The sequence below is a fragment of the Helicobacter pylori genome (assembly GCF_003637685.1).
GTDB lineage: Bacteria > Campylobacterota > Campylobacteria > Campylobacterales > Helicobacteraceae > Helicobacter > Helicobacter pylori_CJ.
Genome location: NZ_MVWW01000002.1, coordinates 115,343 through 169,640 on the forward strand (window position 1 = coordinate 115,343; position 54,298 = coordinate 169,640).

70 protein-coding genes, 1 pseudogene and 1 riboswitch (2 of these 72 cut by a window edge) are annotated in these 54,298 nt (G+C 40.6%); of the genes and pseudogenes, 32 read left to right on the forward strand and 39 right to left on the reverse strand.

Annotated elements, in window-relative coordinates:
- The 5 genes from EAL44_RS02565 to EAL44_RS02585 form a co-directional block, all read right to left on the reverse strand.
- Positions 1-199, reverse strand: partial view of an SH3 domain-containing protein gene (locus EAL44_RS02565; RefSeq protein WP_121074367.1) — the beginning only. Its footprint begins 392 nt before the window's first position; the window shows 199 of its 591 coding nt (coding positions 1-199); it begins with the start codon at positions 197-199; its stop codon lies beyond the left edge, outside the window.
- Positions 200-207: 8 nt separating this feature from the next.
- A complete protein-coding gene (locus EAL44_RS02570; RefSeq protein ID WP_121074370.1) occupies positions 208-1,254 on the reverse strand; it encodes a microcin C ABC transporter permease YejB in 1,047 nt (348 codons plus the stop codon).
- A complete protein-coding gene (locus EAL44_RS02575; RefSeq protein ID WP_121074373.1) occupies positions 1,251-3,038 on the reverse strand; it encodes an extracellular solute-binding protein in 1,788 nt (595 codons plus the stop codon). The genes EAL44_RS02570 and EAL44_RS02575 overlap by 4 nt, the downstream gene beginning before the upstream one ends.
- Entirely contained in the window at positions 3,039-4,019 is a 981-nt protein-coding gene (trpS, locus tag EAL44_RS02580) for a tryptophan--tRNA ligase (protein ID WP_162970324.1), read from the reverse strand.
- A gap of 70 nt (positions 4,020-4,089) precedes the next feature.
- Positions 4,090-4,812 (reverse strand): malonyl-ACP O-methyltransferase, encoded by a 723-nt coding sequence (locus tag EAL44_RS02585; RefSeq protein WP_121074379.1) that lies wholly within the window; start codon positions 4,810-4,812, stop codon positions 4,090-4,092.
- A gap of 122 nt (positions 4,813-4,934) precedes the next feature.
- On the opposite strand from EAL44_RS02585, the gene secG reads away from it, so the two are divergent.
- From secG to EAL44_RS02695, 22 genes are all read left to right on the forward strand, one after another.
- Positions 4,935-5,594: a preprotein translocase subunit SecG gene (gene secG, locus EAL44_RS02590; RefSeq protein WP_162970326.1), complete on the forward strand. Its 660-nt coding sequence runs from the start codon at positions 4,935-4,937 to the stop codon at positions 5,592-5,594.
- Complete coding sequence (frr, locus tag EAL44_RS02595; RefSeq protein ID WP_121074385.1) at positions 5,594-6,151, forward strand: ribosome recycling factor; 558 nt, start codon at positions 5,594-5,596, stop codon at positions 6,149-6,151. Before secG ends, frr begins: the two co-directional genes overlap by 1 nt.
- Positions 6,152-6,154: 3 nt before the next feature.
- Complete coding sequence (gene pyrE / locus EAL44_RS02600; RefSeq protein ID WP_121074388.1) at positions 6,155-6,760, forward strand: orotate phosphoribosyltransferase; 606 nt, start codon at positions 6,155-6,157, stop codon at positions 6,758-6,760.
- Positions 6,750-7,214: an RDD family protein gene (locus EAL44_RS02605; protein ID WP_121074391.1), complete on the forward strand. Its 465-nt coding sequence runs from the start codon at positions 6,750-6,752 to the stop codon at positions 7,212-7,214. The genes pyrE and EAL44_RS02605 overlap by 11 nt, the downstream gene beginning before the upstream one ends.
- Positions 7,211-7,900, forward strand: coding sequence for an SIR2 family NAD-dependent protein deacylase (locus EAL44_RS02610; protein ID WP_121074394.1), 690 nt, complete (start codon positions 7,211-7,213; stop codon positions 7,898-7,900). The genes EAL44_RS02605 and EAL44_RS02610 overlap by 4 nt, the downstream gene beginning before the upstream one ends.
- A gap of 107 nt (positions 7,901-8,007) precedes the next feature.
- A complete protein-coding gene (locus tag EAL44_RS02615) occupies positions 8,008-8,409 on the forward strand; it encodes an NAD(P)H-quinone oxidoreductase subunit 3 (protein WP_039086872.1) in 402 nt (133 codons plus the stop codon).
- On the forward strand, positions 8,409-8,888 hold the full coding sequence (locus tag EAL44_RS02620; RefSeq protein ID WP_001183507.1) for a NuoB/complex I 20 kDa subunit family protein: 480 nt from the start codon (positions 8,409-8,411) through the stop codon (positions 8,886-8,888). Before EAL44_RS02615 ends, EAL44_RS02620 begins: the two co-directional genes overlap by 1 nt.
- Complete coding sequence (locus EAL44_RS02625) at positions 8,888-9,685, forward strand: NADH-quinone oxidoreductase subunit C (protein WP_162970327.1); 798 nt, start codon at positions 8,888-8,890, stop codon at positions 9,683-9,685. The genes EAL44_RS02620 and EAL44_RS02625 overlap by 1 nt, the downstream gene beginning before the upstream one ends.
- A 1-nt stretch (position 9,686) precedes the next feature.
- Complete coding sequence (gene nuoD / locus EAL44_RS02630) at positions 9,687-10,916, forward strand: NADH dehydrogenase (quinone) subunit D (protein WP_121074400.1); 1,230 nt, start codon at positions 9,687-9,689, stop codon at positions 10,914-10,916.
- Positions 10,913-11,143, forward strand: coding sequence for an NADH-ubiquinone oxidoreductase subunit E family protein (locus EAL44_RS02635; RefSeq protein WP_000819164.1), 231 nt, complete (start codon positions 10,913-10,915; stop codon positions 11,141-11,143). The genes nuoD and EAL44_RS02635 overlap by 4 nt, the downstream gene beginning before the upstream one ends.
- Before the next feature lie 2 nt (positions 11,144-11,145).
- Positions 11,146-12,132 carry a hypothetical protein gene (locus EAL44_RS02640; protein WP_121074403.1) on the forward strand — a complete coding sequence of 329 codons (987 nt, stop codon included), beginning with the start codon at positions 11,146-11,148 and terminating at the stop codon, positions 12,130-12,132.
- Positions 12,129-14,693 carry an NADH-quinone oxidoreductase subunit G gene (locus EAL44_RS02645; RefSeq protein ID WP_121074406.1) on the forward strand — a complete coding sequence of 855 codons (2,565 nt, stop codon included), beginning with the start codon at positions 12,129-12,131 and terminating at the stop codon, positions 14,691-14,693. The genes EAL44_RS02640 and EAL44_RS02645 overlap by 4 nt, the downstream gene beginning before the upstream one ends.
- Positions 14,690-15,679, forward strand: a complete 990-nt coding sequence (nuoH, locus tag EAL44_RS02650) for an NADH-quinone oxidoreductase subunit NuoH (protein ID WP_001277309.1) — start codon at positions 14,690-14,692, stop codon at positions 15,677-15,679. The genes EAL44_RS02645 and nuoH overlap by 4 nt, the downstream gene beginning before the upstream one ends.
- A gap of 10 nt (positions 15,680-15,689) precedes the next feature.
- Positions 15,690-16,352, forward strand: a complete 663-nt coding sequence (nuoI, locus tag EAL44_RS02655) for an NADH-quinone oxidoreductase subunit NuoI (protein WP_120847941.1) — start codon at positions 15,690-15,692, stop codon at positions 16,350-16,352.
- Entirely contained in the window at positions 16,345-16,893 is a 549-nt protein-coding gene (locus tag EAL44_RS02660) for an NADH-quinone oxidoreductase subunit J (RefSeq protein WP_000464191.1), read from the forward strand. Before nuoI ends, EAL44_RS02660 begins: the two co-directional genes overlap by 8 nt.
- Positions 16,890-17,192, forward strand: coding sequence for an NADH-quinone oxidoreductase subunit NuoK (gene nuoK / locus EAL44_RS02665; RefSeq protein ID WP_000579754.1), 303 nt, complete (start codon positions 16,890-16,892; stop codon positions 17,190-17,192). The genes EAL44_RS02660 and nuoK overlap by 4 nt, the downstream gene beginning before the upstream one ends.
- Before the next feature lie 2 nt (positions 17,193-17,194).
- Complete coding sequence (nuoL, locus tag EAL44_RS02670; RefSeq protein WP_121074409.1) at positions 17,195-19,033, forward strand: NADH-quinone oxidoreductase subunit L; 1,839 nt, start codon at positions 17,195-17,197, stop codon at positions 19,031-19,033.
- Positions 19,034-19,036: 3 nt separating this feature from the next.
- Positions 19,037-20,575 carry an NADH-quinone oxidoreductase subunit M gene (locus EAL44_RS02675; RefSeq protein ID WP_121074412.1) on the forward strand — a complete coding sequence of 513 codons (1,539 nt, stop codon included), beginning with the start codon at positions 19,037-19,039 and terminating at the stop codon, positions 20,573-20,575.
- The gene (nuoN, locus tag EAL44_RS02680; protein WP_121074415.1) at positions 20,562-22,040 is read left to right on the forward strand and encodes an NADH-quinone oxidoreductase subunit NuoN; all 1,479 of its coding nucleotides are present in this window, start codon (positions 20,562-20,564) and stop codon (positions 22,038-22,040) included. Before EAL44_RS02675 ends, nuoN begins: the two co-directional genes overlap by 14 nt.
- Positions 22,030-24,435: a tetratricopeptide repeat protein gene (locus tag EAL44_RS02685; protein WP_121074420.1), complete on the forward strand. Its 2,406-nt coding sequence runs from the start codon at positions 22,030-22,032 to the stop codon at positions 24,433-24,435. Before nuoN ends, EAL44_RS02685 begins: the two co-directional genes overlap by 11 nt.
- A gap of 1 nt (position 24,436) precedes the next feature.
- Positions 24,437-25,816, forward strand: coding sequence for a phosphomannomutase/phosphoglucomutase (locus tag EAL44_RS02690; RefSeq protein WP_121074423.1), 1,380 nt, complete (start codon positions 24,437-24,439; stop codon positions 25,814-25,816).
- Between the two features lie 175 nt (positions 25,817-25,991).
- Complete coding sequence (locus tag EAL44_RS02695) at positions 25,992-26,279, forward strand: hypothetical protein (protein ID WP_121074426.1); 288 nt, start codon at positions 25,992-25,994, stop codon at positions 26,277-26,279.
- Between the two features lie 213 nt (positions 26,280-26,492).
- Here EAL44_RS02695 and EAL44_RS07835 read toward each other — a convergent pair whose 3' ends face one another.
- The 5 genes from EAL44_RS07835 to EAL44_RS02720 form a co-directional block, all read right to left on the reverse strand.
- Positions 26,493-26,720, reverse strand: a complete 228-nt coding sequence (locus EAL44_RS07835) for a hypothetical protein (protein WP_162970328.1) — start codon at positions 26,718-26,720, stop codon at positions 26,493-26,495.
- Between the two features lie 187 nt (positions 26,721-26,907).
- Positions 26,908-27,522, reverse strand: coding sequence for a thiamine diphosphokinase (locus EAL44_RS02705; protein WP_121074429.1), 615 nt, complete (start codon positions 27,520-27,522; stop codon positions 26,908-26,910).
- Complete coding sequence (gene pnuC, locus EAL44_RS02710) at positions 27,510-28,172, reverse strand: nicotinamide riboside transporter PnuC (protein WP_121074432.1); 663 nt, start codon at positions 28,170-28,172, stop codon at positions 27,510-27,512. Before pnuC ends, EAL44_RS02705 begins: the two co-directional genes overlap by 13 nt.
- Positions 28,160-28,270: riboswitch (TPP riboswitch) on the reverse strand. It overlaps the preceding gene by 13 nt.
- 77 nt (positions 28,271-28,347) lie before the next feature.
- Positions 28,348-28,842, reverse strand: coding sequence for a hypothetical protein (locus EAL44_RS02715; RefSeq protein WP_121074435.1), 495 nt, complete (start codon positions 28,840-28,842; stop codon positions 28,348-28,350).
- Positions 28,843-28,881: 39 nt separating this feature from the next.
- Positions 28,882-29,241, reverse strand: coding sequence for a glycine zipper domain-containing protein (locus EAL44_RS02720; protein ID WP_121074438.1), 360 nt, complete (start codon positions 29,239-29,241; stop codon positions 28,882-28,884).
- A 703-nt stretch (positions 29,242-29,944) separates the two neighbouring features.
- Here EAL44_RS02720 and tenA point away from each other — a divergent pair.
- Entirely contained in the window at positions 29,945-30,598 is a 654-nt protein-coding gene (tenA, locus tag EAL44_RS02725; protein WP_121074441.1) for a thiaminase II, read from the forward strand.
- Between the two features lie 63 nt (positions 30,599-30,661).
- On the opposite strand, the gene EAL44_RS02730 is transcribed toward tenA, so the two are convergent.
- Complete coding sequence (locus EAL44_RS02730) at positions 30,662-31,210, reverse strand: YceI family protein (RefSeq protein ID WP_121074444.1); 549 nt, start codon at positions 31,208-31,210, stop codon at positions 30,662-30,664.
- Positions 31,211-31,332: 122 nt separating this feature from the next.
- Here EAL44_RS02730 and EAL44_RS02735 point away from each other — a divergent pair, with 122 nt between their 5' ends.
- The 9 genes and pseudogenes from EAL44_RS02735 to EAL44_RS02780 form a co-directional block, all read left to right on the forward strand.
- Positions 31,333-32,070, forward strand: a complete 738-nt coding sequence (locus EAL44_RS02735) for a 5'-nucleotidase, lipoprotein e(P4) family (protein WP_121074447.1) — start codon at positions 31,333-31,335, stop codon at positions 32,068-32,070.
- 73 nt (positions 32,071-32,143) lie between these two features.
- The gene (locus EAL44_RS02740) at positions 32,144-33,202 is read left to right on the forward strand and encodes a glycosyltransferase family 9 protein (protein WP_121074450.1); all 1,059 of its coding nucleotides are present in this window, start codon (positions 32,144-32,146) and stop codon (positions 33,200-33,202) included.
- 233 nt (positions 33,203-33,435) lie between these two features.
- Positions 33,436-34,938, forward strand: a complete 1,503-nt coding sequence (gene trpE / locus EAL44_RS02745) for an anthranilate synthase component I (protein WP_121074543.1) — start codon at positions 33,436-33,438, stop codon at positions 34,936-34,938.
- Positions 34,935-35,519: an aminodeoxychorismate/anthranilate synthase component II gene (locus tag EAL44_RS02750; RefSeq protein WP_121074453.1), complete on the forward strand. Its 585-nt coding sequence runs from the start codon at positions 34,935-34,937 to the stop codon at positions 35,517-35,519. The genes trpE and EAL44_RS02750 overlap by 4 nt, the downstream gene beginning before the upstream one ends.
- Positions 35,516-36,523 (forward strand): anthranilate phosphoribosyltransferase, encoded by a 1,008-nt coding sequence (trpD, locus tag EAL44_RS02755; RefSeq protein WP_121074456.1) that lies wholly within the window; start codon positions 35,516-35,518, stop codon positions 36,521-36,523. Before EAL44_RS02750 ends, trpD begins: the two co-directional genes overlap by 4 nt.
- On the forward strand, positions 36,516-37,874 hold the full coding sequence (trpCF, locus tag EAL44_RS02760; RefSeq protein ID WP_121074458.1) for a bifunctional indole-3-glycerol-phosphate synthase TrpC/phosphoribosylanthranilate isomerase TrpF: 1,359 nt from the start codon (positions 36,516-36,518) through the stop codon (positions 37,872-37,874). The genes trpD and trpCF overlap by 8 nt, the downstream gene beginning before the upstream one ends.
- Before the next feature lies 1 nt (position 37,875).
- The gene (trpB, locus tag EAL44_RS02765) at positions 37,876-39,057 is read left to right on the forward strand and encodes a tryptophan synthase subunit beta (RefSeq protein WP_121074461.1); all 1,182 of its coding nucleotides are present in this window, start codon (positions 37,876-37,878) and stop codon (positions 39,055-39,057) included.
- Positions 39,054-39,842 (forward strand): tryptophan synthase subunit alpha, encoded by a 789-nt coding sequence (gene trpA / locus EAL44_RS02770; protein ID WP_121074464.1) that lies wholly within the window; start codon positions 39,054-39,056, stop codon positions 39,840-39,842. The genes trpB and trpA overlap by 4 nt, the downstream gene beginning before the upstream one ends.
- Before the next feature lie 304 nt (positions 39,843-40,146).
- A pseudogene (locus EAL44_RS02780) lies at positions 40,147-40,401 on the forward strand (hypothetical protein); the annotation flags it as partial.
- Between the two features lie 702 nt (positions 40,402-41,103).
- On the opposite strand, the gene rplQ reads toward EAL44_RS02780, so the two are convergent.
- The 28 genes from rplQ to rplC form a co-directional block, all read right to left on the reverse strand.
- On the reverse strand, positions 41,104-41,454 hold the full coding sequence (rplQ, locus tag EAL44_RS02790; RefSeq protein WP_001216119.1) for a 50S ribosomal protein L17: 351 nt from the start codon (positions 41,452-41,454) through the stop codon (positions 41,104-41,106).
- Positions 41,454-42,488, reverse strand: a complete 1,035-nt coding sequence (locus EAL44_RS02795) for a DNA-directed RNA polymerase subunit alpha (RefSeq protein ID WP_120858866.1) — start codon at positions 42,486-42,488, stop codon at positions 41,454-41,456. The genes rplQ and EAL44_RS02795 overlap by 1 nt, the downstream gene beginning before the upstream one ends.
- Positions 42,489-42,499: 11 nt before the next feature.
- Positions 42,500-43,126, reverse strand: coding sequence for a 30S ribosomal protein S4 (gene rpsD / locus EAL44_RS02800; protein WP_000135258.1), 627 nt, complete (start codon positions 43,124-43,126; stop codon positions 42,500-42,502).
- A 9-nt stretch (positions 43,127-43,135) separates the two neighbouring features.
- Positions 43,136-43,531 carry a 30S ribosomal protein S11 gene (gene rpsK, locus EAL44_RS02805; protein ID WP_001129289.1) on the reverse strand — a complete coding sequence of 132 codons (396 nt, stop codon included), beginning with the start codon at positions 43,529-43,531 and terminating at the stop codon, positions 43,136-43,138.
- Between the two features lie 22 nt (positions 43,532-43,553).
- Complete coding sequence (gene rpsM / locus EAL44_RS02810) at positions 43,554-43,916, reverse strand: 30S ribosomal protein S13 (protein ID WP_000090809.1); 363 nt, start codon at positions 43,914-43,916, stop codon at positions 43,554-43,556.
- Positions 43,917-43,919: 3 nt separating this feature from the next.
- Positions 43,920-44,033, reverse strand: a complete 114-nt coding sequence (gene rpmJ / locus EAL44_RS02815) for a 50S ribosomal protein L36 (RefSeq protein WP_000868339.1) — start codon at positions 44,031-44,033, stop codon at positions 43,920-43,922.
- Positions 44,034-44,111: 78 nt separating this feature from the next.
- Complete coding sequence (gene infA / locus EAL44_RS02820; protein WP_000090248.1) at positions 44,112-44,330, reverse strand: translation initiation factor IF-1; 219 nt, start codon at positions 44,328-44,330, stop codon at positions 44,112-44,114.
- Complete coding sequence (gene map / locus EAL44_RS02825; RefSeq protein ID WP_121074473.1) at positions 44,330-45,091, reverse strand: type I methionyl aminopeptidase; 762 nt, start codon at positions 45,089-45,091, stop codon at positions 44,330-44,332. The genes infA and map overlap by 1 nt, the downstream gene beginning before the upstream one ends.
- Positions 45,091-46,353, reverse strand: coding sequence for a preprotein translocase subunit SecY (gene secY / locus EAL44_RS02830; protein WP_001030180.1), 1,263 nt, complete (start codon positions 46,351-46,353; stop codon positions 45,091-45,093). Before secY ends, map begins: the two co-directional genes overlap by 1 nt.
- Positions 46,354-46,392: 39 nt before the next feature.
- The gene (gene rplO / locus EAL44_RS02835) at positions 46,393-46,794 is read right to left on the reverse strand and encodes a 50S ribosomal protein L15 (RefSeq protein WP_000522167.1); all 402 of its coding nucleotides are present in this window, start codon (positions 46,792-46,794) and stop codon (positions 46,393-46,395) included.
- A 19-nt stretch (positions 46,795-46,813) separates the two neighbouring features.
- Entirely contained in the window at positions 46,814-47,257 is a 444-nt protein-coding gene (gene rpsE, locus EAL44_RS02840) for a 30S ribosomal protein S5 (RefSeq protein ID WP_001860543.1), read from the reverse strand.
- Between the two features lie 14 nt (positions 47,258-47,271).
- Positions 47,272-47,628, reverse strand: coding sequence for a 50S ribosomal protein L18 (gene rplR / locus EAL44_RS02845; protein ID WP_000991865.1), 357 nt, complete (start codon positions 47,626-47,628; stop codon positions 47,272-47,274).
- A gap of 13 nt (positions 47,629-47,641) precedes the next feature.
- On the reverse strand, positions 47,642-48,178 hold the full coding sequence (gene rplF / locus EAL44_RS02850; protein WP_000086604.1) for a 50S ribosomal protein L6: 537 nt from the start codon (positions 48,176-48,178) through the stop codon (positions 47,642-47,644).
- Between the two features lie 10 nt (positions 48,179-48,188).
- A complete protein-coding gene (gene rpsH, locus EAL44_RS02855) occupies positions 48,189-48,584 on the reverse strand; it encodes a 30S ribosomal protein S8 (protein ID WP_000245805.1) in 396 nt (131 codons plus the stop codon).
- A 9-nt stretch (positions 48,585-48,593) separates the two neighbouring features.
- Positions 48,594-48,779 (reverse strand): type Z 30S ribosomal protein S14, encoded by a 186-nt coding sequence (locus tag EAL44_RS02860; protein ID WP_001085694.1) that lies wholly within the window; start codon positions 48,777-48,779, stop codon positions 48,594-48,596.
- 9 nt (positions 48,780-48,788) lie between these two features.
- Positions 48,789-49,334 (reverse strand): 50S ribosomal protein L5, encoded by a 546-nt coding sequence (rplE, locus tag EAL44_RS02865; protein WP_121074476.1) that lies wholly within the window; start codon positions 49,332-49,334, stop codon positions 48,789-48,791.
- 12 nt (positions 49,335-49,346) lie between these two features.
- On the reverse strand, positions 49,347-49,568 hold the full coding sequence (gene rplX, locus EAL44_RS02870; RefSeq protein WP_000834238.1) for a 50S ribosomal protein L24: 222 nt from the start codon (positions 49,566-49,568) through the stop codon (positions 49,347-49,349).
- Positions 49,568-49,936, reverse strand: coding sequence for a 50S ribosomal protein L14 (gene rplN, locus EAL44_RS02875; RefSeq protein ID WP_000616110.1), 369 nt, complete (start codon positions 49,934-49,936; stop codon positions 49,568-49,570). The genes rplX and rplN overlap by 1 nt, the downstream gene beginning before the upstream one ends.
- Before the next feature lie 2 nt (positions 49,937-49,938).
- Positions 49,939-50,199 (reverse strand): 30S ribosomal protein S17, encoded by a 261-nt coding sequence (rpsQ, locus tag EAL44_RS02880; RefSeq protein ID WP_001092746.1) that lies wholly within the window; start codon positions 50,197-50,199, stop codon positions 49,939-49,941.
- Between the two features lie 14 nt (positions 50,200-50,213).
- Positions 50,214-50,414 carry a 50S ribosomal protein L29 gene (rpmC, locus tag EAL44_RS02885; RefSeq protein ID WP_000877894.1) on the reverse strand — a complete coding sequence of 67 codons (201 nt, stop codon included), beginning with the start codon at positions 50,412-50,414 and terminating at the stop codon, positions 50,214-50,216.
- Positions 50,401-50,826, reverse strand: coding sequence for a 50S ribosomal protein L16 (rplP, locus tag EAL44_RS02890; protein ID WP_000928961.1), 426 nt, complete (start codon positions 50,824-50,826; stop codon positions 50,401-50,403). Before rplP ends, rpmC begins: the two co-directional genes overlap by 14 nt.
- 2 nt (positions 50,827-50,828) lie before the next feature.
- The gene (gene rpsC, locus EAL44_RS02895) at positions 50,829-51,533 is read right to left on the reverse strand and encodes a 30S ribosomal protein S3 (RefSeq protein WP_000529972.1); all 705 of its coding nucleotides are present in this window, start codon (positions 51,531-51,533) and stop codon (positions 50,829-50,831) included.
- Positions 51,534-51,536: 3 nt separating this feature from the next.
- Positions 51,537-51,905, reverse strand: a complete 369-nt coding sequence (gene rplV / locus EAL44_RS02900; RefSeq protein ID WP_000030349.1) for a 50S ribosomal protein L22 — start codon at positions 51,903-51,905, stop codon at positions 51,537-51,539.
- A 9-nt stretch (positions 51,906-51,914) separates the two neighbouring features.
- Complete coding sequence (gene rpsS / locus EAL44_RS02905) at positions 51,915-52,196, reverse strand: 30S ribosomal protein S19 (RefSeq protein ID WP_000091385.1); 282 nt, start codon at positions 52,194-52,196, stop codon at positions 51,915-51,917.
- Positions 52,197-52,207: 11 nt separating this feature from the next.
- Positions 52,208-53,038, reverse strand: coding sequence for a 50S ribosomal protein L2 (gene rplB / locus EAL44_RS02910; RefSeq protein ID WP_000985811.1), 831 nt, complete (start codon positions 53,036-53,038; stop codon positions 52,208-52,210).
- 16 nt (positions 53,039-53,054) lie between these two features.
- Complete coding sequence (locus EAL44_RS02915) at positions 53,055-53,336, reverse strand: 50S ribosomal protein L23 (protein ID WP_000763611.1); 282 nt, start codon at positions 53,334-53,336, stop codon at positions 53,055-53,057.
- 3 nt (positions 53,337-53,339) lie between these two features.
- Positions 53,340-53,987 (reverse strand): 50S ribosomal protein L4, encoded by a 648-nt coding sequence (gene rplD, locus EAL44_RS02920; RefSeq protein ID WP_121074479.1) that lies wholly within the window; start codon positions 53,985-53,987, stop codon positions 53,340-53,342.
- A 34-nt stretch (positions 53,988-54,021) separates the two neighbouring features.
- A protein-coding gene (gene rplC, locus EAL44_RS02925; protein WP_000395323.1) for a 50S ribosomal protein L3 crosses the window boundary here: on the reverse strand, positions 54,022-54,298 show its 3' end. 299 nt of this gene lie beyond the right edge of the window; 277 of the gene's 576 nt are visible here — the last part of the coding sequence; its start codon lies off the right edge, out of view; it ends in the stop codon at positions 54,022-54,024.

A 54,298-nucleotide genomic window follows, 5' to 3' on the forward strand; every position in this document is an offset into this window, starting at 1 on the left:
CTTCTTCTTGTTTGGGCGAAAGCGCGCGGTTTTGGCGCTCTGTCTCGGTTTTTTCTGCATTTGGGCCTATTGGAGCGCTGTCTTTTTTCACATAAAAACCAAGCGTAGCATGCGCTAAAGCATACAACAACATGAACGCCAAAACCACCAACAAAGGCTGCATAAAAAGTTTTAAAGAAGATTTCATCTCAGTTTTCATTCCTACCCTCAACGCTTTTCAAAATCAATCCTAGGGTCAATCATCACGCAGAGCAAATCGCTTATCAAACTCGCTACCAAACCTAAAAGCGTGAAAATATAAAGCGAACCAAACACAACGGGATAATCCCTACTCACAATGCTTTCATACCCTAAAAGCCCTAACCCGTCTAGGCTAAAAACAATCTCTATCAATAAGCTTGAGCTAAAAAACATGCCCAAAAAAGCCTGCGGAAAACCCGCTACCACTAATAAAATCGCATTGCGGAACACATGCGCATAAAAAATACGCCCCACTGAACAGCCCTTAGCCTTAGCGCTCAGTACATAGAGCTTGCCCATTTCATCTAAAAAAGAGTTTTTCACTAAAAGCGTGAGGCTTGCAAAACCCCCTAAAGAAATGCAAAGAACGGGCAAAGTGATATGCCATAAATAATCCTTGATTTTACCTAACGCGCTCAAACTTTCAAAATTATCGCTCACTAGCCCTTTTAAAGGGAACCAATGCCAATAATTCCCTCCAGCAAAAAACACGATCAACACCACCGCAAACAAAAAGGCCGGGATAGCGTTAGCGACAATGATCACCACGCTGCTTAACACATCTAAAGGCTCGTTATTGCGTTTGGCCTTGAAAATCCCTAAAGGGATAGAGATAAGATAAATCAAAAGCGTGCTAAAAAGCCCTAACGAAATGGATACCGGCAATTTTTCCTTAATCAAATCTATCACTTTAATCTGGCGGTAAAAACTCTCCCCAAAATCAAATTGCACATATTTTTTGAGCATGAGAAGGTAGCGCTCCCCTATGGGCTTGTCAAAACCATAGAGTTTTTTTAAATTTTCTAACAAATCGCTCTCTAACCCTTGAGACGCCCTATACGAACGCTCTTTAACAAGACCTTGAATCTCTTTGGACTGCGTGTTATTGATTTTAGCCATCATCTGCTCAATAGGCCCTCCTGGGGCGGATTGGATCAGAAAAAAATTAATCGTCATGATGGCCAATAAAGTAGGGATAATCAAAAGCAAGCGTTTGAGGATGTAAGCAATCATTTAGGACCCCTTTCTTTTTTTATCCACCATAAATACGGCGAAAATCCATAGCTAGGGCTGATTTCAGGCATGCCAATATAATTATACGCTGCGACCCTGTAATTAGGCAAATAAAAATGCGGTATCACATAAAACCCCCACAACAACACCCTATCCATCGCTTGAATGGCGGCCAATTGCTCCTTATAATCTTTAGCGTTAATGATTTTTTCAATCAAATCATCTACCGCTTTACTAGAGATTCCCGCATAATTCCTTGCGCCTTTTTCTTTAGCGCTCAAAGAGCCAAAATAAAAGCGCTGCTCATTACCCGGGAAAGACGATTGGCCAATCACTCCTACAATCATGTCAAAATCATAGCTTTTGACCCGATTGACATACTGGCTTAAATCCACTCTTTGGATTTTCATGTCAATCCCTAACACCCTTAAGTTTTTAGCAAAAGCTAAAGCCAGCCTTTCAAACGCCGGGCTGTTTAAAAGCAAAGTGAAACTGAAAGGCTTGTTATTCTTATCTACCAAACGCATGTTTTTGTAAGAAAAGCCCGCACTCTCTAAAAGCTTTTGAGCGTATTTTAAATTTTCCCTCAAATTATCGCCCAAAACATCAGCCCCATCGGTTCTAGGCACGACATAAGGCTCTTTAAAAACCCTTTCATCCAGACTCTTTTCATAAGGGGCTAACAGAACTTTTTCTTCAGGGCTTGGGAGTGGAGGGGACGCATAGACAGAGTTGCTGAAAAAACTAGTGGTGCGCTTGTATTGCGAAAAAAACAAATTTTTATTCGCCCATTCAAAATCAAACGCATAAAATAAGGCTTCACGCACCCTTTTATCCTTAAAAATTTCTCTTCGTGTGTTGAAGAAAAACCCTTGCATGCCGCTTGGCATTTTATGGGCTATGAGGTATTTAGTGATTTTTTTATTATCCATAGCTTTCCCCACATAGCCCCTAGCCCAAATTTTAGCCGTGCTTTCAATGCGCCAATCATACGCCCCACTCAAAAAAGCCTGTAAGGCGATGGTTTCGTCTTTGTAATATTCAAACTTAACTTCATCAAAATTGAATTGCCCCTTTCTGCTGGGCAAATTCCTCGCCCAATAATTAGGGTTTCTTTGGTAGGTGATTTTCTTACCCACATCAAAAGAAGCGATCACATAAGGACCGCTAGAAACAGGAATGAGTAAGGGGTTTTTTTCAAAATAATCCTTTTGAAACGCTTTTTTGGAAAAGATCTGCAACTGCCCTAAAATGAGAGGCAACTCTTTATTTTCAGTGGTTTTGAAAATGAATTTAACATGGTGTTTGTCTAAGATAACCGCCTTTTTAACATCTTGGTAATACTGCCGATAAATAGGCGATCCCAATTTCATGATCGTATCAAAGCTAAACTTCACATCGCTCGCTAAAATGGGGGCGTTGTTGCTAAATCTCGCTCTTTTATCTAAGGTAAAAACCACATAGCTGTTATCCTTAGCCACTTCAGCGTCTTTAGCGATTAAGGGATATTCCGCAAAAGGTTCGTCCAAGCTTTGCACCATTAAAGTGTCATAAATGAGATCCAATCCTTCAGCTTTAGTGCCTTTGAGCGCAAAAGGGTTCAGGCTATCAAAAGTCCCTATAGCGTCATTCCTCAAAACACCGCCTTTTTTAGCGTTAGGGTTAGCGTATTCAAAATGCGTGAAATTGTCTTTATATTTAGGCTCTTCGCCCAAGTATAAATAAGGCGTGGCCCTAAGAAAACAAAACACCCCTAACCATAAACCTAAAATTTTAAAGACCACTCAAATTAACCCCATCAATTCTTTAGCCTTTTGGTAAGTCGCTCTCGCTAAAGGCCTGGCTTTTTCAGTGCCGCAATTTAAAACGGCTTTCATCTCATCATCGCTGATTTCTCTGTATCTTTCTTGGATAGGCTTTAAAGATTGGATCACTACTTCAGCTAATTCCTTTTTAAAATCCCCATAGCCCTTATTTTTGAAACGCTCTTCTATCTTTTCTGGGCTTTCATCGCTTAAAAGCATGTAGATATTCAAAAGGTTAAAAATGCCCTCTCTTTTTTCATCAAAGGCAATAACGCCCATAGAATCCGTGGCCGCTTTTTTGATTTTTTTCACAATAACATCCGGCTCATCTAAAAGGAAAATCGCATGGTTAGCCCCTTTATGCGATTTACTCATCTTCACTTTTGGATCGTCTAGCCCCATAACCCTTGCCCCCACTTTAGCGATCAAAGGCTCTGGCACTTTAAAGCAGTCTCCAAAATCCCTGTTAAATTTTTCTGCAACGTTTCGCGTGAGCTCTAAATGCTGTTTTTGATCTTCGCCCACTGGCACTAAATCGCTTTGGTATAATAAAATATCTGACGCCATTAAAATAGGGTAATTGAAAAGCCCCACGTTCACGCTTTTAGGGTTTTTTAAAGACTTGTCTTTGAATTGCGTCATTCGTTGCATTTCCCCCATAGAAACCTGGCAATCTAGTAGCCATGCCAAAGCCGGGTGCTCATCCACTTCACTTTGAATGAATAACCCCGATTGATTAGGATCAATCCCGCAAGCTAAAAGCAATTTAACCAGCTCATAGGTTTGGGATTTTAAAAATGTAGGCTCTATGGGGAGGGTGATCGCATGCGAATTGACGATACAAAAAAGGTTTTCATACTCATCTTGCAATTCTACCCAATGCTTGATCGCTCCTAGATAGTTGCCCAAGTGGATTTGCCCGGTAGGTTGGATGCCTGAAAAGACTCGTTTTTTTTGCATGTTGTTTCTCGTTGGTTTAGTTAGTGTTATTGTAACCACCTAATTTTAATATTTTAATTTATCTTGGTTTTTAAGAGCGCCTGATCCCAGAAAAGAGTAACACTTCATAGCTCAATTTTTCAAACGCCATGTTTTGGAAAAAATGTTTTTTTTGCTTGAAACTCAGCGTTGAACCCCCCAAAAGACCGCATTTTTTAAGGTAATTCAAGCAGTCTTGTTTGCGGTTGAAATAAAGGGAAAAGCGCTTGTTTTCTAATTCTATTTGAAAATGTTTAAAGGCGTTTTTAATCAAGGATTTGAGCGTTTTGAGATCCCTTAAAGGCGAAGGCGTGCCTAAAAACTCATGCACTTCATGCAAACTAAAATCCGTATGGATAGCTAAAGCGGCCTCCTTACTAGAAAGAGCGATTTTTTCTAAAACGCTTTTTAAATCCCTAGCCCATTGTAAAGATGAAGAAGACACAACTAGATCGTAAGCGTGAAAAACATGTTCTTCAAAATTTGCATGCTCTAAAGAGATTTTTTGAATGTTGATAGAATGCGTGGGGTGCAATTTGAGCATGTTCATGGAATTATCCAAAGCGATAAAATTTTCAATCACAATATTTTGTTGCTCTAAGGCGTTAAAAACAGCCCCACTCCCTGATCCGAGATCCAAAACTTTAGCGTAATGTTTTTGTTTTAAAAATTGGACAAGATGAATAGCGATTTGCTGCTGGATATGGGCGAAGAGATGGTAAGTTTTGGCATGCCGATTGAATGCATGCTGATTAAATGAATGAAAAGAGTCCAACACCACCGCCTTAACGCGCCATGCTTAAAATTAAAACTAAATTTTAGTGTATTCTTAGCAAATTTTAGATAAGATTAAGCCTAATTTTTTCTAAATTTTAGGGATTTAAGGAATCAGTGTTTATGACAAGCGCTCTGTTAGGCTTACAAATTGTTTTAGCGGTATTGATTGTGGTGGTGGTTTTGTTGCAAAAAAGTTCTAGCATCGGCTTAGGGGCTTATAGCGGGAGCAACGATTCTTTATTTGGCGCTAAAGGGCCCGCAAGCTTTATGGCGAAATTGACCATGTTTTTAGGCTTATTGTTTGTCATCAACACCATCGCTTTGGGCTATTTTTACAACAAAGAATACGGCAAGAGCGTTTTAGATGAAACTAAAACCAATAAAGAGCTTTCGCCCTTAGTCCCTGCCACCGGCACGCTCAACCCTACGCTTAATCCCACACTCAACCCAACGCTCAACCCTTTAGAGCAAGCCCCCACTAACCCTTTAATGCCACAACAAACGCCTAACGAACTCCCTAAAGAGCCAGCCAAAACGCCTTTTGTTGAAAGCCCCAAACAGAATGAAAAGAATGAAAAGAATGAAAAGAATGAAAAGAATGAAAAGAATGAAAAGAATGAAAAGAATGAAAAGAATGAAAAGAATGATGCCAAAGAAAATGGCATAAAGGGTGTTGAAAAAACCAAAGAGAACGCCAAAACACCCCCAACCACCCACCAAAAGCCTAAACCGCACGCGCAAACCAACGCCCACACAAACCAAAAAAAGGATGAAAAATAATGTTACAAGCCATTTATAACGAAACCAAAGATTTGATGCAAAAAAGCGTTCAAGCTTTAAACAGGGATTTTTCCACTCTAAGGAGCGCGAAAGTTTCAGTCAATATTTTAGATCACATCAAAGTGGATTATTACGGCACGCCCACCGCTTTAAACCAAGTCGGATCCGTGATGAGTTTGGATGCGACCACCATTCAAATCAGCCCATGGGAAAAAAACCTGCTCAAAGAAATTGAACGATCCATTCAAGAAGCCAATATCGGCGTCAATCCTAATAACGACGGCGAAACGATCAAGCTTTTTTTCCCACCCATGACAAGTGAGCAAAGGAAACTCATCGCAAAAGACGCCAAAGCGATGGGCGAAAAGGCTAAAGTGGCTGTGAGGAATATCCGCCAAGACGCTAACAACCAGGTGAAAAAATTAGAAAAAGACAAAGAAATCAGCGAAGATGAAAGCAAGAAAGCCCAAGAGCAGATCCAAAAAATCACCGATGACGCCATTAAAAAAATTGATGAAAGCGTGAAAAACAAAGAAGACGCGATCTTAAAGGTCTAAACCATGGATATTAAGGCATGTTATCAAAACGCTCAAGCTTTGTTAGAGGGGCATTTCTTGCTCAGCAGCGGGTTTCATTCCAATTATTATTTGCAATCCGCTAAAGTCTTAGAATATCCCAAACTAGCCGAACGATTAGCTAAAGAATTAGCCAAACAAATCCAAGAAGCTCATTTGAATATTGAATGCGTTTGCTCGCCTGCGATTGGGGGGATCTTGGCTGGGTATGAGCTTGCAAGGGCTTTGGGCGTGCGTTTTATCTTCACTGAAAGGGTGGATAATATCATGACATTAAGGCGTGGTTTTGAAGTGAAAAAAAATGAAAGGATTTTAGTGTGTGAAGACATTGTCACTACGGGAAAATCCGCTATGGAATGCGCTAAAGTCTTAGAAGAAAAGGGCGCTCAAATCGTGGCTTTTGGCGCTCTAGCCAATCGGGGCATTTGCAAACGCGCTCATTCTCATTTAAAAGCTCAAGAGGGTGCGTGTTTGCCTAGCCATTTGCCCTTATTTGCTTTAGAAGATTTTGTTTTTGACATGCATAAGCCTAGCTCTTGCCCTTTATGCGCTACTAGCATCGCTATCAAACCGGGAAGTCGTGGCAACTAGAAAAACCAAAAAAAATAAAACCCCAGAAAAAAAACGTGCTTTAGAAAGCCCTTTAAAAGGGCTGTATCTTTCTTTGCGCTTAAAGGCTTTCATCACCGATATTTTTATGATTTATACCCCCATGCTTTACATAATGACTTATGCGATTTTAGGGAGCGCGAAGGATTTTAGGGAAAACCAGAGCGCGATTTTTTTATGCCTGCTTTTTTACGCCCTAACGCACAGCTTTTTTATCGCTTTTAAATCCCAAAGCCCTGGAATGCGTTACGCTCAGTTTAAATTGGTCAAAAATAATGGCGAAAAAGTGGGCTTTTTTTTAGCGTTGTGGCGCTTTGTTTTGTGGGTGTTGAGCATGGGGTTACTCATAGGGTTTGTTGCGCCTTTTATTTTTAAGTTTTTTTTGCATGACAAACTCAGCGGCACTCATATTGAAATCATCAAGGAGGAATCATGAAAAATTTAGTGATTCTAAGCGGGGCTGGCATTTCAGCAGAGAGCGGGATTAAAACCTTTAGAGACGCTGGCGGTTTGTGGGAAGGGCATGACATCATGGAAGTCGCCTCGCCTTATGGCTGGAAAAAGAACCCGCAAAATGTGTTGGATTTTTACAACCAAAGGCGCCGACAGCTTTTTGAAGTTTATCCTAACAAAGCCCACAAGGCTTTAGCGGAATTGGAAAAACATTATCAAGTTAATATCATCACCCAAAATGTAGATGATTTGCATGAAAGGGCTGGTTCTTCTCGCATTTTGCACTTGCATGGAGAGTTATTGAGCGTTCGCAGCGAAAAAGATCCTAATTTAGTTTATAGGTGGGAAAAGGACTTGAATTTAGGCGACTTGGCCAAGGACAAATCGCAATTACGCCCTGATATTGTGTGGTTTGGCGAAGCGGTGCCTTTGCTTAAGGAAGCGATTTCTTTAGTCAAAGAAGCGCACCTTTTAATCATCATTGGCACTTCTTTGCAAGTCTATCCGGCCGCTAGCCTCTACACGCATGCGAGCAAAGACGCTCTCATTTATTACATTGACCCTAAGGCTAAAAACGCCCGTTTGCCCCAGAATATCCAATGCATTAATGAAAGCGCGGTGCATGCCATGCAAGATTTAATGCCCAAACTCATAGAAATGGCCTCTTAAGAGATGTTGAAATAATTTTTATTTTTTCAGCTAACGATTAGCAAAAACATGGTTTAATTGGCTTCATCGTTTGCTGAAAGTAATGATTAAAGGAGTTTGAGAACCTGATGCAACAAGCCACAGAAGCATTGAATCACCCCTATTTTGGCGTTTTTGTTTTGTTGGTATTCACTTTTTGGGTGTTTAATTTAACCTTAAGAATCCAAAGGTTTTTAAGCCGAAAGATGGCTCAAAAAAAGGGCGAAAAGCTCAAGCTCGCTCCCTATGAATGTGGGCCTGTGGCTCTCAAGCAGCCTAATAGAGTGTCGCACCATTTCTATATCATGGCCATGCTTTTTATTTTATTTGATGTAGAAATCGTTTTCATGTTCCCTTGGGCGATTGATTTTAAAAAATTAGGCTTGTTCGGACTCGTTGAAATGCTAGGCTTTGTCTTCTTTTTAACGATTGGTTTTATTTACGCTTTAAAGCGAAACGCTTTGAGCTGGCAAAATTTAGAGGTGAAATAATGCAACAAGCACCGGTTGTTCTAAGCACTTTGGATAAATTATTGAATTGGGGGCGTTCTAATTCGCTCTGGCCCTTAACTTATGGCTTGGCGTGTTGCGCGATTGAGATGATGGCGACAGGGGGTTCGAGGTTTGATTTTGACAGATTTGGCACGATTTTTAGAGCGAGCCCTAGGCAATCTGATGTGATGATTATTGCTGGCACGCTCACTAAAAAACATGCCGAATTTATGCGCAGGCTTTATGATCAGATGCCTGAGCCTAAATGGGTGATTTCTATGGGGAGTTGCGCTAATACGGGTGGGATGTTTAACACTTATGCGACCGTTCAAGGAGCGGATAGGATCATTCCTGTGGATATTTATTTGCCCGGTTGCGCGCCGCGCCCAGAAACTTTACAATACGCTCTTATGGTTTTGCAAGATAAAATCAGACGCTCTAAAGCGATCAAACAAGACGCTCCTAAAAGGTTAGTGTGATGGTAAGAAAACAATCCCCCTATGAAGATGTGCAAAAACAATCGCGCCAGCATGACCCCTATAAAATCATAGAACCCACCCCTAAAAAATATTTAGAGGGCAGCGCTTATGAGGTCATTTACAACCACCTTTCTTACAAGCATGAAATTTTAGACAAATACATAGAAACGAACACGGCTGTGTTTTGGATCAAAAAAGACGATATTTTTTCTGTTGCTACGATTTTAAGGCATTTGGGTTATGAGTGTTTGAGCGAAATGAGCGCGATAGATTTGTGCGCTAGAAAAGGGCATTTTGAATTGTTTTATCAATTCGTGGGTTTTAGCGATAGTTGCAAGAACCGCCGTAGGGTGCGCGTAAAATGCGTTTTGTGGCCTAATGAGAGCGTGGATTCTTTGAGTTTTTTATACCGATCGGCTAATTGGAGCGAAAGAGAAGCGTATGACATGCTGGGTATTGTGTTTGACAAACACCCCTATTTGAAACGCCTTATCATGCCGCATGACTGGGTAGGCCACCCCTTATTGCGCTCTTACCCGCTCAAAGGCGATGAATTCGCTCAATGGTATGAAGTGGATAAAATTTTTGGTAAAGAATACCGAGAAGTGGTGGGCAAAGAGCAACGAGACAGCGCGAGAGTGGATGAAAAAGACACTTTCAATTTTGCAAAAATTGGCTATGAGCAGGGCAAGGGTGAAGCATTGAAAGAAACAGAAGAAAAGCATGCGTTTAAGAAAATCCCTTTTGTCAAAGATTTGCACAAAATGGCCCCCACTATTTTAAAAAAGAGGCTATAAAATGGCTCAAAATTTCACGAAACTCAACCCCCAGTTTGAAAACATCATTTTTGAACATGACGACAACCAAATGATTTTAAACTTTGGCCCTCAACACCCTAGTAGTCATGGGCAATTGCGTTTGATTTTGGAATTAGAGGGCGAAAAAATCATTAAGGCTACCCCTGAAATTGGCTACTTGCACAGGGGTTGTGAGAAGTTGGGCGAAAACATGACCTATAACGAATACATGCCCACTACTGACAGATTGGATTACACTTCTTCTACCAGCAATAATTACGCTTACGCTCATGCGGTAGAGACCTTGCTCAATTTAGAAATTCCGCGCCGAGCGCAAGTGATCCGCACGATTTTACTAGAGCTTAACCGCATGATTTCACACATCTTTTTTATCAGCGTGCATGCTTTAGATGTGGGGGCGATGAGCGTGTTTTTGTATGCGTTTAAAACGAGGGAATACGGGTTGGATTTGATGGAGGATTATTGCGGGGCTAGGCTCACGCATAACGCTATAAGGATTGGGGGCGTGCCTTTGGATTTACCCTCCAATTGGCTAGAAGGCTTGAAAAAGTTTTTAGGCGAAATGAGAGAGTGTAAAAAACTCATTCAAGGCTTATTGGATAAGAATCGCATTTGGCGGATGCGCTTGGAAAATGTGGGCGTTGTAACGCCCAAAATGGCACAAAGCTGGGGCTTGAGTGGTATCATGTTAAGAGGAACAGGGATCGCCTATGACATCAGAAAAGAAGAGCCTTACGAGCTTTATAAAGAGCTTGATTTTGATGTGCCGGTGGGCAATTATGGCGATAGTTACGATCGGTATTGTTTGTATATGCTAGAAATTGATGAAAGCATTCGCATCATTGAGCAACTCATTCCCATGTATGCTAAAACCGATACGCTCATCATGGCTCAAAACCCGCATTATATTTCTGCCCCTAAAGAAGATATAATGACGCAAAACTACGCCTTGATGCAGCATTTTGTTTTAGTGGCTCAAGGCATGCGCCCGCCTATTGGGGAAGTGTATGCCCCCACAGAAAGCCCTAAAGGGGAATTAGGGTTTTTTATCCATTCAGAGGGCGAGCCATATCCTCATAGATTAAAAATCAGAGCTCCTAGCTTTTATCACATTGGGGCTTTAAGCGATATTTTAGTGGGGCAATATTTAGCGGATGCAGTAACCGTGATTGGCTCAACCAATGCGGTGTTTGGCGAGGTGGATAGATGAAACGCTTTGATTTACGCCCCTTAAAAGCAGATATTTTTGAACGATTAGAAGAATTGATTGAAAAAGAAATGCAACCTAATGAAGTCGCTATTTTCATGTTTGAAGTGGGGGATTTTTCTAATATCCCTAAGAGCGCTGAATTTATCCAATCTAAAGGGCATGAGCTCCTCAATTCTTTGCGTTTCAATCAAGCGGATTGGACGATTGTCGTGAGAAAAAAGGCTTGATTTTGAGCGGCTTTAACCCCCTAAATTCTCCCTTAAGCGCAAGCTCTTCAATTAGCTTGAAAGAAGCCTATTGTTTAGAAAAATTATCTCTTAAAAAAGGGTTTGAGATCCATTACAAGATGACTGAAAATGATTTAAACCTTTTAGAAAAAAGCGATTTGTGCGTTTTGTTTGGGGGGTTTTCAAACGCTTGTTTGAATGAAAACGAACGATTGATTTTAGAAAGCATTAACCAATCAAAACGCCCCTACGCCTTGTTAAGACCCTTACAAGATACAAGAGACTTGCAAGAAAATTGCCTTTTTGCGTCGTATGAAATCCACACGGAAGCGGCGATTTTGGCTTTGATTTTAAGGGGCATTTTGGAACAAACTTCCCAATTAAAAGGGCATGTTTTAGAAAATGTTGATGTGGGGTATTTAAGCTCTGAAGCGAACATGAGTGAAGAAGAACTACAAGAACTTATCGCGCTTATTGTTAAAGCAAAAAAAAAGGTGCTTGTTTTAAATAGAGAAATCACTAAGCATGCTCATAGCGCTTTTTTATACACCCTTTTAAGCGGGTTGCAAAACTACCTGGAAATTTTGCATATCCCTTGCTATGATTCAGGCGCAACGACCGCTTTTTATGATTCTAAAGATCAAGAATGGTTGCTAGAAACAGCCTTTAAAGAAGGCATTTTGCCTTTTGAATCACAACTCCAATCAAAAGATTTAGAACTTTTAGAGCGAATGGGTGAGGCTAACGGCTCGTTTGTCTATGTTTCTTATAAGAGCCTTAAAACCCCCAAATTGTCTTTTTCCAAGCAATTTAAGATCGCTAACAAAATCCAGCATTCTAAGGCGGTGTTTCAAATCTTAAATCAAACGCTAGAATGCGAGTTAGAAGAAAGCCCCCATTTAAAGGGCTTGATTGCGATTTTAGAAGGGGCGTTTTTTGATGCTTACCCTTATATCCCTATTTTATCCCACTCTCAAGGAATTTCATGATCACAATGAATATCAATGGCAAAATAATTGAATGCCAAGAGGGACAAAGCGTTTTAGAGGCCGCTAGGAGCGCTGGGATCTACATCCCTACTATTTGCTATTTAAGCGGTTGCTCGCCCACAGTCGCATGCAAAATGTGCATGGTTGAAATGGATGGCAAACGCATTTATAGCTGCAACACGAAAGCCAAAAACAATGCCGTAATCCTCACTAACACCCCCACGCTCATGGATGAAAGAAAAAGCATCATGCAAACTTATGATGTCAACCACCCCCTAGAATGTGGCGTGTGCGATAAGAGCGGAGAGTGCGAATTGCAGGACATGACGCATTTAACCGGCGTGGAGCACCAACCTTATGCAGTGGCTGATGATTTTAAAGCGCTAGATTCATGGGCAAAAGCCTTGTATGATCCTAATTTGTGCATCATGTGCGAAAGGTGCGTAACCACTTGTAAGGACAATGTGGGCGAAAACAACCTTAAAGCCACTAAAGCTAACTTGCATGCTCCGGATAAATTTAAAGACAGCATGTCCAAAGACGCTTTTAGCGTGTGGAGTCGTAAGCAAAAAGGCATTATTTCTTTTGTGGGTAGCGTGCCTTGTTATGATTGCGGGGAATGCATTGCGGTGTGTCCTGTGGGCGCTTTGAGCTATAAAGATTTCGCTTACACGGCTAACGCATGGGAACTAAAAAAGATCCATTCCACTTGTTCGCATTGCTCAGCCGGGTGTTTGATTTCTTATGATGTGCGACATTTTGATACTCTAGGCGAAGAATCTAAGATTTTTAGGGTGCTTAATGATTTTTACCATAACCCTATTTGTGGGGCAGGCCGGTTTGCTTTTGACGTGAGCTCTAGCCCTAAAGGCAGCGCTAATCTTAAAGAAGCGCAAAACGCCCTCAAAGAATGCGATGCAGTGCGAATAGGAGGAGATGTTACGAATGAAGAGGCGTTTTTAATAGAGCGTTTGAGGAAAGAGCTTGATTTTAAAATCTACAATCAAGAAGCGTATCATTTCCAGCAATTTTTAAAGGTATTGGGCGAAATTAAACGCCCCAGCATTGAAGAGATTAAAACTTCCAATTTGGTCGTTACGATAGGATCTTCTATCAAAACAGAAAACCCTTTGGTGCGCTATGCTATTAATAACGCTCTCAAACTCAATAAAGCTTCTTTGATCGCTATGCACCCTATTAAGGATAATGCGTTAGCGAATTTGTGCCGAAGCTCTTTTTGCATCACCCATGAAGTGGGGGCTGAAGAAATCCTTTTAGGCATGCTTTTAAAAATGCTTAACATTGAAAGCGCGGCTCTAAAAAGCTTAGAAGATTCCAAGCAAAATATTGTAGATGAAGCGGCTCTTAAAGCCTTAGAAGAAGAGCGAAAAAAAGCTTTAGAACAAGCCGAGCAAGGGTGCAGTATTGGAGAAAATAAGGCAGAAAATCAAGAAGAGGATAAAACAGAAGCAGCTGCCCCAAAAGAAGAAAATCCAGAAGAAGCAACTACTCCAAAAGAAAATCAAGAAGAAAACAAGACAGAGGTTAAAGAAGAAAAAATTGAAGTCCCTACCAAAACCACTTATTTGTTGCTTGAAGAAGCGGGCATCAATTTAGAAACTTATGAAAAAATTCTCGCTCTTTTGCAAAAATCAAATAACACCTTGCTGGTGGTTGGCGAAGAAATTTATAGCCACAAACAAGCCCATAACATCGCTAAAATGTTGCGTTTGCTAGCCCAAAAAAGCGCTGTTAAACTCATTCTTATCCCTCCAAGCGCGAACGCTTTAGGCATCGCTTCTATTTGTGAATTGAGCGAAGAAATTTTTGAACATGAAAAAATTGTAGGCATTCGCGCTCAAGGGGATTTCACTATCAATAGTGACGATAGGGTTTTTGGGAAAGACGCTGTGAGTAAAGTGGATTTTATTTTGCCCAGTCTCAACCAGCTAGAAGGCACGATCACCAATGTTGAAGGGCGTGTGTTGCCCTTAAAACCGGCTTTAAGGTTTGAGGGCTATGACTTGAGCGATATTATGCAAGGCTTTGGCTTTGTGGAAGAAAATCTCACAGAATGCACCCACAAACTCCCTACAGAAGCGGGCTTTAAAGCCATAGAATTTGATCATTTAACCAACTATTTCACTAATGATAGGGTCAATCACAGAGGCTATTTATTAGGAACAAGCCATTTTGAAAACAGTGCTAAAGAATGCGAAACCACAGAATGCGAGCCTATCAAGCCTTTAAAAGAAAAAACCGCTTTCAACGCGTATTTAAAATACCCAGAAACGCAATTCAATAACGCTACCCATAAAAGCGAGAATTTGCAATTAAAGACCGGTATTTATGTGTCTAAAGCTTTCTTAAAAAAATTGGATAAAGAAGTGGGGCAAAACATCACTTTATCTAAAGAAGAAGAGGAATTAACAGGCGTTTTGTATCTTGATGAGAGCTTGGATCAAGAGGTGTTTGTCATTTCGCCTTCTCTTTTGAAAAACCATTCCAACTTTTTTAGAGAGGGCGTGTTTGATAGCGTGGATTTAAAGGAGCAAGCATGAGCGCTTATATCATTGAAACTTTGATTAAAATTTTAATTTTAGTTGCTGTTTTTTCGGCTTTAGGAGGCTTTGCCACTTATATTGAAAGGAAAGTGTTAGCCTATTTCCAACGCCGTTTAGGGCCTTGTTATGTGGGGCCTTTTGGGCTTTTGCAAGTCGCAGCAGACGGTATTAAGCTTTTCACTAAAGAAGACATTATCCCTCAAGGCGCGAATAAGTTCATTTTCACGCTAGCGCCCATTATTGCGATGGTGAGCGCGTTTGTGTCCATGGCGCCCATCCCCTTTTTCCCTAATTTCACTCTGTTTGGCTATGAGATCAAGCCCCTTATTTCTGACATCAACATTGGCTTTTTGTTTTTCTTAGCCGTGGGTTCAGCAGGGATTTATGCACCTATTTTAGCCGGGCTTGCTTCTAATAACAAATACTCTTTAATTGGCTCTGCAAGAGCGACAATCCAACTGCTCAGCTTTGAAGTGGTCAGCACTTTAACCATTCTAGCCCCCTTAATGGTGGTGGGATCGCTCTCTTTAGTGGAAATCAATCATTACCAAAGCGGTGGGTTTTTAGACTGGCTTGTCTTCAAGCAACCTTTAGCGTTTGTTTTGTTTTTGATCGCAAGCTATGCTGAATTGAATCGAACGCCCTTTGACTTGTTAGAGCATGAAGCTGAGATCGTGGCGGGGTATTGCACCGAATACAGCGGCTTGAAATGGGGCATGTTCTTTTTAGCGGAATACGCGCATTTATTCGCTTTTTCTTTTGTGATTTCCATTGTGTTTTTTGGCGGGTTTAACGCATGGGGCTTTATCCCTGGAGGCATAGCGATTTTGATTAAAGCGGGCTTTTTTGTCTTTTTATCCATGTGGGTTAGAGCGACTTACCCGCATGTGCGCCCAGACCAATTGATGAATATGTGCTGGAAAATCATGCTGCCTTTAGCGTTATTGAATATCGTGCTAACAGGCATTATCATTTTAATTTAGAGGAGGTTTTATGGCCAAACAAGAATACAAGCAACTTCCTAAACGAGCCGAAGTCCATAGCGCGACCGAGCAGTTTAAAGACACCGTTAAAACGAGCTTGGGTTTGGATCTATTCAAAGGATTAGGGCTTACGATCAAGGAATTTTTTAGCCCAAGCGTAACCATCCATTACCCTATGGAACAACTCCCTTTAAGCCCACGCTATCGCGCGGTGCATCATCTGCAACGGCTTTTAGACTCAGGATCTGAAAGGTGTATTGGTTGTGGGCTGTGCGAAAAGATTTGCACGAGCAATTGCATAAGGATCATCACGCATAAGGGCGAAGACAACCGCAAAAAGATCGATTCTTACACGATCAATTTAGGGCGTTGCATTTATTGCGGGTTGTGCGCAGAAGTTTGCCCAGAATTGGCGATTGTTATGGGGAATCGGTTTGAAAACGCCAGCACCCAACGCTCCCAATACGGCTCTAAAAGCGAGTTTTTAACGAGCGAACAAGACGCTAAAAACTGCTCGCATGCCGAGTTTTTGGGCTTTGGTGCGGTAAGCCCCAATTACAATGAACGCATGCAAGCCACCCCTTTAGATTATGTCCAAGAGCCTTCAAAAGAAGAATCAAAAGAAGAAACTCCAACAAACCCAGAAAGCCATAAGGGAGATGAAAATGTTTGAAACCATTGCCTTTTATTTCTTTGCGATCCTTACTTTGAGCATGGCGTTAGTGGTGATCACCACCACGAATATTCTCTATGCCATTACCGCTCTCGCTAGCAGCATGGTTTTTATCTCCGCTTTTTTCTTTTTGCTAGACGCTGAGTTTTTGGGCGTGGTGCAAATCACGGTGTATGTGGGCGCGGTCATTGTGATGTATGCGTTTGGCATGATGTTTTTCAACTCCGCTGCAGAAGTCATTGAACGCAAGCAAAGCCCTAAAATCTTGTGCGTTCTTTCATTTGGCGTGGCGCTGTTACTCACCTTGATTTTAAGCGCTCCTAGCATTGGCGAAAACCTTTCTAAGCAAGTCAATTCTAACGCTATTGATGCGCAAATCCCTAACATTAAAGCGATTGGTTATGTGCTTTTTACCAATTATCTCATCCCTTTTGAAGCAGCGGCTTTAATGCTTTTAGTCGCTATGGTTGGAGGCATCGCTACAGGGATTCAAAAAATCCATGGGAAAAATCACACGCAATTTATAAAGGAATCTCTATGATAGGGTTAAACCACTATTTAATTGTTTCAGGGTTGCTCTTTTGCATTGGTTTAGCGGGCATGCTGAAACGCAAAAACATTCTGTTGCTCTTTTTTTCCACAGAAATCATGCTCAATGCGATCAATATCGGTTTTATAGCGATCTCCAAATACACGCATAATTTAGACGGGCAGATGTTCGCGCTCTTTATTATCGCTATTGCCGCTAGTGAAGTGGCTATTGGTTTGGGCTTGGTGATTTTGTGGTTTAAGAAATACAAGAGCTTAGACATTGATTCTTTAAACGCTATGAAAGGTTGAGCATGCAATATTCTTCTTTGCTGTCAGTGGTGTTGTTTTTGCCCTTAATCGGTGCGATTTATGCGGGGCTGTTTGGGGCTAAAGCGAAAGCGTTGCATGTGGGCGTTTTCAATTCTTTGTGCGTGCTGGTTTCTTTCATTGGTGCGGTGGTTCTTTTCATTCAAGCATGGCATCATCAAAGCTATGAAAAATATTTATTTGATTGGATCGTGGTAGGGAATTTTAAAGTCGGCTTTTCTCTCATGCTGGACAATATCAATGCAGTCATGATTGTCGTGGTCACTTTAGTTTCTTTCTTAGTGCATGTGTATTCTATAGGCTATATGGAGCATGATACAGGGTTTAACCGCTATTTTTCCTACCTTAGCGGCTTTGTGTTTTCCATGCTGGTGTTGGTGTTGAGCGATAATTTTTTAGGGCTTTTCATTGGCTGGGAAGGGGTGGGGCTATGCTCTTACTTGCTCATTGGCTTTTGGTATCATAAAACAAGCGCGAATGACGCTTCTATTGAAGCCTTTGTGATGAATCGAATCACGGATTTAGGCATGCTCATAGGGATCATTTTGATCTTTTGGAATTTTGGCACCCTCCAGTATAAAGAAGTCTTTAGCATGCTCAATAACACTGATTATTCCATGCTCTTTTTCATTAGCGTGTTTCTTTTCATTGGCGCTATGGGGAAGAGCGCTCAATTCCCTATGCACACATGGTTAGCCAACGCTATGGAGGGGCCTACGCCGGTGTCCGCTCTCATCCATGCAGCGACGATGGTAACCGCTGGGGTGTATCTGGTCATTAGAGCCAATCCCTTGTATAGCGCGGTGTTTGAAGTGGGTTATTTCATCGCATGTTTAGGGGCGTTTGTGGCTCTTTTTGGAGCGAGCATGGCTTTAGTCAATAAGGATTTAAAACGCATTGTGGCTTATTCCACGCTTTCTCAATTAGGCTATATGTTTGTAGCGGCCGGTCTTGGGGCTTATGCGATCGCGCTTTTCCACCTCTTTACGCATGCGTTTTTTAAATCCCTCCTTTTCTTAGGATCAGGCAATGTCATGCATGCGATGGAAGACAATTTGGATATTACTAAAATGGGTGCTTTATACAAGCCTATGAAAATCACAGCGATCTTTATGATTATAGGTTCAGTGGCTTTGTGCGGGATCTACCCTTTCGCAGGATACTTTTCTAAAGACAAGATTTTAGAAGTGGCTTTTGGGATGCACCACCACATTTTATGGTTTGTGCTTTTGATTGGGGCGATCTTTACCGCTTTTTATAGTTTCAGGCTCATCATGCTGGTGTTTTTTGCGCCCAAACAGCACGAAATCAACCACCCCCATGAAGCCAAAAATTTCATGCTTTTAAGCATGCTGCCGTTAGGGGTTTTAGCGGTCATTGCCGGGTTTTTTGAAGAGCCGTTTTTTCATTTTATTTCTCAAGTGATCCCTAGCGTTGGAGAGTATCTAGTCCCGCTCGCTCTTTTAATCAGTATCACCACCATAGCGGTGTTATTGAGCATCGCCTATGCCATATTTAAATATAAAAATGGTATCACTTCCAAAAAAGAGGGGGGCTTTTTATACAAACTCTTGCTCAACCAATACTATATCCCGCAACTTTATCAAGGGATTGCAAAAGTTTTTAGCACTATTGCTTCATTCTTACACCAAGTCGTGGAATTAAGGATCATTGATGCGATAGTGGACACTATAGGAAGAAGCGTTTTTGTTATAGGGCGTGTGTTTAGAATCAGTCAAGATGGGAATTTAACCTCCATGCTACGCTTCATGGTGGCCGGGGTTTTAATCTTACTAGCGTTTGTAGCTTTTTTTGGGAGATAAACAATGCAGTTTTTACATGCGCATCTTTTAAGTGTGGTGATCTTTTTCCCCATGCTGAGCGCGCTATTAGCGTTCTTTATGAGCGATCAAGCGAGCAGGGCGTATGCGATTGTCATCGCTTTGATTGAATTGTTATTGGTTTTGTTGCTATGGCATGGGTTTGATATTCAAACAGCAGGCATGCAGTTTGAAGAAACAAAGGAATTAATCTATCAAATTGGCGTGAATTACCATGTGGGCGTTGATGGCATCGCGCTCTTTTTGTTGCTCTTAAACGCTATCGTGGTGTTATTGTCCGTGATTTATGTCAAAGAGCGTCGTAAAGACTTTGCGATTTGTCTTTTATTGCTAGAGGGGATTTTAATGGGCGTGTTTTCTTCTCTCAATATGATCTTTTTCTACGCTTTTTGGGAAATCTCGCTCTTGCCGGTTTTATACCTCATCGGTCGTTTTGGCCGTAATAATAAGATCTATTCTGGCATGAAGTTTTTTCTCTACACCTTTTTAGCGTCATTGTGCATGCTCTTAGGCATTTTATACATTGGGTATTACTACGCTAGCAATTACGGTATGATGAGTTTTGATATTTTAGACTGGTATCAGTTGAACTTTTCTAGCGGGGTTAAAACCTGGCTCTTTGTGGCTTTCTTAATAGGGATTGCGGTTAAAATCCCGCTCTTTCCCTTACACACATGGTTGCCTTATGCGTATTCTAACGCTCCTACTCTAGGCTCTGTCATGCTTTCAGCCTTGCTTTCTAAAATGGGGACTTACGCCTTATTACGCTTCTTGCTCCCGCTTTTTCCTGAGCTTTCAGAAATTTATTTAACCCCCATAGCCATTGTGGCGCTATGCATGATCATTTATGGAGGTTTTCTAGCCTACGCTCAAAAAGATTTAAAAACCCTCATCGCTTATAGCTCGTTCTCGCACATGGGAGTCGTGGTGCTTGGGGTTTTTTCTTTCAATGTTGAAGGGATTTCAGGGGCGGTGTTTATGATGTTTGCGCATGGTATTATCGTCATGGGGTTATTTTTACTCGCTGGTATTTTGGAAGAGCGCACCAGCAGTTTAGAAATCGCTCGCTTTGGATCCATCGCTAAAAGCGCTCCCGTTTTTGCAGCCTTTTTTATGATCGTTTTAATGGCGAATGTGGGCATGCCTTTAAGCATTGGTTTTGTAGGAGAGTTTTTGAGCTTGTTAGGGTTTTTTGCCACTTACCCTCTTTTGGCTATCATTGCCGGAACAAGCATTATTCTCTCAGCGATTTACATGCTCACCTCATATAAAGATGTCTTCTTTGGCAATTTGAAAGCCGGGAACAATCAAATCAGCGTGTTTGAAGATTTGAACGCTCGTGAGGTAGGGGTTTTAAGCGTGATTTTAGCTTTGATCTTAATTTTAGGGATTTATCCTAAAATGCTTTTAAAACCGATTGAGCAAGGCTCTAAGCAGCTTTTAGAGGTGATAGAAATCCGCTCGCTCCCTTTTTTAGGTTCATTGGACACTAAGATAAAAGAGGTCTCTTATGTTAATAGATAGTCTCCACATCTCTTTTGATAGCTTTAGTTTTGAGAGCATTTTACCCATGCTGGTGTTGGTGTGTGGGGGGATTTTCACGCTCTTAATCAACGCTTTCACTTCTAGGTTTTCACGCAATTTGAATGTGTTTTTATGCATGCTTTTTTTGGTTTTGGATTTTTTGGTGGTTTTAGGGTTAGAAGAACAAGAAAACGCCTTTTTTGGGTTTTTAAGCCTAGATACCCTCTCGCTCATCTCTCAAAGCATTGTCTTGATTTCAGCCTTTTTGCTCATTTTCTTAGCCCTTTCAAAAGAGTGCTTCAACGAATTTCAAACCGCTGAATTTTATTCCTTATACTTGTTTATTGTCGCTGGCTTTCAGTTCATGGTTTCAAGCAACCATTTGTTGTTAATCCTTATTGGGTTAGAAACAGCATCCTTGCCCCTTTGTGTGTTAATGGCGTTGAGCGATAAACGCTACGGCTTGGAAGCAGGGATCAAGTATTTCACTATGGGGGCGATGGCGAGCGCGTTTTTTGCTATGGGGGCTATGGCTTTTTACTTGCTTACAGGGAGCTTGAATCTTGAAGTCATTACCCTATACTTGCACACTGAGGGTATCACAAACCCCATGCTCTTTGCGATGGGCGCTATTTTTTTGATTGGAGCGATTGGCTTTAAGGTTTCTTTAGTGCCTTTCCATACCTGGATGCCTGATGTGTATGAGGGCAATAACCCAGTCTTTGCGAGCTATATTTCCATTGTGCCTAAAATCGCTGGCTTTGTGGTAGCGACTCGTCTTTTTGGGGCGTTTATAGACACCCGTATCGCTTGGGTAGAAGACATTTTTTATGTTTTGATCCTTATGACTATCACCATCCCTAATTTCATTGCTTTATGGCAAGAAGATGTCAAAAGAATGCTCGCTTACAGCTCCATTTCGCATTCTGGGTTCGCTTTAGCATGCGTGTTTATCCACACTGAAGATAGCCAACAAGCGATGTTTGTTTATTGGTTCATGTTCGCCTTCACTTACATTGGGGCTTTTGGCCTTTTATGGCTCTTAAAAAGCCGGGAAAAAACATGGGATGAACGCTACGATCACCCCTATTCTAAATTCAACGGCCTTATCAAAACCCACCCTTTAGTGGCGATCTTGGGCGCTATTTTTGTTTTTGGGCTTGCAGGGATCCCGCCTTTTAGCGTGTTTTGGGGGAAATTTTTAGCCGTTGAAAGCGCACTAGAAAGCAATCACATTCTTTTAGCGGTGGTGATGTTAGTTAATAGCGCGGTGGCTGCGTTTTATTATTTCCGTTGGCTCGTGGCGATGTTTTTCAATAAGCCCTTACAAGCCCAAGGCTACGCTCAAAACGATATTTACACCCAAAACGCTACCATGCCCATTTATGCGGTTATTATTGCCATGGCGTTAGCGTGTTTGTTTTCTGTTTTTATGATGCGAGGGCTTTTAGAGTTTGTGGCTTAAGTCAAAAATCTTTCTTTTAATGGGCTTGCTCTCCCATTCTCTCAATGCCTTAAGCTTGACGCTCACGCAAGGCAAAGAAGGGGGGGAAGATTTTTCGGTTTTAACCTTACGACACAACAAGGCGTTTTCTTGTTTTTATGCTAATGAAAAACCGCCAAGCGGGATTGAAGCGTCTTTATCCATTATACACGCTAAACGCCCCATAGAATGCGTGATATACTCCATCCCTAAGGAGGGCTTTACCCCTTTAGAAAACGCTTTTTTCAATATCACCTATTCTATGCGCCAACAACAATTCATTTTACACATCAAACCCAAAGTGATGCGAAGGCTCACCCTTTTTTCTTTTGATAGGGATTATAAAAAAGCGATCCCCCTTTTTGTGGAAAACGATCCTAAAGCCAAAATATGGCAAATCATAGGCTATGATCAAAATATCCCTTTTTTGAGCGAAAAAGACAACACCCAAAAAGGCTTGAATTTCCCCATTGTCATTAAAGACGCTCAAACCCCTATCATTCAAGAACTGGATGTGAATAACAAACCCCTACTCACCACAAAGGGCTATGACTTAAACGCCTATTTAGAGGCTAAAAAACAAATGGATTCGCAAGCCTATTTTGACGCTTTACGCACGATCAGCCGCGCATTTAAAAACTACCCTCAAACGATTTTTAAAAAGGATTTGTATTTATTAGAAATTATCGCATTGGGCCAATTAGGCATTAAAAAATCCTTACTCATAGATATTGGCACCAAGTGGATTAAAAATTACCCAACTGACCCCAATATCCCTGAAGCACTATATTATGTCGCCAAAGCTTTAGATGAAAACAACAATTACAAACAGGCCATGCGTTATTACAAACGCATTCTTTTAGAATACAAAAACTCCCGCTACGCGCCCTTAGCCCAAATGCGTTTAGCCATTGAAGCGGCTGAAGGCTCTGATTTGAGCAACGCTAACATGCTTTTTAAAGAAGCTTTTTCTAACGCCAAAGACAAAGAGAGCGCGAGTGAAATCGCGCTTAATTGGGCTGAAGCAGAGATAAACTATCAAAACTTTAATAACGCTAAATACCTCATTGATAAGGTGGTTCAATCCAACCCTGATTATATTTCTAAACACAGCGAATCAGCCCTAGACTTGCTCAAGTTATTGAAAAAAAACCAGATGAATGAAAGCGCGATTGAGATCGCTCACTTGCTCCTTAATCAAGATGATGACTTGAAAGCTAAAGAGCAAGCGCTCTATGATTTAGGGGTGCTGTATGCAAGGATCAAGGACTTTAAAAACGCCCATCTTTATAATCTGCGATATTTGCAAGACCATGCGGAATTGGATAAAGCCTCTGTCGTTAGAGCGCGCGATGAAAAAGCCCTTTTTTCCATGGAAGGGAACACGCAAGAAAAAATCGCTCACTACGATAAAATCATTCAAAATTTCCCTAATTCTAATGAAGCCCAAAAAGCTTTAGAATTGAAAGCCCAGCTCTTGTTTGAAAATAAGCGTTATGCTGAAGTGTTAAGCATGCAAAAAAATTTGCCTAAAGATTCTCCTTTGATCCAAAAAACGCTCAATATCCTTGCTAAAACCCCATTAGAGGACAATCGTTGCGAAGAAGCCTTAAAATACTTATCCCAGATCACCGCCTTTGAATTTACCCCCAAAGAAGAAATCCAAGCCTTTGATTGCTTGTATTTCGCATCGCTCAAAGAAAAAGCGCAAATTATTGCCCTAAACGCTTTAAAAGCGGCTAAAACCCCTAGCGAAAAATTAATATGGCTTTATCGTTTGGGGCGCAATTACTACCGCTTAGGGGATTTTAAAAATTCCACTCTGGCCTCTAAAGACGCTTTAATCCTCGCTCAAAGCTTAAATAAAAAAGAATTTTATGATATTGCTTTTGTTTTATTTTCAGATTACATGCAAAACAATGAAAAAGAATTGGCGCTCAATTTGTATGCGTTTTTAGAAAAATATTTCAAAGACGATAAACGCATGGCGTTGGTTTATTTTAAATTGCTAGAGAATGAAAAAGACCCTAAAAGCGTCAAAATTTATGCCACAAGCTTACTCAAACTCCAAGACGCTTACAAGGACTATTCTTACACGCCCTTTAGCGAATTTGCTCTCATTGACGCTTACAGAACCACCAAAGATTATTCAAAAGCGTTAGAAACGCTAGACAAACTCTTAAACCGCAGGCTTTCTTTAGAAGATCACCAAAAAGCCTTATACTTGCAATCCAGCTTATTAGATTTAACCAATCAAAAAGCAAAATCTAGAGCCAGTTTAGAAAAATGCGTTCAGTTAAAACAAAAAGATCAAACAAACGCATGGCAAAATTTATGCGAACAGGGTTTAAATTTATTCAAAAACAAGGAGTCATGACATGGACATCAGCATTTTTAGAGAATACGATATTAGAGGCATTTACCCCACCACTTTAGATGAAAAGAGCGCCTTTAGTATCGGTGTGGAGTTAGGGAAAATCATGCGAGAATGCGATAAAAGCGTGTTTGTAGGGCATGACGCAAGGGTGCATGGGCGTTTTTTGTTTGAAGCTTTGAGCGCGGGGCTGCAATCAAGCGGCTTGAAAGTGTATGATTTAGGGCTAATCCCCACACCGGTAGCGTATTTTGCGGCCTTTAATGAAATCAATGGCATTCAATGCCCTAATTCCATCATGATCACTGGCTCTCACAACCCCAAAGAATACAACGGCTTTAAAATCACGCTCAACCAAAACCCGTTTTATGGAAAGGACATTCAGGCTTTAAAAAACACGCTTTTAAACGCAAAGCATGAAATAAAACCTCTCAAAGAAACACCAGAGAAAGCCAATGCCCTAGAAGCGTATCAGCGCTATTTGATCAAGGATTTTCAGCATTTAAAAAATCTTAAATACAAAATCGCCCTAGATTTTGGCAATGGCGTGGGAGCGTTAGGGTTAGAGCCGATTTTAAAGGCTTTAAACATTGATTTTAGCAGCCTTTATAGCGATCCTGATGGGAATTTCCCTAACCACCACCCAGACCCTAGCGAAGCGAAAAATTTAAAAGATCTAGAAAAACACATGCAAGAAAACGCTATTTCTATAGGCTTTGCTTTTGATGGCGATGCGGATAGGATTGCGATGCTAAGCTCTCATCATATTTATGCGGGCGATGAATTAGCGATTTTATTCGCTAAACGCTTGCATGCTCAAGGCATCACCCCCTTTGTGATAGGCGAAGTCAAATGCTCTCAAGTGATGTATAACACGATTAATACTTTTGGCAAGACGCTCATGTATAAAACCGGGCATAGCAATCTAAAAATCAAGCTCAAAGAAACCAACGCGCATTTTGCGGCTGAAATGAGCGGGCATATCTTTTTTAAAGAGCGCTATTTTGGCTATGATGACGCTCTTTATGCATGCTTAAGGGCTTTAGAATTATTGCTTGAACAAAGTCCAAGCGATTTGGAAAACATTATTAAAAACCTCCCCTATTCCTACACCACGCCTGAAGAAAAAATCGCCGTGAGCGAAGAAGAAAAATTTGAAATCATTCACAACTTACAAGAAGCGCTTAAAAACCCGCCAAGCCATTTCCCTAAAATCAAAGAAATCATCAGCATTGATGGCGTGAGGGTGGTTTTTGAACATGGTTTTGGGCTTATTCGCGCAAGCAACACCACCCCCTATTTAGTCAGCCGCTTTGAAGGCAAGGATGAAACAACGGCGTTAGAATATAAAAGGGCGTTGCTTGGGATATTAGAAAAACTTTAAAATAGAGCTTGGGATAATCTCATCTTATATCCCTTGCTCTTAAAAGCATAAATCAATTAAACAAGTTGCTTTAAAACCACACATAAAATCATAAGATCTCAAATTTTTTGCACTATTTAAGCTAAGCCTAAGCCTATTATAATGAAAAGTTTTAAATCAATCGTAAAGGATTTTTATGAATACAAAGGGCAAAAATAAAAATGCTTCTCATCTCACTCACGAAATGAAAAAGGAACATGGGGGTCTTGCAAAAGCAAGTGAAAAAGCTGAAATGCAACCAATCTTGGAAGCACTATACTATGTGGCTAAAGAAGAATCTGAAGGATATAAAAAAGCAGCTGAAGGATATAAACAGGTGCTTGAAGCAAAAGAAAAGGCAGATAAAATCTTAAATACTTTGAAAGCAATCAACCATGACAATAACATAATAGACATAGAACCCGAAGACGAAAAGGACGAGTAATCAATAGTTCTTTTTAAAAGCATTATAAAAAGCTTATGGCTTGGTATGTATGAAGCCTTTTTTATTATCAAAATACCTGCGATTTTAAGCCGCTATCAACCACACTGCAAGGTTACTTTTATATTATTGTTAGGCTTATGGCAGTATTTTCTACTCTAACACCATAATAAGGCATGTGCAATAAAAAGCCTGATGATTGTTAATCTGTGATCTTTAATTTTTTGGTGCAACAAAGCCTAAAAACCTTAAAGAAGAAATTAATAGCATAACAAACCAAACCAGCACCATAAAGGGGCAAATTGACAACACAAAAAGAGATTTTGTTGCTATTCTTGGGATCTTTGCTGCTATCTTTATGGCGTTTGATGGTGGGATTAAAATTAATTTGGCTATTTTTGATAAGAAAGGGCTAGATGGTTTAATTGCCTTATGCTTATTCATGTTCGCATCGTTTTTCACTCTCATTTTATTACACTCTCTCTATCGTTTTGTAAAAGATATTGCAAACAGCAATTAAAACCCCAATAAAACTGACTCAAAAGAATATAAAGTCTCCATTGTTTTGCTTATCGTAATTTTTATTGCGGTGGTAGTTGTGGGTGTAAAGACTTATAAGAATTAAACCCACTTATGAAAACTTTTGATACACCAACACCACCGATTTAGGTGTAGAGCTAAGGCTAAAACAATGATTGGTGGCTTCATTGAGCGAGCCAGAAAAGAGCGTTTTTAAACGCAAGTTTTTTAAGGGGTATTTGAGGTTTTTAGAAGTGAATCGGGCTTTAAGATCCAAGCTAAAAAGCGAGATTTGCTCACCCTTAAAACTGGGCAAAGTAAAAGGGGTTTCTAGCACCCTAAAAAGACCATAATCGCTTATGGCTTGGATTTTTTTGCAAAATTTAAAATACTCCAACAATAAAAAAGTGTTCGCTAGGGCGTGATCTTCTCGCTTGCCATTCAACCCTAAAAAAATAAAATCATCACAGCCCCTATTCAAGGCATAAAAAAAGGCTTTGGACAAATCGTTGCTGTCTTGTTCGCTCACGCATATAGGGTTATATAAGGCTTTCAAATGCGAATCAATGCTATCTAGATCGCCTATAACAACGCTGGGTTTGAATTGAAGCGCATGCAATGATATAACAGCCCCATCGCATGCGATTAAAAAGGGAGCGTTTTTTAGAATGTCTAAGCATTTTTGGGATTTAGGAAATTCCCCATTCGCTAAAATCACTGCTTGCATGACTGGTTCCAGCGGTTAAAATAATACAAGCCAATAAAAAGGTATAGAATCGTTGTGAAGAGTTGTACCAAACTCTCTGTAGAAATTTGAAAAATACAAAACCACACGATAATGGACACGATATTCCCCAAAGTTACTAGCGCATAATTTTCTATATAGCGCAAAACTTGTAAAATAAAAGCAATAATAAAAATGACGAAATTAAAACTCTCTGCCCATAAAAAATTTGTTTTAATCTCTTTAAAAAACAAAGCGCTCACATAAGTTAAAACCCCTATGCCTAAAATGAGCGCAAAACGCCAATTTTTGGGAAGTTTTTGAGCCTTGATAACGCCCTCACGCTGCTCTGTTTTTTTCCATGCGAATAGCCCATAAATCGTTACTGGCATATACAAAAAAAGGCATAAAATCACATCAGCGTTTAATTTCCACTGATAAGCGACATAAGCGTAACTCAAATTATAAACAAGACCAAATATAAAGCAAATCGTTTGCCTTTCTCCGGCAAAAAACGCATACAAAACCCCACTAAGCCCCGCTAAAAGATTGATAAACGAGCCTTTGACAAGGATGTTAGTGATGGTTAAAAACACGCAAGCGAGAATGAGCGTGGCGTAAAATCGTTTGGATAGTTGGGTGGTTATTAACATGTTATTCCTTACGCAAGAATTACCTTGACAAGTTCTACGGGTTTGATCTCAGCCTTTTAAAAACTTGAGCGTTTTAAAAAGCACCCCTTAAATGCTCCTTATTGTAACACAAATCCATGAGAACGCGCTTTAAAGTTTTTTATATCCCCCTCCATTTAATGCTATTTGAGTTAAATCACCACCCTAATTTAACGCAAAGCCTAGAACAAAGCCCAAAAACACACACAAAGCTAAGAATGACCAAACCCTCTACAAGTAAGTTGCTAGGATGCCCGCAATACGCTGAAATTTCATGGATAGCGACAATAAAGGGCATCGTTAAAAGTGCCATATAAAAATCTCTCAGTCTTGCCCCTAACACAGCGTCATGAAACATGCCAAAAAACCTAGCCTTAAAAATGGCTTTGAGAAACCTAGGATATCTTACTTGGAAAGATTTATAAGGATCCCTATCTCGTGGGTCAAATAAAAGGTTAGACAACAAAGCCGCTATTAAGACTGTTAGCCATGCATAATAACTATCTTTAGGGCTAAAAAGTGGATCGACAGCGCCTAGGCTATAAGGGAATGTGGATATGCATCCCGCATAGACTATGGCCACTGCCCATTGATATTCCCAGTCGCTCAAACGCTTTTTTGAGCCATTCAAATTCTCTTTTGTGGTATCCATGTTATTTCCTTCCCCCCCATCACCTTGGCTCATTTAAGATCACCAAGCATGCCCAAAACTATAGCCGTAATCATAAAAATCACGGATAGGTTCTCTTGGGGCTTGTGGCTCTCTATCAACGCCACGGATAAAATCTTCTACCCTATCGCCTATTTCAGCTCCAGAATATGCCCCTATTCCACCACCAATACCTGCACCAAACACAGTATTCCACGGACCTCCAAGAGACCCAATCATTCCACCCATTGCACCACCCATTGCACCACCAACAGCTTCCCCCCAAAATCTGCCTAATTCACCCCTTGCCTCTATTTTAGGACTAGCTATAGCCACATTAGCCATTGCACCGCATAAAACCACTACACAAGTTCTTAATCCACTCATAACAAATCCTTTCATCAATTGAGATTCAAGGCGTATTTGGCACACCTTGATAGGAATATTTAACCACAATTGTATTAAAAGCATTGTTACAAATCAGCAAAAGATCACAAAAAAGATAAGTAGATGTTTTGTTTATTCACAAATTACAGGATTAAAGTAAATGATTGGTTTTTAGCATTTTTAAGCGTTTTAGAGTGTTAAGTTTCAAGCATTAAAGCCTTTAATTGCGTTTTTACACCAACCGCTTAAAAATTGAACGCCTATTTTGAATACATTAGACGCTTTTTTATTTTTATGCTAAACTATTTTGAGTTTTGACCGATATGACTTCATACAGAGGTTAAACCAATCATAAATGGTAGGGTTAATTCCATCTCGCTCTGTAATAGGTTTGAAACCATGCATCTAAGATTGACTCCTATCTTGTAAGTGCCATACTGCAAGTTCCCATAATAAAAACTTCTAAAAATAAAAACCTACAGAGCGAGATGGAATTAACCTTTTTATGATTACAAAGAATAGCCAATCTTAAACAACATAAAGGCAATACAAGCCCCATAATATCATTAATCGCTATTCAAAATCACAGATATTTTAATACAGCGTTCAATTTTTGAAAACAAGAGCCCACTCACAAATCTTTTAAAAGCAAATTTTTATACCATGTTGCGGGCTTTCGTGTTAGAATGCGTGTTGAATTGGTTTTAGGAGTGTAAAAATGCAAGTTTCACAATATCTGTATCAAAACGCGCAATCTATTTGGGGGGATTGTATTTCCCATCCGTTCGTTCAAGGCATAGGGCGTGGGACTTTAGAAAGGGATAAATTTCGTTTTTATATCATTCAGGATTATTTGTTTCTTTTAGAATACGCTAAGGTATTTGCTTTAGGTGTAGTTAAGGCTTGTGATGAAATAGTGATGAGGGAGTTTTCTAACGCTATACAAGATATTTTGAATAACGAGATGAGTATCCATAACCATTACATTAGAGAACTTCAAATCACTCAAAAAGAATTGCAAAACGCGCGCCCCACTCTAGCGAATAAATCCTATACAAGCTACATGCTCGCTGAAGGGTTTAAGGGTTCTATCAAAGAAGTTGCGGCGGCTGTTCTGGCTTGCGCTTGGAGCTATTTAGTGATCGCACAAAATTTAAGCCAAATCCCAAACGCTTTAGAACATGCCTTTTATGGGCATTGGATTAAGGGCTATAGTTCCAAAGAATTTCAAGCGTGCGTAAATTGGAATATTAATTTGCTTGATTCCCTCACCCTCGCTTCTTCAAAACAAGAAATTGAAAAATTAAAGGAGATTTTTATCACTACAAGCGAATACGAATATCTGTTTTGGGATATGGCGTATCAAAGTTGAATAAAAGTTTTTGTGCTGTTAGAAAAACGCAAGAGAAGAAAATATCTATCTCTTGCAAAACGATTATTGAGCGTAAGCTTCTAGTTTGAGCTCAATTTTTACCTCATCTCCAACGACAGCATCATTGAATGTTTTACCGATACCAAAATCCTTGCGGTTGATTTTGCCTTCAGCTTGTAACACCATGAATTCTTTTTTGTTCATGGGGTTTTGTAAAGGGGCTTGGATCTTGGCTTCCAATACGACAGGTTTGGTTACGCCATGAAGGGTCAAATCCCCATGGATTTTACCATCTTCGTATTTGGTCATTTTAAAGCTCCCTTTGGGGTATTTCATGGCATCAAAAAACTCTGCTGTCCTTAGGTGGTCATCTCTTTTTTTGTTCCTAGTGTTAATGCTTTTAATATCAATTTTACCTTCAAAAACATTGAGAGTCTTGGTATTAGGATCGGCATCAATTTTGCCATCAAAACTATCAAACACGCCTCTTGTTTCATTGAATTTGAAGTGTTTGACCTCAAACCACACGCTAGAGTTTGCCTTATCAATCGTATAAGGTTTTGCAAACGCCAAACTAACACCCAAAAGGGTGAACATTAACGCTTTTTTCATTGTTTCCTCGCTTCATTTTGAATTAAAACGCCAACTATACAACAAATTGGTTAATGGTAAAATACTCCTAATCATCTGTTTTAAGGTATAATACAAAAAATCCCCATTAGGTAGGTGTTGTTATGATAAAAAAGACCCTTGTATCAGTTTTATTAGGATTGAGTTTGATGAGTGTGTTAAATGCCAAAGAATGCGTTTCGCCCCTAACAAGAAGCGTTAAATACCATCAGCAAAGCGCTGAGATCAGAGCCTTGCAATTGCAAAGTTACAAAATGGCAAAAATGGCCCTAGACAATAATCTCAAGCTCGTTAAAGACAAAAAGCCAGCCGTCATCTTGGATTTAGATGAAACCGTTTTAAACACTTTTGATTATGCGGGCTATTTAGTCAAAAATTGCATTAAATACACCCCAGAAACTTGGGATAAATTTGAAAAAGAAGGCTCTCTTACGCTCATTCCTGGAGCGCTAGACTTTTTAGAATACGCTAATTCTAAGGGCGTTAAGATTTTTTACATTTCTAACCGAACGCAAAAAAATAAGGCATTCACTTTAAAAACGCTCAAAAGTTTTAAACTCCCCCAAGTGAGTGAAGAATCCGTTTTATTGAAAGAAAAAGGCAAGCCTAAAGCCGTTAGGCGAGAATTAGTCGCTAAGGATTATGAAATCGTTTTACAAGTGGGCGACACTTTGCATGATTTTGACGCTATTTTTGCTAAAGACGCTAAAAACAGCCAAGAACAACGAGCTAAAGTCTTGCAAAACGCTCAAAAATTCGGCACTGAATGGATCATTTTACCCAACTCTCTTTATGGCACATGGGAAGATGAGCCTATAAAAGCATGGCAGAATAAAAAATAAAATTTATCCATCGCATAAGAACGATTTTTGCTAACATGACAAAAAATTTGATCTCTTAGGCGGAGGCGGAGCTATGGATTTTGTAGGGTTTGAAGATTTAAAATGCAAAGATAAAGAAAACTCTCAAAAAGTTTTTGTGATCCGTAACGACAAGTTAGGCGATTTTATTTTAGCCATACCCGCTTTAATCGCTCTAAAGCATGCTTTTTTAGAAAAAGGCAAGGAAGTGTATTTGGGCGTGGTTGTGCCTAGCTATACCACCCCAATCGCTTTAGAATTCCCTTTCATTGATGAAGTCATTATAGAAGACAACCATTTGAGCGCTACTCTCAAAAGTAAATCCATTGACGCTCTTATCTTTTTATTTTCTAATTTTAAAAACGCCAGACTCGCTTTTAGTTTGAGGAAATTTATTCCTTATATCCTAGCCCCAAAGACTAAAATCTATTCTTGGCTGTATCAAAAGAGCGTGCGCCAAAGCCGATCGTCATGCTTAAAAACCGAATACGAATACAATTTGGACTTAATCCATGCGTTTTGTAAAGATCACAATCTCCCTAACGCCCAACTTAAAAAAATCGCATGGAAGCTTAAAGACAAAGCCAAAGAGCGATTGATCATCGCTTCAAAACTCAACGCCAATGTTGGTTTGTTGTGGATTGGCGTGCATATGCATAGCGGAGGCAGTTCGCCCATATTGCCTGCCTCACACTTTATTGAGCTGATTGATTTTTTACACAAGAATTTGAGTTGTGAGATCATTCTTATTTGCGGGCCAAGCGAGAGAAAAGCCACAGAAGAACTCCTTAAAAAAGTCCCTTTCGCTCACCTCTATGATACGAGCCATAGTTTAGTGGATTTAGCCAAATTGTGCGCGAATTTAAGCGTCTATATTGGGAACGCCTCAGGCCCTTTGCATGTGAACGCTTTATTTGACAACCAATCTATCGGGTTTTATCCTAACGAACTCAGCGCTTCTATTGCCAGATGGCGGCCTTTTAATGAGCGTTTTTTAGGCATCACCCCGCCTAATGGCTCAAACGATATGGGTTTGATTGACATCAAAAAAGAGGGTGAAACCATCCTTGAATTTATCGCACCCAATCTTTCTTGCCACACACAAGAAAGATAACGACAGCAAACACCACACAAGCAACCTTAACAACGCTAAAAAATTTAATCTGATTAAAGTGGTTTTTCACATTCCTAAATTAAAATTTCTAATTTCCTCATAAATTGAGCCTTGAGAAATCCAATTTGAGTTTAAGTTAGATTAGCCCTTGCAGGCTCTATAAGGCTATTAATTTATTGCCCATTTATCTATTTCTTGTAGAATACGAGTTTATTTTTAGCGTGAAGAAATTGATGATTAGCCTGATAGAAAAAGCCCCTTACATTCCTTACCCCCTGGCTCTTTATGAAAAATTAGAGCGCGAACACACCTTGCTTTTTGAAAGCGCTGAGATTGAGAGCAAAGCGCACACCAAATCTCTATTAATGGCTAAAGCCTGTTTGAAGCTAATTTGCAACCACAATATCGTAACCATCACTAGCCTGACGCCTAATGGCGGGGCGTTTTTGCAAAGATTGAGCGCGTTTTTTAAAACGCCTATACAGGACAATGCCCTAACCTTAATTTATACCAAAGATAAAAAAATCCAAGATGAGTTTTTAAAACTCTTTGAGCCTAGCCCTTTTAACGCTTTGAGGGGGCTTTTTAAAAGCGTTAAAACAGAACCTAAACACCCTTTTATGCTTTTTAGTGCGGGCGTTTTTTCTTTTGAAATGCTCAATTTTTTTGAAGATTTACCTAACTTAAAAGCACAAGACAACACCGCGCATGACTTTATTTTTTATGTCGCGCAAAATTTGATCATCATAGACCATAAAGAAAAAAGCGCTGAAATCTTGGGGGCGTGTTTTGATGAATGCTTTAAAACAGAGATAGCTGAAGAATTACAGGATTTAAAAAAGTTGGCTAAAAACATTAAAAGCGATTTTATCCCTAAAAAAGCTAAGCAAAGCACAGAAGTTAGCGTTAGTTGTGATGATAGCGAGTTTGAAAAAAAGGTGCTGTCCTTACAAGAAGAAATCAAAAAAGGCGAGATCTTTCAAGCGGTGTTGTCGCGCAGTTTTTATATGGAGTGCTTGGAGGGTTTGAGTGCGTATTATTATTTAAAACTAACTAACCCTAGCCCTTATATGTTCTATATCAAAGACAGCGATTTTATCCTTTTTGGGGCAAGCCCTGAGAGCGCTTTAAAATACAACGCCCTAATGAATACGGCTGAAATTTATCCCATTGCTGGCACTCGTTTAAGAGGTAAGGACAAACAAGGGAATATTGATTACGATTTGGATAGTAAAATGGAATTTGATTTGCAACACGACTATAAAGAAAGGGCTGAACACATCATGCTAGTGGATTTAGCCAGAAACGACATGGCTAGAGTTTCAAAAAAACGCTATTGCGACAAGCTTTTAAAAGTGGATAAATATTCCAATGTCATGCATTTAGTCTCAAGGGTTGTGGGTGAATTGAAAAAAGGGTGCGATAGTTTGCATGCTTACAGGAGTTTTATGAACGCCGGCACGCTTAGCGGAGCGCCTAAAATCTCTGCGATCAGGCTCATTTACCAACTAGAAAAGCAAAGGAGAGGCTCTTATGGGGGGAGCGTAGGGTATTTAAATAGCGAGGGTTCTATGGATTCTTGCATCACTATCCGTTCATGTTTTGTTAAAAACAATAGAGCAGTGATCCAAGCAGGAGCCGGTATCGTGTTAGACAGCGTGCCGCAAAACGAAGCGAATGAAACAAGAGCCAAAGCGCAAGCCCTTATTGATGCGATCAGGAAAACAAGCTTATGAAAATCTTTTTTATAGATAATTTTGATTCTTTCTCTTACAACTTGGTGTATGAATTAGAGTGTTTGGGTTATGAAGTGGCCGTTTATCAAAACGATATTGATCCGAGTTATCTCATGGGCTTAATGCATGAAGAATCAAAAACCCCTTTATTGTTCATCTCACCCGGGCCTGGTAACCCTAATAGTTCAGGCAATCTTTTAAAAATCATTGAAATGGCTAAAAAGAAATTCCCCATTTTAGGGGTTTGTTTAGGCTTGCAAGCTTTAGCGCAAAGCTATGGGGCTAAAATCATAAGGAGTAAAGAAATCGTGCATGGCAAAGCGACGACTATCGTGCTCAAAAAGCATGCCGTTTTTAAAGGATTAGGGGAGAGCATGGTGGTGGGGCGTTACCATTCTTTAATGGCAAGCGGGTTGCCTAAAAATTTAGAAGTGATCGCTGAGCATGACAATATCCCTATGGCTATTGTCAATGAAGAAGATAAGATCCTAGCTTACCAATTCCACCCTGAAAGCATCATGACTTTACAAGGGAGGGCGTTGTTAGAGCAAAGCGTGGGGTTTTTAAAAGAGCTGTCATGAAAGATATTTTAAACGCTCTTTATCATCAAAAAGACTTGAATGATGAAGAAGTCAAAAAGTTATTCACCCTTATTATTAATGAAAAAGTAAGCCCGGCTCAACTTGGGGCCATTTTATGCGCTTTAAAAATCAAGGGCGAGAGCTTTAAGGAGATTAGCGTTGCTGCAACCACGCTTTTAGAGCATGCCCCTAAGCCCTTTAACAGCGGCTTGGATCTAATAGACAATTGCGGTACAGGGGGCGATGGGTTAAAAACGATTAATATTAGCACGATTGCCGCGCTCATTGCCAGCTCTATGGGATTACCTATGGCTAAACACGGATCAAGGAGTGTGTCCAGTCATAGCGGGAGCGCGGATTTGTTGGAAAATTTAGGCGTGAATATTGAAATGAACCCCACACAATTAGAAAATTGCTTCAAAGAATCGCACTTTGGGTTTTTATTCGCGCCTTTATACCATCAAAGTTTTAAAAAATCCGCCCCCTTAAGAAAAGAGCTTTTCACTAAAACGATTTTTAATTGCTTAGGGCCCTTAATCAACCCCTTAAGGCCAAAAATCCAGCTTTTAGGCGTGTATGACAGATCCTTGTGTAAGACTATGGTGCTAGCGTTGAAGGCTTTGGGCGTTAAAAGGGCGATGGTAATTAATGGAGGAGGCACAGATGAAATCGTGTTGCATGACATTACGCATGCGTGTGAATTGAAAAATAACGAAATTTTAGAGTATGACTTGAGCGCTAAAGATTTTGACTTACCCCCCTATGATTTGAAAGAATTACAGATTGAAAACGCCAAAGAAAGCGTTCAAGCGTGTTTAGATATTTTAGAAAATAAAGGCAAAAATTCGCACACAATGGTGGTTGTGGCGAATGTGGCGAGTTTGTTGTATTTAAGCCATAAGGCTAAAGATTTAAAAGAGGGTGTGGGCATGACTTTAGAGCATTTAAAAACCAAAGCGCCTTATACGCATTTGCAAAAAATCATAAGGTTAAGCCATGCCTAGCGTGTTAGAAAACATCCTTAAAGACAAACTCTTAGAAGTCTCCGCACTCAAAAAAAATTACGCCTTACCGGTAAACATAACTCCAAGCGATAGGGATTTTAAAAAAGCGTTATTGGAAAAAAGGACAAGCTTTATTTTAGAATGTAAAAAAGCATCGCCCTCTAAAGGTTTAATAAGAAAAGATTTTGATCTGTTAAAAATAGCCAAGACTTATGAAAAATTTGCCTCCTGCATTTCAGTTTTAGCTGATTCTAAATATTTTTTAGGCTCTTATGAAAACATTAAAATTGTCTCGCAGCATTCCAATAAGCCAATTTTATGTAAAGATTTTATCATTGACGCTTTTCAAATCAAACTCGCTAGAATGATGGGAGCTAATGCGGTGCTTTTAATGCTAAGCGCATTAGATGATAAAAATTATTTAGAGCTTTTCAACCTCGCCAAATCCTTAAACATGAGCGTGCTGACTGAAGTTTCCAACCAGCAAGAAATTGAGCGCTTGCTCAAACTCCAATACGACATTATAGGCATCAATAACAGGGATTTACACACCCTAACAACCGACATTAACAACACGCTCAAATTACGCTCTCTCTTGCCTAAAGATGTGCTTGTGGTGAGTGAGTCCGGTATTTATTCGCATGCGCAAATCAAAGCCCTAGCCCCTTATGTGAGTGGCTTTTTAGTGGGCAGCTCTTTAATGAAAGAAAAGGATTTGAAAAAAGCGTGCATTAAATTGATTTTAGGCGAAAATAAAGTGTGCGGGCTTACAAGAATCAAAGACGCTAAAGCCGTTTATAAAAACCATTTTATTTATGGGGGTTTGATTTTTGAAAAATCTTCGCCCAGATACATCAAGCCTAAAAAAGCCCTAAAAATCACAAAAGCGGTTAAAAAATTGGATTTTGTGGGCGTGTTTGTGAAAGATAGCATTAAAAAAATTCAAAAAATCGCCAAAAAGCTTGATTTAAAAGCGGTGCAGCTTTATGGCTATTCGCCTAAAGAAATCGCTCAATTAAAAAAAGCGCTCCCTAAAACTTGCGCGATCTGGCAAGTAGTGAATGTGGCGGATTCTAAAGATTTAGTCCCTAAAATTCAAGAAGCCTCTCTAATCTTATACGACACTAAAGGGGATAAAATGGGAGGCAATGGCGTGAGTTTTGATTGGGAAATTTTAGAAAATATCAAAACGCCTTTCATGCTAGCTGGGGGGCTTAATTTGGATAATATTCAAAAAGCCTTGAAAGTTAAAGCGTTGGGTTTGGATTTCAATTCCGGTTTAGAAATAAGCCCTGGGATTAAAAATAAGGATAAAATCAAGCAATTAGCCCGAATTTTAAGAGAGTATTAAAATGAATCAAAAAGCGTATTTTGGGGAGTTTGGAGGGAGTTTTGTGTCAGAATTGTTAGTGCCTGCATTAAGAGAATTAGAACAGGCGTTTGATGCGTGTTTGAAAGATGAAGAATTCCAAAAAGAGTATTTTCGTCTTTTAAAAGATTTTGTGGGCCGTCCCAGCCCTTTAACCTTGTGTCAAAACATCGTTTCTAACCCTAAAGTCAAGCTTTATTTAAAACGAGAGGATTTAATCCATGGCGGGGCGCACAAGACTAATCAAGCCTTAGGGCAAGCCCTTTTAGCGAAAAAAATGGGTAAAACAAGGATTATTGCTGAAACAGGTGCTGGGCAGCATGGCGTGGCGACGGCTATCGCTTGCGCGTTATTGAATTTAAAATGCGTGATTTTTATGGGAGGCAAAGACATCAAGCGCCAGGAAATGAATGTTTTTAGAATGTGCTTATTAGGCGCTGAAGTGAGAGAAGTTAATTCAGGGAGTGCGACGCTTAAAGACGCTGTGAATGAGGCCTTAAGAGATTGGGCGAGCAGCTATAAGGACACGCACTATTTGCTAGGCACAGCCGCTGGGCCACACCCTTACCCCACAATGGTCAAAACCTTTCAAAAAATGATAGGCGATGAGGTTAAAAGCCAAATTTTAGAAAAAGAAAACCGCTTGCCTGATTATGTGATCGCATGCGTTGGAGGGGGGTCTAACGCTATAGGGATATTCAGCGCGTTTTTAAACGATAAAGAAGTGAAACTCATAGGCGTAGAGCCAGCCGGATTAGGGCTAGAAACCAATAAGCATGGGGCGACTTTGAATAAGGGGCGTGTGGGGATTTTGCATGGGAATAAAACCTATCTTTTACAAGATGATGAAGGTCAGATTGCAGAAAGCCACAGCATTAGCGCCGGGCTTGATTATCCAGGTGTGGGGCCAGAACACAGCTATTTAAAAGAGATTGGGCGTGCGGTTTATGAAAGCGCAAGCGATGCTGAAGCGCTAGAAGCCTTTAGTTTGTTGTGCCAAAAAGAAGGCATTATCCCTGCACTAGAAAGCTCGCACGCCTTGGCGTATGCCTTAAAACTCGCTCAAAAATGTGCGCAAGAAAGCATCATTGTAGTGAATTTAAGCGGTCGGGGGGATAAGGATTTAAGCACCGTTTATAACGCTTTAAAAGGAGGTTTAAAATGAGGTATCAAAACATGTTTGAAACCTTAAAAAAACACGAAAAAATGGCGTTTATCCCGTTTGTAACCTTGGGCGATCCTAATTATGAATTGAGTTTTGAAATCATTAAAACCCTAATTACTAGCGGGGTGAGCGCTTTAGAATTGGGGTTTGCTTTCTCAGATCCGATAGCGGATGGCATTACCATACAAGCGAGCCATTTAAGAGCGTTAAAACACGCTAGCATGGCTAAAAATTTCCAGCTTTTAAAAAAGATTAGAGGCTATAACGATGATATTCCCATAGGGCTTTTAGCGTATGCGAATTTAATTTTTTCTTATGGCGTTGATGGCTTTTACGCTCAAGCTAAAGAATGCGGTATAGATAGCGTTTTAATAGCGGACATGCCCCTAATAGAAAAAGAATTAGTCATCAAATCCGCTCAAAAACACCAAATCAAGCAAATCTTTATCGCCAGTCCTAATGCGAGCGTTAAAGATTTAGAACAAGCCGCTACGCATTCGCAAGGCTATATCTACACTTTAGCCAGGAGTGGGGTTACAGGGGCGAGCCGTATTTTAGAGAATGACGCGAGCGCTATTATTAAAACCTTAAAAACCTTTAGCCCTACCCCAGCCTTATTGGGCTTTGGCATTTCTCAAAAAGAACACATCACAAACGCTAAAGAAATGGGCGCTGATGGCGTGATTTGCGGCTCAGCGTTAGTCAAAATCATAGAAGAAAATTTAAACAATGAAAACGCCATGCTAGAAAAAATTAAAGGGTTTATAGGAGGAATGATTTTTTAAGGCTTTTAGGCTTTGTTGCGTCAAAAAATTAAAGATCGCAGATTAACAATCATCATCAGGTTTTATTGCATGCGCGTTATTATTGGGTGTATTTTTCTAAATCTGTGAAAGGCACTGTTCTTGTTGTATTGGGCTTTCCGATTCTAGGCATACCATTCACCAAATGTGTAGCGCAGTCAGGCGTTAGTGCAGGAAATACTGCCATAAGCCTAACAACAATATAAAAGTAGCCTTGTAGTGTGGTTGATAGCGGCTTAAAATCGCAGGCATTTTGATAATAAAAAAGGCTAATTTTTATACATACCAAGCCATAAGCGACTATGGTCTTTTTAGGGTGTTAGAAACCCCTTTTACTTTGCCCAGTTTTAAAGGGGAGCAAATCTCGCTTTTTAGCTTGGATTTTAAAGCCCAATTCACTTCCAAAAACCTCAAATACCCCTTAAAAAACTTGCGTTTAAAAACGCTCTTTTCTGGATCGCTCAATGAAGCTACAGATCATTTTTTTAGCCTTAGCTCTATCCCTAAATCGGTGGTGTTGGTGTATCAAAAATTCTTATAAGAGGGTTTTGCTAGGCAAGTTTTTGTCTGTATATTGTGTCAAGTTAAGAAGCGTTTGAGTTAGCAAATAGAGAAAGATTGATTCAGTTTCGCTTTGCGTGGAGGTGGTAGGTTTAGTGTTTTTAATGTGCATTGTGTGGCGGACACAATAATAAGAGTTCATATTTTTTCAACAAAACCACTACAAAGCGAACAAATCAACCCACTACCCATATCGGCTAAAATCCAAAGTAATTTAACATAAAGGAATAGCCAAATCTAGCGTGTCTCAAAATACACTTGAATCCATCTGGCTCAATTTCCAGCAGTTGGATTTCTTAAAATCATCAAACCAATTAGAAGCCTTAATAAAAATGTAAGGAATACCGCTCAAGTAAAGACAGAAAAATCTATTTGAACGATGAAGTTTAGGCGATTCAAGAATACAACAGGGTCATTAAAGGGTGGGATAAAAGCCAGTGCGAGTTTTGAATTTATTTTGATTTTTTAAAATTGGGGTTTTAGTTACTTTATTTTTGCAGTTTGGAGGTTATCGCTTAACTAAGCTCTTTTATATTTTGATTACAGAAAATGCTTTTTAGATTTTTTAAATTTCATGATCAATAAAACAAAGTCAAAGCTTCTGAGCACTTCTTTTAAAAGAATAAAATCAAAGCGATAACCACCAACCAAGACTAAATCTTGGCTAGCAGTTCATCAAATTTCATACAAATTCAATGGTGGCTAGAGTGGAAGCGTCCCCTCTTCTAAAAGTGGTGCGTTGGATTCTAGTGTATCCGCCATTCCTTTGCGCGTATTTGGGCGCGATTTCAGTTACAAGCTTGTGGGTGGCTTCTTTGTTTTGCAAATACGCAAAAACATGGCGGTGTGCGTTAAAATCGCCCACACGAGCCGCTGTCGTTAATTTCTCAATGTAACTGCGCAATTCCTTAGCCTTATAAATCCCTGTTTCAATTTTGTTATGCTCAATCAAAGCGATCGCTAAATTCTTTAATAACGCCTTTCTGTGCGAGCTGGTTCTCCCAAGCTTGCGGTATCCGTGTTTGTGTCTCATCAGTCGTTACCTCCTTTATCTTCTAATTTTTCTAATCTTTTCTTTAAACTCTCTCTTTGTTCATGGCTTAATTCTGTGCCTACCGGATAGCCCAAATCATTCAATTTTTCAGCGATTTCATCATAGGATTTTTTGCCCATGTTTTTCACGCCCTTAAGCTCTTCTTCGCTCATCAAAACCAATTCGCCCACATACTTGATGCCGATTTTATCCAAGCAATTAAAACACCTAGCGCTCAAATTCATGCTTTCAATTTTAGCACTCAAGTCTTTAGCGTCATCTCTTTGAGCGTAATCGCCTGAATACTCCGTGTTAGCAATAGGTTTTTCACCAAAAACGCCTAGTTGCTTGCTCATCACTTTCACCGCTGATAGAAACGCTTTATAAGGGTCAATCTGTCCGTCTGTTTCAATATCAAAAATGATTTTTTCATAGTTGGGATCGCCCTCAACCAAAACATTTTCAATCTCATAAACGACCTTTTTAATCGGCGTGAAAGAGCCGTCTAGTGGCATGTAGCCCTCAGGCATCAATTCCCTTGTGTTTTCGCTTGGGACATACCCCATTCCTTTATAGATAATGAGCGAAAAATTCAATTGAGCGTCTTCGTTGATTGTCGCTAGGGGCATTTCCGGATTGACGATTTCTATATGCTCAGAATTCAAATCCCTAGCCCTAAGCTCCATAGGCCCTTTAAAAGAATAATCCACCACAACCGATTGGTTTTCCAAAGAGCTATCCTGCCCCACTAACGCCTTGGCTATAAAGCGGATATTCTTTAAATTCATGATAAAAAGCGACACATCTTCAGTAACCCCCCTTAATGAGTCAAACTCATGATGCACGCCTTCAATCTTTAAACCCACAGGAGCATACCCCACAGAGCTTAAAAGCAAGAGCCTTCTAATAGGATGAGCGAGCGTAACAGCGTAACCAAACTCAAATGGAGCCAGAGAAATCTTAACCCGATTGCCCTCTTTCTCTAGCACCTTAATTTCTGATGGGATCAAAGGTGCTGTTTTGATAACTTTCATGCTCTAACCCCTTACTTAGAATACAATTCTACAATGAGTCTTTCTTCAATAGGGACAACCACTTCTTCTCTTTCAGGGTAGCGGGTGAAGATGCCGTATTTTTTATCTTTTTCCACATCAATCCATGGCACAATTCCTGTTTGAGCTGTCAGTTCCATCGCACGCACCACTTGAGGGTTGCTCTTGGTTTTTTCTTTAATCTCAATTTTTTGCCCTGAACGCACGAAATAAGAGGGAATATCCAAACGCTTACCATCCACAAGCACATGCCCATGCGTTACCAATTGCCTAGCAGAGCTTCTAGTGGTCGCAAACCCCATGCGATAGACAACATTGTCCAATCTTCTTTCAATCAAGCGGATAAGGTTTTCACCCGTATTGCCGTCCAAGCGATTGGCTTCCACAAAAATACTCCTGAATTGCTTTTCAGAAATGCCATACATCATTTTAGCTTTTTGCTTTTCTTTCAACTGCAACCCGTAATCAGAAGTCTTAGTGCGTCTTTGCCCATGCTGGCCTGGCCCATAAGCTCTCTTATCTAGCGCGCTCTTCCCGCTCAACCGCCTTTCACCTTTTAAAGCTAAAGAAACCCCAAAACGCCTTTCTAGTCTTTCTACTGCGCCTCTATATCTTGCCATAAAGCCTCCTTACACTCTTCTTCTTTTAGGGGGTCTGCAACCATTATGAGGGAGCGGGGTGATGTCTTTAATCCAAAGCACTTTAACGCCCTCTGTCGCACCCACGCTCTTAATAGCGGTCTCACGCCCACTACCTGGCCCTTGAACCTTAATGCCCACTTCTTTAACGCCATGCTCTTTAGCCTTGCTTAGAGCGCTTTCTACAGCTTGTTGGGCCGCATAAGGGGTGGATTTCTTAGAGCCCTTAAACCCTAAACCGCCCGCCGTACTCCAGCAAATCACATTGCCCATTTCATCAGTGATAGTGATGTTGGTGTTGTTAAAGGTCGCTGAAATATAAACAACCCCTCTAGCGATATTCTTTTTGACTACTTTCTTTTTAGCCGTTACATTTCTCTTAGCCATTAAATCATCATCTCCTTATTTGCTACTTGCTGCCCACGGTTTTTTTCTTACCCTTACGAGTCCTAGCGTTATTTTTGGTGGTTTGACCTCTTACAGGAAGACCCTTACGATGCCTGATCCCACGATAATTCCCTAAGTCCATTAAAGATTTAATATCCATTTGAACTTTTTTACGCAAATCGCCCTCTACTAAGTAGCTTTGCTGGATTTTTTTAGCGATACTAGACACTTCATCTTCGCTCAATTCATGCACACGTTTGTCAAAAGAAATGCCTACCGCTTCTAAAATCTCTCTGGAACTCTTAAGCCCAATCCCATAAATATAGGTAAGGGCATACTCTACTCTTTTCTTTTTTGGTAAATCCACACCAGCAATCCTTGCCATGCTTTATCCTTGTCTTTGTTTGTGTTTGGGGGTAGCGCAGATCACTCTAATAACGCCCCTTCTTTTAATGATTTTGCACTTATCGCACATCTTTTTCACTGATGGCCTGACTTTCATGATTTTTCTCCTTTGAAAAAATTAGGCACTACTAAAAACTTTTATACTAACATATTTTCATTGAAATAACCCTTAAATTCATTTATATCTAAAAGTTATCCGACCTTTGTCTAAGCTATAGGGCGTAAGCTCTAGCTTGACCCTATCGCCTAAAGCAATCCTAATATAGTGCATGCGCATCTTTCCAGAAATACGGCACAACACCACATGCTTATTGTCTAACTCCACCTTAAAAGTGGCGTTAGGCAACGCCTCAATCACTTTCCCATCCACTTCTATAACATCATCTCTTGCCATTAACGCTCCGTAAGAATCACTGCTTTATTGCCAACTATGGCGATAGTATGCTCATGGTGGCTTGTGTTAAGCCCATCCACTGAAACCACGCTCCACTTATCCGCTAGTATTTTAGGCTCGCCCTGTTTTTGACACACCATAGGCTCTAAGCAAAATACCATGCCCTCTTTGATTTTAGGGCCGCTATTAGCTTTGACGCCTTTTTCTAGGTAGTTGGGGATTTCTGGCTCTTCATGGGGTTTTTTACCAATGCCATGCCCGCAAAATCCTTTCAAAGGCACAAAGCACCTTTCTGTAATAGCGCCCTCTAAAATCTGGCTCAACTCTTTAAAATGCATGCCCACTCTAATTGAGTTAATGGCATGCATCAAGCTCTCTTTAGAGCAAGCGAGCAATTTTTCATCTTGCGGGCTTATTGCGCCTATGGGAAGCGTGAGGGCTGAATCGCCATAATAGCCATCCACCTCCACCCCCAAATCCAAGCCTATAATATCCCCTTCTTGTAAAACATAATCCGTAGGAATGCCATGAATGACCACCTCATTTAAGGACATGCACACAGAGTTAGGGAAACCATACAGCCCCTTAAAAGCAGGCCTAGCATGAGAGGATTTGATAAAATCTTCAGCCATTTTATCCAGCTCTAAAAGTGAAACCCCAGGCCTTACTTCTCGCTCTAAAAGGGCTAACGCTTGAGCGGTTAATTCCCCGGCTTTTCTTAGAGCTTTGATTTCTTTTGGGCTTTTAATAGAGATTGCCATTAAAAACCTACCGCGCTTAAAGTTTTATACTTGCTCATATAAATTTGCGCTTCAATCTTTTTCATGGTATCAATAGCGACTTGAACCACAATCAGCACCGCCGTGCCTCCAAAGTAAAAAGGCACGCCCATAGCCTTAACCAAAATCCAAGGCACGGTAGAAATGAGTGCTAAATACAACGAACCCCACAAAGTGAGCTTGCTCGCTACAGCATTCAAAAACGATGAAGTCCCCTCTCCAGGCCTAAGCCCTGGAATATACCCGCCATTACGCCTCAAATTGTCTGCAATATCCTTAGAATTGAACACGATAGAAGAATAAAAGTAAGCAAAAAAGATAATGAGCAAGAACATCAAAATATTATACGCATACCCTTGCGGGCTTAAAAAATCCGCAATCGCTTGCAAGGTTTTGTTGCTTGTGGCTTGCTGTAAAATCGTAGAAGGGAACACGAGCAAAGCTGAAGCGAAAATAGGGGGGATCACCCCGCTTAAATTCAACTTGATAGGAATGTAATTCATGATGCGCTTGTTTTGGTTTTGCATCACCACTTTACGCGCATAAGAAATAGGGATCCTGCGCTCAGCTAATTCCACATAGATAATCGCAAAAATCGTCGCTAAAACAATCAGCACAATACCAATGAGCATTAAGATATTGATCACGCCCGTATTGACTAAATTGAATGTGCCTGAAATGGCTGACGGAATCCCTGAAACAATCCCGGCAAAAATAATAAGGCTAATCCCATTCCCCACGCCCCTTTGCGTGATTTGCTCCCCTATCCACATGAGCAGCATTGTCCCTGTAAGCATAGAAAACGCTGAAACGATCATAAAGACTTGCATATCAATCATGATCGCTCCATTGGCTCCTCCGCTAATGCTCCTTAAGCCCACTGAAACGCTCACCGCTTGGATTAGGGTGATTAAAATGGTCAAATAGCGCACGATTTGCATGTATTTTTGCATGCCGTCTCGCTCTTTTTTCATTTTAGCCAGGTTAGGGAAAGTTGCGCTCAAAAGCTCCATGATAATGGAAGAAGTGATATAGGGCATGATACCCAAAGAGATGATGCTCAAGCGAGAAACCGCATTCCCGCTAAACATGTTGAACAACCCCAAAGCGTTGTTGGAATTGCTGTCAAAAAAAGCCTTGATCGCTGCTAAATCTACGCCAGGAATGGGGATATAAGCTAAGACTCTGTAGAGAAATAAAAAACCCAAAGTGATGAGTATCTTACTAGCAATGGCTTTATTCATAACCTATTCCTCTTAAATCAAGCTGATACAACAGGGGCATTACTTCTGCCCACTTGTTTTGATTCTCTCATCTTTAATTTTAGAAGCTAGGTTTTTAGCGTCTTTACCGATCAATTTCACGCCTTCAATATAAAGAGGGAAATGGTGTAAAGCGCGCAAGCTTGAAAAAGTGATTTCTTCTAAATTTTTAATCGCTTCATTCTTTTCTACATTGATAGAATAGATATGAGAATCTTTAGTCCTAAAACCTATTTTAGGCAAACGGCGTTGTAAGGGTTGCTGCCCTCCTTCAAAGCCTCTTTTAGCCTTATAACCTGTCCTTGCGGTTTGGCCTTTACCGCCTCTTGTAGCCGTTTTTCCCATGCCGCTTCCTTGACCACGGCCCACTCGTTTGATTTTTTTAACGCTACCTTTAGCCGGTTTTAAATTTTCTAATCCCATTATCATATCTCCTTTTTAACTACGCCTTGATTTTAGCTAAAGCGTCAAAAGTCGCGCGCACCACATTATAGGGGTTGTTGGAGCCTAAAGATTTGGTTAGAATATCCTTAATGCCTGCTAATTCCACGATAGGGCGCGTTGAACCCCCAGCAATCACTCCCGTTCCCTCACTTGCCGGTTTGAGTAAAATACGGCTTGCGTTGTATTTATGCTCAATGTCATGAGCGATAGTCGTGCCTTTAATGGTTACATGAATCAGGTTTTTAAACGCATCATCTACCGCTTTTTTAATCGCATCAGGGACTTCTTTAGCCTTGCCTAAACCAAAGCCTACAAGCCCATTTTTATTGCCCACAACCACTAAAGCGTTAAAACGAAACCGCCTACCGCCCTTAACCACTTTGGTTACACGGCCAATATTCACGACGACTTCTTGAAACTCTTCTCTGTTAATCTCTTCCATACCTTTCCTTTCTGTCATAGAGCGATCCCGTTCTCTCTCAAGCTTTCAGCAAACGCTGCCACCACGCCATGATAGAGATAACCATTCCTGTCATAAACCGCTCGCTCAATCCCTGCTTTTTTCAATTCTTCAGCAAAGAGAGCGCCTAATTTTTTAGCGTCTTCTTGCGTGTTTTTAAAACCCATTTTCCTGCCATCAATATGCGTTATAGTGCTTTGTTTCACATCATCAATCGCTTGCGCATAGAAATAGCGATTCGAACGAAAAACGCTCACCCTAGGCCTTAATTTATCGCCTAAGAGTTTGCTTTTAATCCTTAATTTTCGGCGATCCCTTAAGGCTTTCTTTTTATACAATGCTTTTGCGTTCATCACTTCACCTTATTTATTTTTTAGCTGTCTTACCAGCTTTTCTAATAATGACTTCATTGCTGTATTTCACGCCCTTGCCCTTGTATGGCTCTGGGGGTCTGAAGCTCCTGATTTCAGCGGCGACTTGCCCTACTTTTTGCTTATCGCTCCCTTTGATAGTGATCGTGTTTTTTTCCACCACCATTTCAATCCCTGCTGGAATGGGGTATTTCACCGGGTGGCTAAAACCCAAACTCAAATCCAAAGTTTTATTGCCCAAAGCCACCTTATAGCCCACGCCATTGACTTCTAAAGTCTTACTGAAACCGGTGCTTAAGCCTGTTACAATGTTGTTGGCTAACGCCCCATAAGTCCCCCAATAAGCCCTAGACTGCGCGTCTTCGCCCACAGGCTGGAAGCTCAATTGGTTGTTTTCAAGCGTGATTTTCACGCGGTTGTGAGTTTCTAGCTCATGCTTTTCTTTGCTGTTTTTAAAAAGAAGCTTGCTCCCTTCAACGCTCGCTTGCACAGAGCTTGGAATTTCAATGATTCTTTTCCCAATTCTTGACATTTTCAATCCTTTACCAAATGCTGCAAAGCACTTCGCCACCGACATTCTGTCTGTAAGCTTCTTCGTTGGTGATCACCCCTTTAGAAGTGCTTACCACAATCACGCCATAGCCATTTTTAAAGCGCTTCAACTCGTTTTTTTGCTTATACACACGACGACCGGGCTTGCTTAAGCGCTTCACTTCGCTGATTTTTGAATGCCCTTTTTCATCATAAGCCAATTGCACATAAACCGATTGTTTCTTGTCTTTATCTTTGACATTGAAATCTTTAATGAAACCTTTTTCTTTAAAAATCTCTAAAATAGAAACCACGATCTTTGCGTAATAAAGCTGTGTGAATTCTAAGCGGCGCATAGAAGCGTTTCTCAAACGAGTTAATGAATCTGCAATTATATCATTTACCATATCTTATCCTTACCAACTGGCTTTTCTCAAGCCTGGGATGAGTCCCTCACTGCCCATTTTTCTTAGGCACACCCTACAAAGTCCAAAATCCCTATAAACCGAATGAGGTCTCCCACAAATGCGGCACCTAGTATAAGCCCTTACTTGGAATTTTGGTTTCCTTTGAGCCTTTGCTATCATTGATTTTTTAGCCATATTAACCCCTTATCTCACTTTTGCAAAAGGCAATCCAAGCAATTCTAACAACTTGAACGCTTCTTTATCGTTGTTTGTAGAAGTTACCATAGTGATGTTCATGCCATGACTGACCATAATATCATCATAAACCACTTCCGGAAAAATCAACTGCTCATTGATCCCAAAGGTGTAATTCCCACGCCCGTCAAAACCATTTCGTGAAATCCCTCTAAAGTCTTTCACTCTGGGTAACGAAATCACAATCAGCTTTTCTAAGAAATTATACATGCGTTTATTCCTTAAGGTAACTTTCGCCCCTACCGCCATGCCTTCTCTGATCTTAAAGCCTGCAACGGATTTTTTCGCTTTAGTGATAACCGCTTTTTGCCCTGCAATCAAAGAAATCGTTTGCGCGATATTTTGCATGATTTTCATGTCTTTTGCATGAGCCCCAGCGCCCACGCTGATAACGATTTTTTCCAGCTTGGGCAAAAGCATGGGGTTTTTAATGTCTAATTCTTGAGCGAGTTTTGCCCTCACTTCACTTTGATAAAATTGTTTCAAACCAAACATGTATCCAACTCCTTAAGCTTTTTTCACATTAGAAATGTGCATGGGCTTTTCTTTATGGATAAAGCCCCCTTTAGGGTTATCATCAGTAGGTTTAATCGCTTTTTTCACCACTTTACACCCTTCAACAACCACTTGAGAAGTCTTAGGCAACACCGCTAAAACCTTAGCGACCTTACCCTTATCGTCTCCTGCAATGACTTTCACCATGTCATTTTTTTTGATTTCGCTTTTCATTATACAACCTCCGGCGCTAGAGAAATGATTTTCATGAAATTAGCGTAACGCACTTCTCGGCTCACTGGCCCAAAAATCCTTGTGCCAACAGGATCTTTTTTAGCGTCCAAAATCACCGCTGCATTGTCATCAAAACGCACCAAAGAACCATTTTTCCTTTGGATTTCTTTTTTCGTTCTCACCACAACAGCTTTGACGACTTGACCGCGTTTCACCTTACCATTAGGGATAGCTTTTTTCACGGAAGCCACGATCACGCTACCCACGCTCGCATAGCGTTTGTGGCTGCCCCCTAACACCTTAATACACATGATTTCTTTAGCGCCGCTATTGTCAGCGACATTCAATCTTGTAAAACTCTGTATCATGCTTATACTCCCACTACTAAAATTTCTTTAAGCGTGAAGGACTTGGTTTTAGAAAGCGGTCTGCACTCAATCGCGCTCACAAAATCCCCTACTTTCACCTGATTGTTTTCATCATGGATGGTGTATTTTTTGAACTTTTTAACAATCTTGCGGTATTTTTCATGCACCACTTTTCTTTCCACAAGAATCACAGCGCTTTTTTCAGCAAACTTGCTGATAACCTTGCCTTGCACCAGCCTTTTATGCGGCTCTTTCGTATTCATTGCTTACCCTTTTTTTACTCAACGCTAGAAGAATAATGCGCGTTAATAGCCGTATTAATGCGAGCGATATTTCTTCTGGCTTTCTTAATCTCGTTAGGATTACTCAATTGCATGGTCTTTAACTTAACGCGCAACTCAAAAAGCTCCGCTTTCTTAGCATGCAACAACTCTTCTAATTCCTTGATACTTTTATCTTTCAATTCAGTATATTTCATTTTCGCTCTCACAAGTTACAATTTTGGTTTTAAAAGGAAGTTTGCTCTGAGCTAGCGCTAAAGCTTCTCTCGCTAGTCCTTCTTCAATGCCTAGCATTTCATAAACGATCCTGCCTGGCTTGATATTCATCACCCATTTTTCCACAGAACCTTTACCTTTACCCATCCTCGTTTCTAAAGGTTTGGCGGTTAAAGGCTTATCAGGAAATACTCTAATCCACACCTTACCCGCTCTTTTAATGTGCCTTGTCATAGCCACCCTTGCGGATTCAATCTGGCGTGAGTCAATCCTCCCATGCTCTATGGCTTTAATCGCAATATCCCCAAACGCAATGGAATTACCACGATGGGCTTTCCCGCGATTGCGCCCTTTCATTTGCTTTCTGTATTTTGTTCTTTTTGGCATTAACATGATTATTGCCTCCCTCTTCTGCTTCTTCTAGGCTCTCTTTCTTCTTTAGCCTCTTCTTTTTTCTCAAATTGGATGCCTTTTTGCAAAACTTCCCCTTTGAAAATCCACACTTTCACGCCAATAATACCATATACCGTCATCGCTTCAGCAAAGCCATAATCAATCTTAGCCCTTAAGGTGTGTAAAGGCACGCGCCCTTCCATATACCATTCGGTGCGAGCGATTTCAGCCCCTGCTAAACGGCCAGAAACGCGCACCTTGATCCCTTTAGCACCGGATTTTAACGCCGCTTGCATGACCTTTTTCATTGCGCGGCGGAAAGCGACCCTTTTTTCTAGCTGGGTGGCCACATTTTCTGCGGCTAATTGGGCGTCAGCTTGGGGGCGTTTGACTTCTTTAATATTAATGGAGACTTCTTTTTTGATGAGCGTTTTTAGGCCTTCTTTGACTTTTTCAATATCCACGCCTTTTTTACCGATGATAAGCCCTGGGCGAGCCGCTACAACCGTAACACGCAGTTTTTTAGCCGCTCTTTCAATCACAATCTCGCTCACGCCAGCATAATAAAGCTCTTTTTTAAGGAATTTCCTAATCTTATTGTCTTCATCAATATTGCTTGGAGCGGTGCGAGCGCTAGGGAACCATCTGGAAGTCCAATTCCTATTAATACCTAATCTTAAACCTACCGGATTAACTTTTTGTCCCATGCCCTACTTACCTTCTGCTTGATTTTTTTTATGGCTTTTAGAAGATTTCATTTCTTTCCCTTCTGCTACTTCTACGAATACATGAGATGTTGGCTTTCTAATGGCTGTGGCTCTGCCTTTAGCCCTTGGAATGGAGCGCCTAAGCACAGGGCCAGCATCCACTCTGCAAGAAACAATCAGAGCGCTCTTGGCGTCTAAAGAGCCGTTAGCGACCGCAGAAGCCACCACTTTTGAAAGCACTCTAGCCGCTTTATTGGGCGTAAATTCCAAACTAGCGATCGCTAATTCAGCGTTCATGCCTTGAATCTGTCTTGCAATCAATCTGGCTTTAGTAGGAGATAACCGCACAAATTTTAATAACGCTTTACTCATTCTACCCCCTTACTTGCCAATCTTTTTTTGGACACTGCCTTTGTGCCCTTTAAAAGTTCTTGTAGGAGCGAATTCCCCTAACTTATAACCCACATGGTTTTCTGTGATATACACAGGGACAAAAACCCTTCCGTTATGCACATTATAAGTAAAACCAATCATTTCAGGCAAAATGGTGCTTCTTCTAGACCATGTTTTAATTGGGCGGTTATCCTTACCCTCTTTTGCCTTGAGCGTTTTTTTCATCAAGTGGTCGTCTATAAAAGGACCCTTTTTAATTGACCTAGACATTCTTTAACCCTTTATTTATGTTTCTTTCTGGAAATGATGAGCTTGTCGCTAGCTTTTTTCTTTCTAGTTTTATAGCCCTTAGCTGGAGTACCCCAAGGCGATACAGGATGGCCGCTTGTCCCTGTTTTACCCTCACCCCCACCATGCGGGTGATCCACTGGGTTCATTGCGCTCCCGCGAGTTTGTGGGCGAATGCCTCTGTGGCGGTTACGCCCTGCCTTACCGATAGAGACATTGATAAAATCCTCATTCCCCACCACGCCAACACTCGCCATGCATTCGCTTAAAATGTAGCGCATTTCAGAGCTTGGCATTCTAAGGATAGTGTATTTATTTTCCCTACCCATGATTTGAGCGCTCATCCCAGCGCTTCTGGCTAATTGCCCGCCAGCCCCTGGATGCATTTCAATGTTATGCACCACCGTTCCTATAGGGATATTTTTTAATTTCATCGCAAAGCCCACTTTAATATCCAAACCGCCTTCAGCAGCGATAACGCTATCGCCCACTTTCAAACCGCTTGGCTGTAAAATGTAGCGTTTGTCCCCATCAGGATAGACTACAAGAGCGATGCGCGCGTTTCTGTAAGGATCATACTCAATCGCAGCCACTTTCCCTTCAATATTGTATTTGTTGCGCTTGAAATCAATAATGCGATAGAGTTTTTTAGCCCCTCTCTCTTTGTGGCGGCTGGTGATGCGCCCGTTATTGTTTCTCCCTGCTGTTGCTTTAAGCTTAGTGAGTAAGCCTTTGACACTGCTTTTTGCGGTAATGTCTTTAGAGTCCAACACCGACATGAAGCGTCTGCTTGGGGTGTAGGGCTTATAAGTTTTAATCGCCATAACGCTTTCTCCTTTCTTAAGCGCCAAGGGCGGCAATGCTAGCGCCCTCTGGAACTTTCACATAAAATTTCTTAAACGACTTTCTTTGTCCAAGCTTCCCTCTAAAGCGTTTCACCTTACCCTCTTGTTTCAAAGAATTGATTTTCAAAGGCTCAAAGCCAAAGTAAGTTTTAAACACTTCTTTAAGCTGGTTTTTGGTTACATGTTGAGCCGTTTGAACCACTAAAACGCCTTTTTCTTGCAATCCTAATGACTTTTCAGTGTAAAGAATTGACTTTATATCCATGATGTCTGCCATTTTTTACTCCTCTGTCTTATCTTGCACCACATGCTGAAACGCTGCTTCTTCCATCACTACAGAACTAAACGCTGCCAAAAGATAAGCGTTTAACTCGCTCACATCAACAATAAGGCATTTTTTAAGGTTACTAAAGGCCAACTCGGTGTATTCGTCCATGTTCATGCACACAAACAAAGTGTCTCGTTGCTCTAAAGCCTGGAACATTTGGTTGGCTTCTTTAGTCAAATGCTTCCTCTTATTGTCTTCAACCACGCCTTTTATAGCGATTTTTTCCACCACAAAAAGCTTATTCGCTTGCGCTTTTTCTTCTAAAGCGTATTCTAAAGCCAAGCGTTTTTGTTTTTTGTTGATTTTAAGGTTGTAATTGCGCTCATTCGTAGCCCCATGAGAGACACCCCCACCCACAAACACAGGCGAAGTGATGCTCCCTGCTCTAGCTCTTCCGCCCCCTTTTTGCGCCCAAGGCTTCCTACCGCCCCCACTCACTTCAGCGCGGTTTTTACTTTTAGCGGTATTAGCGCGCGCAGAAGATAAATAATGTTTCACGTAAAGATAGAGGTTATGGCTGTTGATACTCTCATATCTTTTAGGTAACTCCACGCTACCCTTTTCTTTCAAATGGCTGTCTAAAACGATGGCCTTACTCATATCAAACCCTTTATATTATATTCAATGTATGGTTTTATACTGCTCTAATGCGTCCATAAGCCCCAGAAAAGCCGGCCACTGAACCCTTTAGCACTAACACCATACTTTCTTTATCAAAAGAGAGCACCTCGTTTTGGCAAGTAACTAGCTCATTGCCATAATGCCCTGCCATTTTCCTACCCTTTTGCACTCTTCCTGGCCATTCTCTGTTACCAATAGAACCAGGGCGGCGATGGAAACGGCTCCCATGCGCTGCAGGCCCGCCTTGGAAATTCCAACGCTTCATCACCCCCGCAAAGCCTCTTCCCTTC

Excerpts from the sequence above, each read along its gene's own strand:
- rplO (WP_000522167.1), bottom strand. The coding sequence starts at position 46,794 with ATGGGATTAGAAAATTTAAAACCGGCTAAAGGTAGCGTTAAAAAAATC.
- rplV (WP_000030349.1), bottom strand. The coding sequence starts at position 51,905 with ATGAGTAAAGCGTTATTAAAATTTGTGCGGTTATCTCCTACTAAAGCC.
- EAL44_RS02915 (WP_000763611.1), bottom strand. The coding sequence starts at position 53,336 with ATGGCAGACATCATGGATATAAAGTCAATTCTTTACACTGAAAAGTCA.
- EAL44_RS02740 (WP_121074450.1), top strand. The coding sequence starts at position 32,144 with ATGGATTTTGTAGGGTTTGAAGATTTAAAATGCAAAGATAAAGAAAAC.
- EAL44_RS02715 (WP_121074435.1), bottom strand. The coding sequence starts at position 28,842 with ATGGATACCACAAAAGAGAATTTGAATGGCTCAAAAAAGCGTTTGAGC.
- rplR (WP_000991865.1), bottom strand. The coding sequence starts at position 47,628 with ATGAACGCAAAAGCATTGTATAAAAAGAAAGCCTTAAGGGATCGCCGA.
- rpsE (WP_001860543.1), bottom strand. The coding sequence starts at position 47,257 with ATGGAAGAGATTAACAGAGAAGAGTTTCAAGAAGTCGTCGTGAATATT.
- EAL44_RS02625 (WP_162970327.1), top strand. The coding sequence starts at position 8,888 with ATGGTAAGAAAACAATCCCCCTATGAAGATGTGCAAAAACAATCGCGC.
- EAL44_RS02645 (WP_121074406.1), top strand. The coding sequence starts at position 12,129 with ATGATCACAATGAATATCAATGGCAAAATAATTGAATGCCAAGAGGGA.
- secG (WP_162970326.1), top strand. The coding sequence starts at position 4,935 with ATGACAAGCGCTCTGTTAGGCTTACAAATTGTTTTAGCGGTATTGATT.
- EAL44_RS02615 (WP_039086872.1), top strand. The coding sequence starts at position 8,008 with ATGCAACAAGCCACAGAAGCATTGAATCACCCCTATTTTGGCGTTTTT.
- EAL44_RS02750 (WP_121074453.1), top strand. The coding sequence starts at position 34,935 with ATGAAAATCTTTTTTATAGATAATTTTGATTCTTTCTCTTACAACTTG.
- nuoN (WP_121074415.1), top strand. The coding sequence starts at position 20,562 with ATGTTAATAGATAGTCTCCACATCTCTTTTGATAGCTTTAGTTTTGAG.
- EAL44_RS02570 (WP_121074370.1), bottom strand. The coding sequence starts at position 1,254 with ATGATTGCTTACATCCTCAAACGCTTGCTTTTGATTATCCCTACTTTA.
- pnuC (WP_121074432.1), bottom strand. The coding sequence starts at position 28,172 with ATGTTAATAACCACCCAACTATCCAAACGATTTTACGCCACGCTCATT.
- EAL44_RS07835 (WP_162970328.1), bottom strand. The coding sequence starts at position 26,720 with ATGAATAAGCATAAGGCAATTAAACCATCTAGCCCTTTCTTATCAAAA.
- map (WP_121074473.1), bottom strand. The coding sequence starts at position 45,091 with ATGGCAATCTCTATTAAAAGCCCAAAAGAAATCAAAGCTCTAAGAAAA.
- rplP (WP_000928961.1), bottom strand. The coding sequence starts at position 50,826 with ATGTTAATGCCAAAAAGAACAAAATACAGAAAGCAAATGAAAGGGCGC.
- rplD (WP_121074479.1), bottom strand. The coding sequence starts at position 53,987 with ATGAGTAAGGCCATCGTTTTAGACAGCCATTTGAAAGAAAAGGGTAGC.
- rpmJ (WP_000868339.1), bottom strand. The coding sequence starts at position 44,033 with ATGAAAGTCAGGCCATCAGTGAAAAAGATGTGCGATAAGTGCAAAATC.
- rpsD (WP_000135258.1), bottom strand. The coding sequence starts at position 43,126 with ATGGCAAGATATAGAGGCGCAGTAGAAAGACTAGAAAGGCGTTTTGGG.
- EAL44_RS02730 (WP_121074444.1), bottom strand. The coding sequence starts at position 31,210 with ATGAAAAAAGCGTTAATGTTCACCCTTTTGGGTGTTAGTTTGGCGTTT.
- EAL44_RS02705 (WP_121074429.1), bottom strand. The coding sequence starts at position 27,522 with ATGCAAGCAGTGATTTTAGCGAATGGGGAATTTCCTAAATCCCAAAAA.
- rplQ (WP_001216119.1), bottom strand. The coding sequence starts at position 41,454 with ATGAGACACAAACACGGATACCGCAAGCTTGGGAGAACCAGCTCGCAC.
- rplE (WP_121074476.1), bottom strand. The coding sequence starts at position 49,334 with ATGTTTGGTTTGAAACAATTTTATCAAAGTGAAGTGAGGGCAAAACTC.
- rpsH (WP_000245805.1), bottom strand. The coding sequence starts at position 48,584 with ATGGTAAATGATATAATTGCAGATTCATTAACTCGTTTGAGAAACGCT.
- trpCF (WP_121074458.1), top strand. The coding sequence starts at position 36,516 with ATGCCTAGCGTGTTAGAAAACATCCTTAAAGACAAACTCTTAGAAGTC.
- rpsM (WP_000090809.1), bottom strand. The coding sequence starts at position 43,916 with ATGGCAAGGATTGCTGGTGTGGATTTACCAAAAAAGAAAAGAGTAGAG.
- EAL44_RS02610 (WP_121074394.1), top strand. The coding sequence starts at position 7,211 with ATGAAAAATTTAGTGATTCTAAGCGGGGCTGGCATTTCAGCAGAGAGC.
- trpD (WP_121074456.1), top strand. The coding sequence starts at position 35,516 with ATGAAAGATATTTTAAACGCTCTTTATCATCAAAAAGACTTGAATGAT.
- EAL44_RS02860 (WP_001085694.1), bottom strand. The coding sequence starts at position 48,779 with ATGGCTAAAAAATCAATGATAGCAAAGGCTCAAAGGAAACCAAAATTC.
- EAL44_RS02660 (WP_000464191.1), top strand. The coding sequence starts at position 16,345 with ATGTTTGAAACCATTGCCTTTTATTTCTTTGCGATCCTTACTTTGAGC.
- EAL44_RS02690 (WP_121074423.1), top strand. The coding sequence starts at position 24,437 with ATGGACATCAGCATTTTTAGAGAATACGATATTAGAGGCATTTACCCC.
- nuoD (WP_121074400.1), top strand. The coding sequence starts at position 9,687 with ATGGCTCAAAATTTCACGAAACTCAACCCCCAGTTTGAAAACATCATT.
- EAL44_RS02675 (WP_121074412.1), top strand. The coding sequence starts at position 19,037 with ATGCAGTTTTTACATGCGCATCTTTTAAGTGTGGTGATCTTTTTCCCC.
- rplN (WP_000616110.1), bottom strand. The coding sequence starts at position 49,936 with ATGATACAGAGTTTTACAAGATTGAATGTCGCTGACAATAGCGGCGCT.
- pyrE (WP_121074388.1), top strand. The coding sequence starts at position 6,155 with ATGGATATTAAGGCATGTTATCAAAACGCTCAAGCTTTGTTAGAGGGG.
- EAL44_RS02720 (WP_121074438.1), bottom strand. The coding sequence starts at position 29,241 with ATGAAAGGATTTGTTATGAGTGGATTAAGAACTTGTGTAGTGGTTTTA.
- nuoL (WP_121074409.1), top strand. The coding sequence starts at position 17,195 with ATGCAATATTCTTCTTTGCTGTCAGTGGTGTTGTTTTTGCCCTTAATC.
- rpmC (WP_000877894.1), bottom strand. The coding sequence starts at position 50,414 with ATGAAATATACTGAATTGAAAGATAAAAGTATCAAGGAATTAGAAGAG.
- trpB (WP_121074461.1), top strand. The coding sequence starts at position 37,876 with ATGAATCAAAAAGCGTATTTTGGGGAGTTTGGAGGGAGTTTTGTGTCA.
- frr (WP_121074385.1), top strand. The coding sequence starts at position 5,594 with ATGTTACAAGCCATTTATAACGAAACCAAAGATTTGATGCAAAAAAGC.
- nuoK (WP_000579754.1), top strand. The coding sequence starts at position 16,890 with ATGATAGGGTTAAACCACTATTTAATTGTTTCAGGGTTGCTCTTTTGC.
- nuoH (WP_001277309.1), top strand. The coding sequence starts at position 14,690 with ATGAGCGCTTATATCATTGAAACTTTGATTAAAATTTTAATTTTAGTT.
- trpE (WP_121074543.1), top strand. The coding sequence starts at position 33,436 with ATGATTAGCCTGATAGAAAAAGCCCCTTACATTCCTTACCCCCTGGCT.
- EAL44_RS02635 (WP_000819164.1), top strand. The coding sequence starts at position 10,913 with ATGAAACGCTTTGATTTACGCCCCTTAAAAGCAGATATTTTTGAACGA.
- tenA (WP_121074441.1), top strand. The coding sequence starts at position 29,945 with ATGCAAGTTTCACAATATCTGTATCAAAACGCGCAATCTATTTGGGGG.
- rplX (WP_000834238.1), bottom strand. The coding sequence starts at position 49,568 with ATGAAAAGCGAAATCAAAAAAAATGACATGGTGAAAGTCATTGCAGGA.
- secY (WP_001030180.1), bottom strand. The coding sequence starts at position 46,353 with ATGAATAAAGCCATTGCTAGTAAGATACTCATCACTTTGGGTTTTTTA.
- rplF (WP_000086604.1), bottom strand. The coding sequence starts at position 48,178 with ATGTCAAGAATTGGGAAAAGAATCATTGAAATTCCAAGCTCTGTGCAA.
- infA (WP_000090248.1), bottom strand. The coding sequence starts at position 44,330 with ATGGCAAGAGATGATGTTATAGAAGTGGATGGGAAAGTGATTGAGGCG.
- EAL44_RS02620 (WP_001183507.1), top strand. The coding sequence starts at position 8,409 with ATGCAACAAGCACCGGTTGTTCTAAGCACTTTGGATAAATTATTGAAT.
- trpS (WP_162970324.1), bottom strand. The coding sequence starts at position 4,019 with ATGCAAAAAAAACGAGTCTTTTCAGGCATCCAACCTACCGGGCAAATC.
- rpsS (WP_000091385.1), bottom strand. The coding sequence starts at position 52,196 with ATGTCTAGGTCAATTAAAAAGGGTCCTTTTATAGACGACCACTTGATG.
- EAL44_RS02735 (WP_121074447.1), top strand. The coding sequence starts at position 31,333 with ATGATAAAAAAGACCCTTGTATCAGTTTTATTAGGATTGAGTTTGATG.
- EAL44_RS02795 (WP_120858866.1), bottom strand. The coding sequence starts at position 42,488 with ATGAAAGTTATCAAAACAGCACCTTTGATCCCATCAGAAATTAAGGTG.
- rpsK (WP_001129289.1), bottom strand. The coding sequence starts at position 43,531 with ATGGCTAAGAGAAATGTAACGGCTAAAAAGAAAGTAGTCAAAAAGAAT.
- EAL44_RS02695 (WP_121074426.1), top strand. The coding sequence starts at position 25,992 with ATGAATACAAAGGGCAAAAATAAAAATGCTTCTCATCTCACTCACGAA.
- trpA (WP_121074464.1), top strand. The coding sequence starts at position 39,054 with ATGAGGTATCAAAACATGTTTGAAACCTTAAAAAAACACGAAAAAATG.
- rpsC (WP_000529972.1), bottom strand. The coding sequence starts at position 51,533 with ATGGGACAAAAAGTTAATCCGGTAGGTTTAAGATTAGGTATTAATAGG.
- rplB (WP_000985811.1), bottom strand. The coding sequence starts at position 53,038 with ATGGCGATTAAAACTTATAAGCCCTACACCCCAAGCAGACGCTTCATG.
- nuoI (WP_120847941.1), top strand. The coding sequence starts at position 15,690 with ATGGCCAAACAAGAATACAAGCAACTTCCTAAACGAGCCGAAGTCCAT.
- rpsQ (WP_001092746.1), bottom strand. The coding sequence starts at position 50,199 with ATGAATACGAAAGAGCCGCATAAAAGGCTGGTGCAAGGCAAGGTTATC.